Origin of the sequence: Streptosporangium vulgare, from assembly GCF_042428775.1 — a bacterium.
In the GTDB taxonomy this organism is placed as follows: Bacteria; Actinomycetota; Actinomycetes; order Streptosporangiales; family Streptosporangiaceae; genus Streptosporangium; species Streptosporangium vulgare.
This window is the reverse complement of sequence record NZ_JBHMBS010000035.1, coordinates 1-56,143: the sequence shown is the minus strand read 5'-3', so window position 1 is coordinate 56,143 and position 56,143 is coordinate 1. Positions and strand designations below refer to the sequence as shown.

Here is a 56,143-nt window from a genome sequence, read left to right as displayed (position 1 = left end):
TCCCGTACAGCGCGACGGACCGGCGGCGGGCGGCCTCGACCACGGCACGCTCGTCCGTGCCCGGCGGCAGCTGGGCGACCGCGTGGAAACCGGCGGCCAGCCCGCGCACCTCGACCTCGGGCGCGTACCGCCCCAGCGCGTCCACGAGGGCCGCGCGCCGGGCGGCGTAGCGCGTCCGCATGTGGCGCAGGTGGCGGTCGTAGTGACCCGACCGCAGCAGGTCGGCGAGCGCGAACTGGTCGAGGACCGGCGAGCCGCGGTCGGCGAGCCGCTTCTGGCGCGCGACGTCGGCGGACAGCCGGGGCGGGCAGAGGATCCATCCGAGACGCAGGGCCGGGGCGAGCGACTTGCTGACCGAGCCGAGGAGCGCCACCCGGTCCGGAGCGAGACCCTGCAGGGCCCCGACCGGTTCGCGGTCGTAGCGGAACTCGGCGTCGTAGTCGTCCTCGACGATCGTCGCGTCGCGGGCGACGGCCCAGGCGATCAGTGCCTGCCTGCGGCCGGGAGCCAGCACGACCCCGGTGGGCGACTGATGGGCGGGGGTGAGCAGCACGGCACGCGCGCCGGTGGCCGCGAGCGCGCCGGTGTCGACACCGTGCTCGTCGACGGGTACCGCGACGATGTCGAGGCCCGCCATCGCGGCGGCGGCGCGGTGGTCGGGGTCGCCGGGATCCTCCACGGCCACGACACGCACCCCCTCCCCCGCCAGCGCACGCAGGACGAGCTGTAGTCCTTGCGCGTACCCCGCGCACACGACGGTGTGCGCCGCGTCGGCGGCGGCACCGCGAACCCGCCGCAGGTAGGCGGCGAGCACGTCGCGCAACATCGGGTCACCGTACGGGTCGCCGTAGCCGAGCAGGTCGCTGGGCACGTCGCGGCAGGCGCGCCGCAGGGCACGGCTCCATCGCTCGCGGGGGAAACTCGACAGGTCCGGCACACCGGGCCGAAAGTCGATCCCGACGGGCCCGACGGTCTCGGCGAGCGCGGTGGGCCCGGCGAGCGCGACAGGTCCAACGAGCGCGGTGGGCCCGGCGAGCGTGGCGGGTGGTGACGGCGCGTCCACCGGCGGGCGGGCGGCGGCGGCCACGCGGGTGGCCGAGCCGCCGCGCGTGACGAGGTAGCCCTCGGCCTGCAGTTGCGCGTAGCACTCGGTCACCAGGCCGCGGGAGACGCCGAGGTCACGGGCGAGGGCGCGTGAGGACGGGAGCCGCTCACCGGCGGCCAGCCGACCGGCGCGGATGCTCTCGCGCAACGCGCTCTCCAGCTGCTCACGCAAGGGTTCCGGCCGGTTCCTGTCAACCCGCAACAGGAGCTCCGGCCCCGAACCGGTCCACTCGATCGACATGAAACCGGACCTTATCGCCGAGCCGGTTTCCACTCTAGGGTCGGCCCATGACTCACCACAGGAGCACCGCCGACGAAACCCGGGAGGACGCCGGGGAGACTCGGGGGAACACCACGGGAGCCCGGGAAGACCGCGAGGAGACCCGGGAGGAGCCCTGGGAGGACGCCGCGCAGACCCGGGGAGACGGCGGGGAGGCGCAGGAGAAGGGCACCCGCGTCCCGGATCCCCGCATTCTGAGTCGCCCGGTGGTCCTGCTGCTGGTCGCCTCGCTCGGCGCCCTCGGCGGCTTCTACCTGCTGGCGCCCGTCGTCCCCCTGTACGCGGCCACGTCCGGCGCGGGCGGTGTGGGCGCGGGCCTGGCGACCGGCACCATGATGCTGGGAACCGTGCTGACGGAGTTCGCGGCGCCCGGCCTGCTGCGCGCGTACGGCTACCGGACGGTCATGGCGCTGGGCCTGTTCCTGCTCGGAGCACCCGCCCTCCTGTTGCCGGCGTCTGCGTCGATGCCCCCGGTCCTGGGGATCTGCCTGGCGCGGGGTGCCGGGCTCGGGCTCGTGGTGGTGGCCGGCGCGGCCCTGATGGCCGAACTGGTGCCGGCAGACCGTCGCGGCGAGGGGCTGGGACTGTACGGGGTGGCCGTCGGGATTCCCTCCATCGCGTGCCTGCCGCTGGGGCTCTGGCTGAGCGAGCACATCGGCCACGGACCCGTCTTCGTCGCCGGGGCGGCGTCGGCGCTGCTCGGGCTGGCCGCCGTACCCGGCCTGCCCTCCCTGCGAGCGCGGGCCGAAAAGCACGGCGGGTCCCAGGGCGAAACTCGGAACGGGACCCGAGGTGGAAGCCGGAGCGAGACCCACGACGGAATCGGGAGCGGGCCCCGGAGCGGAAGCCGGAGCGGGACCCGGGGCGGGATCCTCGGCGTCCTCCGCGACGGCGGCGTCGCCAGGCCCGCGATCGTCTTCGCCATGGTGACACCGGCGGCCGGTGTCCTGCTGACCTTCCTCCCGCTGGCCGCGCCGGAGGGGTCGTACGACCTGGTCGCGCTGGCCCTGCTCACGCAGTCCTGCGTCACGCCGCTCGCGCGCTGGGCGGCGGGGCGGTACGGCGACCGCCACGGCTCCGCTCGCCTGCTGGTCCCCGCCGTCCTGGCCGCCGCCCTCGGCACGGCCGGGCTCTTCTGGGTGGACGTCCCCCTCGCGATGATCGTCGGCATGGGCCTGTTCGGGGCGGGGTTCGGCATGGCCCAGAACGCGACCCTGGCGCTGATGTTCGAGCGCGCCCCCGAATCCGCCTTCGGCCAGGTGAGCGCGGCATGGAACCTCGCCTACGACGCCGGGCTCGGCGCCGGCGCGGTCGGGTTCGGCCTCCTCGCCGGGGCGGTGGGCTACCCGGTGGGGTTCGCCGTCACCGCCGCCGTGCTGTTCACCGCACTCGCCCCCGCCCTGTACGACCGGGCGGGGCTCCGTACCCGGTGAGAGCGGGCGGAGGACGTCGGGAGCCGCCGTTCGGGGACCTTCACTGCCTCGGGGAAGGCGCGTCCGACCTCACCCGTTCGGGACCCGCTCGGTGCCCGCGGGGTCGTCCTGGCCGTTCGCGGAGGGTTCGGGGAAGTTCCGTCCCCACCACGCGTTCCAGCGGGATTCGAGGTCGGCGAACGCGGCGTCGTCGAGGCCGTACGTGGTGAGCACCATCATGGCGGCGCCGCCGGGACCGGCGGGCGAGGGCGGGTTCCGGGTCGCGACCAGCAGGCCGTCTCCCCAGCTCTCGACGGTGAGGCCGACCTGGTTGGCCGTGCGGAACCGGACCTCGCCGCGCAGCGTCTCCCCGGTGGGTCCCTCCAGCTCGTACGGGCTCGCCGGGGACAGCCCGGCCACCGCCGCGAGGCCGGCGGCCTCCAGCACCGGCGTGGCCGCCGCGCCGGAGAGGAAGACCGTGCGCCGGTCGGCGCCCGGGTGCCGTTCCAGGGCGAACGCGAGCTGGTGGACGAAGGTGATCCAGCCCTCGGTGATGTCGTCGTAGTAGGCGTCCCACTCGGGGTCGCCGCCGCGCGGGGCACGGGTCATCCGCAGGCTCGTACGGCCGCCGAGGTCGGTCAGCTCGAACAGGTCTCCGCCCTGGACCTCCAGCCGGTGCTCGGCGGCCGACTCCACGACGTTCTGGTGGTAGATGACCTCGATCTCCTTGTCGAGGCCGTCGAAGTGCCAGCCGTGCCAGCGCCGGATCGACTCGGGATCGCGCAGCGCGCTCCACACGTCGCCGACGGGTAGGGCGATGGTGACCTCAAGGGAGAACGGCTCGTCTGTCATCGGATGCCTCTCGACGGGGAAAGCAAAGCTCGGACCCGGGTCCCGGGGCCGGGGTCCCGGGAAGGATGTCAACCGCCTGCACCCGGCGATCCGGAGGCCGGACGCCCGCTGCTCCCCCGCGCGCCGGGGGCGGGGGACGCACCGGTTTCCGGCGTATCAGGGGTGGGAGGTCCGGTGGTTTCTCGCGCGCCGGGGGCCGGGTGCCCGCCGGCGACGAGACGGTAGGGCCGCCCCCCGGGAGTGTCGAAGCGGGCCGCGACCCGTGAGAGGGCGTCGGCGAGCGCGTCGGTGAAGTCGTGCACGTCGCCGGGCTCGGCGAAGCGCACCCGCGCCTCGAGCGTGAAGGTCAGCAGCCGGGCGCCCTGCCGGTCGGCGGCGGCGGCCATGCGGGTGACGTCGCGCACGGTGCCTGCGGCCACCTCGACGAGATGCTCGGCGGCGTACTGGTCGGCGACCCGGCGGAAGCTCCCGGCCACCCCCGCCACCCCCGCCACCTCGGCCACCCCGGCGGCCCCGGCGCCCCCGGTGGGCTGCTCGCCACCGTCTCCGCCGGTTTCCCCGGCCCCGCCCACCTGGGCGCCCGCGGTGGCTCCGTCGGCTTCGGGGACTCCGTCGGCTTTGCCGGGTGCGTCGAGCACGCCGGGATCGACGAGGAAGGCGTTCGCGGTGACGCCCATGACGCGCTCGACGAAGCCGCGCCGCGGGCGCTCCTCCACGAGCTCGATCAGACCCGCCTCCTCCAGCACCCTGAGGTGGTAACCGACCCGCTGGCGCGGCATGTCGAACTCGGCCGCGAGCTGGACGGCGGAGGCGGGCTCGCGCAGACGAGCGAGGAGCCGGCGGCGGATCGGGGGAAGCGCCACACGCAGACGGTCGGGCTCGTCCATGAGTGTCATCTCGGTCGCGGCCACCCCCACATGGAACCATTGGACAAATTAATCTGTCAATTGACAACGCGGCTGGGCGCGACCGCGAGAAGCCCGCGGCCGGGTCGCCGTCATCCGGCGCACGCCGGCCGAACACTCCCGCGTACACAAGCCGAGCGCCCCCGCGTACACAAGCCGAGCACTCCCGGACGGTCAGGCCGAGCGTCCCCCGCAGTCAGGCCGAGCGCTTCCGCGTACACCGGTCACGCTTCCCTCAGTCGTGGCGCGGGATGCCGGAGACCTCGTGGTCGGCGTGGAACAGGGCCTCACCGATGAGCGCGCGGACGTGGGCGTCACGGGCCCGGTACAGCACGCGGCGGCCGTCCCTGCGGGTGTCCACCAACCCGGCGAGACGGAGTTTCGCCAGGTGCTGGGAGACCGACGGACGCGCGACCCCGACGGCCTCGGCGAGCGAGCCGACGTCGTACTCCCCCGACGACAGCAGCCACATCAGACGCAGCCTGGTGGCGTCACTGAGCATCCGGAAGGCCTCGACGGCGGCCTCCACCTGGGCGCCGGAGGGTTGCTCCTGCGACGAGTTGTCACCTGATTCGTTGTCGCGTGCATACATGACTACATATACTCCGGAAAAAGGGTGCCGGCAGCAAACGAGGTAGCCATGTCCGACCAGCAGGACGCCGGTTCTCCGTCCCCCGACGGACGCACCGGCCCCGATTCCTCCCATGGTCAGGGCCACGAGCCCGCGCACGCCCCACCGCACGGGCACGGGCACGGGCACGGGCTCGCGCGTGAACCCGGAAACGGGCACGAGAACGGGCACGGGCACGGGCACGGACGGGACGACGCCCGCGAGTCTCGGGAGCACGGCCACGGGCATCATCACGAACACGGCCACGACCGACGACCGACGGGCCGTCGGCTCGGCAGGCTGCTCTCACGGGTCGGTCACGCCCTCACCCCGCACAGCCATGACAGCGCGAGCAAGACCGACACCGCCCTGGAGTCCAGCAGTCGCGGGATGCGCGTACTGGCCGTCTCCTTCGCCGTGCTCATGGTGACCGCCGCCGTCCAGGCGGTGATCGTCGTCTTCTCCGGCTCGGTCGCCCTCCTCGGTGACACGCTGCACAACGTCGCCGACGCGCTGACCGCGCTGCCGCTGGCGATCGCCTTCTCCCTCGGGCGCCGGGCGGCCACCCGCAGGTTCACCTACGGCTACGGCAGGGCCGAGGACCTGGCCGGGATCGCCATCGTCCTGGTCATCGCCGCCTCCGCCGCGCTCGCCGGGTACGAGGCCGCGCGGCGCCTGGTCGACCCCCAGGAGGTACGGGCGATCGGCTGGGTCGCCGCGGCGGCCGTGATCGGCTTCGCGGGCAACGAGTGGGTGGCCCGTTACCGGATCGCGGTCGGGCGCCGGATCGGATCGGCCGCGCTGGTCGCCGACGGGCTGCACGCCCGAACCGACGCCCTCACCTCGCTGGCCGTGCTGCTCGGCGCGGGCGGTTCGGCACTGGGTTATCCGATCGCCGACCCGATCGTCGGCCTGCTGATCACGGTGGCCATCTGCCTCGTGCTCAGGGACGCGGCCCGCGAGATCTACCACCGGCTGATGGACGCGGTCGATCCGGCGCTCGTCGACAGCGCGGAGCGGATCCTGGCCGCCACCGCCGGCGTGCGGCGGGTGGGATCGGTGCGACTGCGCTGGGTGGGCCACACGCTGCGCGCCGAGGTGGACATCGTGGTCGGCGAGGACCTGTCGCTGCTCCAGGCGCACGCCGTGTCGGTGGAGGCCGAGCACCGGCTGATCCACCACCTGCCCCGGCTGGGTGCCGCCACCGTGCACGCCGACCCGGACGACCGGGAAGGCTCCGACCACCACGCCGTCCTGGCCGGACACCGGTAGGCGGAGCCGTACCGGACGGTCGCCGTACTGGACGGTCGCCGGACCGGAAGCTCGCGAGAACGCCCTGCCGGACACCCTCACCGCGACCGCGCCCGCGCCCGCGAACACCTCCTCGCACGGGCCGGGCGCGGGAGAGGTAGTCTCGCGTGATCACCGTCGCGGCCCGCGGACCGGATCGCCCGGCCCGGCCCGCAAGCCGTGGCGGCCCCCGATCCCCCCGATCCAGGAGAAGCGGCTGCGTTGGCCGACCACAGCAGAGGACGCCCCGGCTGGCTGCACGTCGGCCCACTGGAGGTGCGGCTGACGCGCACCTGGGAGCCTGGCACGTTCCCACCGGCGGAAACACTCCTCGCGATACTGACGCTGGCGGCCGTGCCGCAGGCTCTCGCCACCCGTCTGACCACCCACCTGAGCGGCGGCATCGTGGTGGGGCCCGGATCGGTGCCCGACCTTCCCGGCTTCGAATGGCTGCGCGGCGTCGCGCTGCCCCTGCAGGCGGGCCTCTGGGAACGCAGCGCGGGCGTCTACGACCCCCGGCAGCGGCGGATCGGGGTGGGGAGCGCCCCTTCGCCCTCGGTGTCGGTGTGCGGGCACGAGATCGGCCACGCCACCGACCACATGGACCGGCTGCCCTCGCACTCCCCGTTCTGGACCGACCTGCACGCCCGCGCCCGCGGCCGCCTCCGGCCGCCCTACCGCGACGACGTCACCGAACTGTTCGCGGAGGCCTTCGCCTGCGTGCTCACCCGGAGGGCGACCCGGCTGCTCCACCTGATCGGCGCGGAGGCGGAGGCCGAACGGGTGTATCACCAGCTGTCGGGGCAGTACGGCATCGGGTGACCGTGGGCGTGCCGCGACCCCCGGAGCTATGCTGGGCGAACAGCGGACAGAGAGACGACGGAAAGGCCACGCCATGAACGTGACCATGCTGCCGGGAGGCACCCTCCGCGTCCCCGCGACGACCACGCTGGCCAACGGCACCAAGATCGACGGCACCCGCGACATAGACCGTGACGACCCCGAATACTCCGATTGGCTCGCCCTGGCCCAGGACGAGGACGAGCAGCGCCGCCGCGACGTCGAGGAGCGCGACTCCGACCGCGAGATCCTCACCCGCTGGCGCACCCGCCGGAGCGCGTGACCGCGCCCTCCGGTCACCCGGAGTACGCCGGTGAGGTCGCCCGGAGCGCGCTCGCGAGGTCGCCCGGAGCGCGCCGTGAGCCCCGGGAGTGCTGCACCGTGAGCCACCCCGGCCCCCGTGACACCGACGTGAACGGCCACATGCCGCGGATCTCGCGCTGGCTGCGCACCCGCCCCACCCGTGCGGGCCGCACCCGCGTCCTGGCGGTCGAGGGACGCTCGGGGTCGGGCAAGTCCACCCTCGCCACCGCCGTGGCCGCGGAACTGGCCGCGCCCGTCGTACGGATGGACGACCTCTACCCGGGGTGGGACGGCCTGCTGGGAGGGGTCGACGCGCTGGTCGGGTGGGTCCTGCGACCGCTGAGCCTGGACCGGCCCGCGCGGTGGCGCCGCTACGACTGGGCGGAGGGCGCCTACGCGGAGTGGCACGAGGTCCCGGCCACCGGGATCCTGGTCCTCGACGGCACCGGCTCCGGTGCCCTCGCCGCCGCGCCGTACCTGAGCGGCCTGCTGTGGCTGGAGGCGGCCGACGAGGTGCGCAAGGCCCGCGCGCTGGAACGCGACGGCGATCTCTACGCCCCGCACTGGAACCGCTGGGCGGCCCAGGAGGAGCGTTTCCACCTCCGCGACGACGTCCGCGCCCGCGCGGACCTGACGATCACCACCACCTGAGGCCCGGACGGGAACCCCGAGGCGCGGGCGGGGAGCCCTGAGGCCTTGTGGGGAAGGCGGGACGCTCCCGCACGGACCACGAACGAGTGGATCGGCGGCGGCCGACGGCGAAGGACGGCCCGGGGCGGGCGGAAGGACGAGCCGGAGTCAGCCGCGCGGGACGGCGGCGACGCCCTCGACCTCGATGACGAGTCCGGGGGCGGCGAGCGCGGCGACCACGATCAGCGAGTGCGCGGGGAAGTCCCCCCGCGGATACCACCTGGCGAACACCTCGCCCTGCGCCGCGCGCGAGCCCGCCAGGTGCTCGGTGCCGGAGAGCATGGTGAACAGTTTGACCAGGTGCTCGGGACCGGCGCCCGCGGAGCGCAGGAGGCTCTCGATGTTGGCGAAGACCTGGCGCGCCTGCGACTCGGCGTCCGGGCCAGCGAGGGTGCCGTCCTCCAGGACGCCGACCTGACCGGAGATCATCAGCAGTTCGTGGTCGGCGGGCGCGGCGGCCAGGTGGCTGTACCGGCCGAGCGGCGCGGCCGGGCCGGGTGGATTCCAGCGGCGGATCATCGGTTCTCCTCGTCGTACGGCGTCGTGCGTCACGTGCCGCGCCCATCCTCCCTCCTTCGGCCCTCCTGACACGCCGAAGGTGGCCGGTAGCCGGTAACCGGCGGTCAGCGGGGAAGCCTGCGGCCGAGGAAGTCGTCGACGAGGCGGGCGATCTGGGCCCCGTGGCTCTCCAGCGCGAAGTGACCGGTGGGAAGCAGGTGGATCTCCGCGTCGGGCAGGTCACGCCGGAAGGCCGTGGCGCCGTCCGGCCCGAAGATCTCGTCGTGGGCTCCCCAGGCGGCGAGCAGCGGAACCCGGCTCGCGCGGAAGTACTCCTGGAAGGCCGGGTAGAGGTCGATGTTGGTGACGTAGTCGCGGGCGAGCCGGAGCTGGATCTCGATGTTGCCCGGACGCCGCAGCAGCGCGAAGTCGTGATGCCAGGTGTCGGGGCTGACGAGGGTCTCGTCGGGGACGCCGTGGGTGTACTGCCGGCGGATCGCCTCAAGTGTCTGGAACTGACGGACGGGAGCCTCGGTGGCCGGGGACGGGTCGGTGCCGTAGGCCCGGATCGGGGCCCAGAAGTCCTCGTCCAGGCCGTCGAGGTAGGCGTTGCCGTTCTGGGTGACGATCGCGGTCACACGCTCCGGGTGAGCGGTGGCGAGCCGCCAGCCGATGGGCGCGCCGTAGTCCTGCACGTACATGGCGAAGCGCGACAGGCCGAGCCGCTCGGTGAAGGCGGTGGTGAGCTCTGCCAGGTTCGCGAAGGTGTAGTCGAAGTCGTCCACGGACGGCATCGCGGAGTAGCCGAAGCCGAGGTGGTCGGGCGCGACGAGCCGGTATCGGGCGGCCAGCCTCGGGATGAGGTCACGGAACATGTGGGAGCTCGTCGGGTAGCCGTGCAGCAGGAGCAGGATCGGCGCGTCCGGGTTCCCGGCCTCACGGTAGAAGATCTCCTGCCCGCGTACGACGGCGGTGCGGTAGTGGACCATCTCATTCATGCCTAACCCCTTTGAGTCGTCGAGGGAGTTATTCACGGCCAGCGAAGCACCACCACTGCTAACCTGTCAACATGCTCAAGGTGGTTACAGCGGACGTTGACCTCCTCGTGGAACTGCTCAACACCACACCCGTGGTCGACGGCGTCCCCACGGACGCGCTGGAGGACCGGCGCGAGGCGGCCCGATGGCTGGGCGAACGCGACCTGCCCCGTTCACCGGCCGCCGTCGCCTCGGCCCGCCGCGTCAGGGACGCGGTCGCCCGCGTCGTCAGGGGCGAGGAACCCGCCCGGGCCCTGGAGCCCTTCCTCGAAGGGGTGTCGCAGACCCCGTCGGTCGGCGACGACGGCGTGCGCTGGGAGCTGAACACCGGCTCCGCCGACCCGTTCGGCCTGCGTTGCGTACTGGCCTGGGCACACCTCCAGGAGACCCTGCCCGGCCGCCTGCGCCCGTGCGCCAACGACGACTGCCGCCTGTTCCTCGTCGACCACAGCCGGGCCAACACCCGCCGCTGGTGCTCGATGGCCGCCTGCGGCAACCGCCTCAAGGCCCGGCGGCACCACCGGCGCGCGACGAACCGGAACGGCGGCGACCGACCGGCACACGGCGAACCGGCAGACACATGACACCGGGCAGGCGTACGGCCGGGGACACGACGCCGGAATCCCGTTCCCGCCGGGGCGGCCGAGATCTACGTCTTGAAATCAAACACGAAGTACGATCGAATGAACACGAAAGAGTTCCGGAACGGCCCCGAACGATCAATGATCATCCCCGTCCCGCCGAGCGCGCGACGCGTCAGGGCCGGGCGGGCGGGGCCCGCCCGCCACATCGGGGTGACACCGGAGCCGCCGGCGCAGGACCGTTCCGAGGACGAGGAGAGCCCGTGACCACATGGATGCTGCTGGACTACGGCGAGGTCATCTCCATGCCGCAGCCCTCCGACGCGACGGCCTCCATGGCGGAGCTGCTCGGCCAGGACCAGGCGGCCTTCCGCGACCGCTACTGGCGCCACCGCGACGCCTACGACCTCGGCCAGGCCTCCCACCTGTACTGGGGCGCGGTTCTCGGCAGGTCGCTCGCCGACGACGACCCGCTCGTCGCCAAGCTCGACGCGGCCGACGTCGAGAGCTGGTTCCACCTGAACCCGGAGACCCTGCGCGGCATCGAGGACCTCGCCGGACGCCACAGGCTCGCCCTGCTGTCCAACGCCCCCGAGCCGCTGGCCGCGGCCATCGACGACGCCCCCTGGTCGGCGGCGTTCGCCCACCGCTTCTACAGCTGCCGCATGGGCCTGTCCAAGCCCGACCCCGCCATCTTCGAGGAGGTCCTGCGCCACCTCGACGCCGCTCCCGGTGACGTCACCTTCCTCGACGACCGGGCCGTCAACGTCCGCGCCGCGGCGGCGCTCGGCATCAACGCCCTCCTCTACCCGGAGTGGCCCGCCGTCCCGCACGCGGGCTGACGGCCTCGCGCACGACCGCGTAGGCCGCGCACGACCGCGCAAGCCGTGTACGACCGCGCAAGCCGCGCACGGCCGCGCACGAGGCGACTTCCCGCTCGGCGCGGCCGGGCACCATGCGTGGCGACGGTCACGACGAGAAGCGGGCGACCCACTCGCGGGCCCCGGGAAGGATCTCCTCCACCGGCGCCACGTGCGGGTACCAGACGCGCTCCCACTCCAGGGAGACCCAGCCCCCGAAACCGCGCAGCAGCTCGCCGCACTCGTCGAGGGGGACCCCGCCCGCCCACATCGGCACCGGGGTCGTGTCGGTGGCCGAGACGGCGTCCTTGATCTGCACGTACGCCAGACGCCCGGCCAGCGCCGCCAGGGTCTCCGCGGGCTCTTCACCGTGCCGCCACGGGTGCAGTACGTCCCACAGCGCGCCCGCCGCCTCGGGAACGCCCGCCGCGTCCAGCAGCCGTCCGACCGCGGCACCGGTCGGCATCGCGTCATGGGTCTCCACCAGCACCCGCACCCCCGACTCCACGCACAGGTCCGCGACCGCGCGCAGCCTCCGCGCCCCCGTCTCGACGTCGTCTCCCCCGGGGAACACCCGCACGGCGGGCGCGCCCAGGTCTGCGGCGAGCGCCAGGTCGTCCCGCAGCGCCCGCACGACGGGTTCGTCCGGTCCCGCCGTGGCGATCCTGACGTATCCGGCGAGGGCGGAGACCTCCGGCCGGACGGTCACGGACGGGCCGCCACCGGCGGGACGCGCGGCGCCCGTCGCGCCCTCCCCTCCAGCGCCCGGCATGCCTTCCCATCCGTCGCCCGGCACGCCTCGCCCGCCGTCGCCCGGCGCCCCGGCACCCTCCGGGTGACCACCCGGCGTCCCAGCGCCCTCCGGGTGACCACCCGGCACCCCGGCACCCTCCGAGCGGCCACCTGACGACCCGGCGCCCTTCCGGTGGCCACCCGGCGCCCCCGTGGCTGCCGGGTGACCCTCCGGCGACCCGGCGAGGATCGCGCGAACCGCCGCACGCCGTGCCGGGGAGAGCCCGGCGTGGACCCCGGTGTCGGGGTGGAGGCGGAGTTCGAGCCCGGCGCACCCGTACTCCACCGCCGTCGCGACGGCCTCGCCCAGGCCCTGCCCCGGCATGCCGAGCGTGCTGAACGCCAACTTCATCGAGGTTCCCCCTCCGCCACCCTTCGGAAAGCGCTTCCCAAGAAAGCCCATCGTAGACGCCACGTCACCCCGCGCGTGCCGGGGACGGAGAGGCTCCCCCAGGTGGGGCCGCGGGGCGGGTCGTCCGCGCGCCGGATTAGGGGCGCGCGACTCAGGGGAGGCCTCAGGTGATGCCGATCGGGGGGCGCGGAGCCGGAGGAGCCCCGGACTCGCAGCGACATCGATCTTCTCAGCTGGAGAATCCCATGACTGGACACGTATCGGCCCCGGGCGACCTCGGCCGCCGGATCGCCAGGCGGCGCGAGGACCTCGGCCTCACCCGGGACGAGCTGGCGAGGCGGGCCGGGATCGACCCGGGCTATCTCGCCTACCTGGAGGACGCCGTGGCCTCGCCGAACACCGGCACCGTGAACCGCGTGGCCACCGCCCTGGACACCAAGCCCGAGGAGCTGCTCGGCGGGAACCTCGACCTGCCGCCGGACCGGGGCCGCCCGGACTCCCGGCCCCGGATGGAGAAGCTGGACCGAGACGAGTGCCTGCGGCTCATCACCCCAGGCGGGGTGGGCCGGATCGCCTTCGAGGAGATCGACGGGCCGGTGATCATGCCGGTCAACTACGCCCTGCACGGCAGCTCGGTGATCTTTCGCACCGCTTTCGGCGGCCCGCTCGACGACGCCCTGCGCACCGGGGTCAAGGGGGTCGAGTCCAAGGTGGCCTTCGAGGTCGACCGGATCGACGACGCCGGACGCGAGGGCTGGAGCGTGCTGGTGCGCGGCGGGGTCCACCATGTCTCCTCGGAGGAGGACCGTGCCGCCCTCGCGGCCCTGGGCGTCCGGCCGTGGGCGGGAGGCGAGCGGGAGCTGTACGTGAGGATCGCCGCCACCGAGGTCACCGGCCGTCGCATCCGGCGCGACCCCTGACCGCCACGGGGCTTCCGGGGCGGTCTCCTCCGTGCCCCGGCTCAGGTGTCCTTGAGGATGCGGTGCAGGATGGCCGGCGTCGCGGCCGGTTGCTCGGCTTCGATGCCCAGGCGGTTCATGACGTGCCAGTAGCGCTCGACGTCGGTGAGCTTCTCCAGGTAGATGGCGCCGGTGAGCTGTTCGAGGTAGACCACGTCGGGAAGCTCGCCCTCGGGAAAACGCAGGATCGTCGCGGGGCCCGTCGCCGCCGCGGCCGCTCCGGCGCTGAACGGCATCACCTGGAGGGTGACGTGGCCGAGTTCGGCGATCTCCGTGAGGTGCCGGAGCTGGGCGCGCAGCACCTCGGGACCTCCGACGGGGCGGCGCAACACGGCCTCGTCGACGACGCTCCAGAGCGTGGCGGGCTCCCGCCGGGTGAGGAGCCGCTGGCGCTCCATGCGCAGGGCGACACGGCGCTCGATCTCGGCCTCCGGGGCGCCCGCGCAGGCGGGCCGGATGAGGGCGCGGGCGTACTCCTCGGTCTGCAGCAGCTCGGGGACGAACTGGACCTCGTAGCTGCGGATGAGAGAGGCGGCCTGTTCCAGCCCGAGGTAGGCGTCGAACCAGGGGGGCACCACGTCGCCGTAGGCCTGCCACCAGCCGGGCCTGTTGGCCTCCGCGGCCAGGGCGAGCAGCGGGGCGCGCTCGGCGTCGGCGACGACCCCGTAGAGGGTGAGAAGGTCGGCCACGTCGCGCTGCTTGAAGCCGGTCCGCCCCAGCTCCAGGCGACTGATCTTGGAATGTGACGCGCGGATCGCCTCTCCGGCCTCCTCGCGCGTGATGTGGCCGTTCTCGCGCAGCTTCCGGAGCTGCGCGCCCACCAGCATGCGGACCACGGTGGGCCCGGCCTGCCGGTGATCCGGGCTCTGACCCTCGGCTTGTTCGCCCGTCGCCCGAACAACGCGCAAGTTCGCTCCCTTCAACCGCGACCGGCCGGTCGGTGAGTGTTCAAGCTTTTCACGTCCGGGTGGTTTCCCGTAGTGAGACACGGACTCCGCGCCACGTGGGCGCGGCGCCCGGAGAAGTCCGCATCTCTTCTCCAGAGATCTCTACTTTAGGCGAGTAAATCTTCATAATTGGTGATCTCGAATGGACTCCTCGGAGAGAAAGCCAGACCATGCCCGATATCTCCCCCGTACGGGCGGGGGATCCCGAACGCGTGGACGGGTACCAGGGTCGTGGGACGGCTCGGGGAGGAGCAGCGCACCAGGGGCTTCGTGATCGTGGACGTGGTCTCGCGCACCGCCCGCGTCACCCGGGTGCCGGGCGACGACCACCGCTCCGACTACGTCTGGGGCCCCGGCTCGGCCTCGGTCGTCCACTCCGGGCCGGACGAGGCGGTCCGCTTCTACCGCCCGGACGGCACGCCGCTGCGGACGGTCCCGCCGCCGAGCTGAGCGAGATCGGCCTCTACTGCACGTTCAAGTGAGCCGGCCCGTACCGCACACTCAGGTGATGGGTTCCGGCGCGGTCCGGCCGCCCCTCGCCTCGTGGACCTCGCGCAGCAGCGCGGCCGCCGCCGCGCTCGTCGGGTCGCCCGTCACGGTGACGGTCTCCCATGCCGGTACGGCCCCGGCGAGCCCGACGAAGCGCACCCGGTCGGTCTTGACCGCGAAGGACCGCGGCACGAGCGCGACGCCGAGCCCGAAGGTCACCAGGTCGAGCAGCGAGTGCACGTCGTTCACCTCCAGCGAGACGCGGCGCTCGACGCCCGCGGCGGCGAACACGTCGTCGGCCAGGTCCCGGGTGCCCCAGTCCGGCTGGAAGTCCACGAACCGCTCCGCCCCCAGCTCCGGAAGCTCGACCTTCTCTCTGGAGGCGAACGGGTGATCGGGCGCGCAGGCGAGGACGAGCGGCTCGTCCGCGAGCGGCCCGACCACGACGTCGTCGGGGCAGCGGGCCGGGCGGGAGACGAACGCCAGGTCCAGCCGCCCGGTGCGCACCTGCTCGATCAGCTCGCCGGATCCCCCCTGGCGCAACCGGATCTCCAGGCCGGGGTACGCGGCCAGGAAGCGGGCGAGCACGGCCGGCAGGTGCACCGCGTGCAGGCACTGTAGCGAGCCGATGGCCAGGCTGCCGCGGAGCAGGCCCCGCACCGCCGCGACGGCGTCCCTGGCCGCGTCGGTCGCCGACAGCGCCCGCCGGGCCTCGACCAGCAGCGCCCTCCCGGCGGGGGTGAGCTCGACCTGCCGGGTGCTGCGCAGGAACAGCGAGGCGCCCAGCTCGCGCTCCAGCGAGCGGATCGAGGCCGACAGGCCGGACTGGGCGACGCGCAGCCGGTTCGCCGCGCGGGTGAAGTGGCACTCCTCGGCGACGGCGACGAAGTACTCCAGTTGCCGTAGTTCCACGTATTCATCACCTGGACCGCTGAAAGGCATCGGTTTCTTCTATTGGACAGCTTAATCGGGGGCAGGAGAGGGTGAAGGCCGTACCAACCGATCTCCGAGGAGGAACTCCCATGCAGACACGCCGAATCGGCGACGTCCAGGTCAGCGCGATCGGCCTCGGCGGCATGCCGATGTCGATCGAGGGACGCCCCGACGAGCAGCGTTCGGTCGCGGCGATCCACGCCGCGCTGGAGGCGGGCGTGACGCTGATCGACACCGCCGACGCCTACCACGTGGGCGCGGACGAGGTCGGCCACAACGAGTCCCTGATCGCCCGCGCGGTGGCCTCCTACGGCGGCGACACGTCCGATGTGCTGATCGCCACGAAGGGCGGCCACGTGCGCCCCGGCGACGGCTCGTGGACCCTGGACGGCTCGCCCGACCACCTGAGGAGGGCCTGCGACGCGTCGCTCGCCCGCCTCGGCGTCGAGGCCGTCGGGCTCTACCAGTTCCACCGCCCCGACCCGAAGGTCCCGTACGCGGAGTCGGTCGGGGCGATCCGCGACCTGCTCGACGCGGGCAAGATCCGTTTCGCGGGCGTCTCGAACGCCGATCCCGACCAGATCCGGCTGGCCAACGAGATCCTCGGCGGGCGGCTGGTGAGCGTGCAGAACCAGTTCTCGCCGTCGTTCCGCTCCAGCGAGCCCGAGCTGGAGCTGTGCGCGGAGCTGGGCATCGCGTTCCTGCCGTGGAGCCCGCTGGGCGGGATCTCGCAGGCCGGTGAGCTGGGCTCGCGGTTCGCCGTGTTCGCGGACGTCGCCCGGGCCCACGGGGTGAGCCCGCAGCGGGTGTGCCTGGCGTGGATGCTCGCCAAGGCGCCGGTGGTGATCCCGATTCCGGGCTCCTCGCGTCCGGAGACCATCCGCGACTCGGTCGGCGCGGTCGACGTGAAGCTGTCGGCCGAGGAGCTGGCCCGCCTCGACGCGGCCTGATCCCCACACGGCCTGATCCCGGCATGGTCTGATCCCGGCATGGTCTGATCCCGGCACGGCCTGACCTCGCGCGCCCCGACCTCGACGCGACCTGAGGAGGCGCGCCCGGCCTCGACGCGATCCGATCCCGGCGCGACCTATCTCGGCACGGCCTGATCTCGGCACGGCCTGATCTCGGCACGGCCTGCCCCTGACGCGGGGCGGCCTGAGGAGGCGCGCTCCGGCCGTACCGGCACCGCTTCGGTGCCGGTACGGCCGACCGCTCGCGCGGAGGGTGTCTAGGGCCTGTTTCATAAGTTGATCACAGCCACTCGTTGATGGCGGCGATGGTCACGGTAGCCTCGTACCGGACGGCGAGCTTGTCGTGCCTGGTCGCGACGGCTCGGTGGCGTTTGAGCCGGTTGATGCCGCATTCCACGGCATGACGCTCCCGGTAGTCGCTCTTACAGAACTTGGGTGGCCGGCCGCCACGGCCGCCCCGGTTCTTGCGGTGGCGGATCTGGTCGGTCTTCTCCGGGATCGTGCAGCTGATACCGCGTCTACGCGGGTAGGCGCGGTTGACGTGGGAGCCGTACGCCTTATCGGCACGTACCTTGTCGGGGCGTTTGCGCGGGTGTCCCGATCCGAGCCGAGGCGCGCTGATTCGCTCCAGCACGGACTGGAACTGCGGAGAGTCTCCACGTCGACCAGCGGTGATGATCAGCGACAACAGCTTCTGGCCTGCTCGACGGCCAGGTGCAGCTTGGTGGTCAGCCCGCCCCGGGAGCGGCCCAGCCCGTGATCGGCGGGTTCGGCAGCGCGAGCAGGTCATCCTCGACGTGGACATGGGCCAGCTGAACGACGACGCCGTCGCCACATTCATGCTCACCGCCAGGAAGAAGGCCGACTTCCTCGGCCTGACCGTCGTCACCGGCAACACCCGGGTCGAGGAGGGCACCGCCCACGCCCTGCGCCAGCTCGAACTCATCGGCTGCGTGGACATCCCCGTCGTCCCCGGCGCCGGTGAACCTCTCGTGCCCGGCCGCCTCGACGGGCTCAAGGGCGAGAACCACCTGTACGGCAAGGCCCCCTGGACCGGCGCCTGGGAAGGCTCGCGTCCCAAGTCCCACTGGGACGTCGAGGCGTACGGCGGAGCCCGCCCCCGGCCCCGCCGCCGACTTCATCGCCGACCAGGTCAAGAAGAACCCCGGCAAGGTCCCCCTCTTCGTCCTGGGCCCCGCCACCGACATCGCGCTTGCCGTCAAGACCCACCCGGAGATCGTCCCCCTGGTCAAGGAGGTCATCTACATGGGCGGGGCCTTCGATACCCCGGGCAACGTCACCCCGGGCGCCGAGTTCAACCGGTGGTTCGACCCCGAGGCCGCCAAGATCGTCCTTCGCACGCCCTTCAAGAAGCAGATCATCGTCCCCCACGACGTCGCACTCAAGGTCGCCTACGGCCGCGCCCAGTACGACCGCGTCGTCACCGGAGCCGAGACCCCGATCAAGAAGATGTTCAAGGACGTCCAGCGCGGCCAGGGCACCTTCGTCCGGGACGCCATCGCCGCCGGAGTCTTCCTGGACCGCACGCTCGTCAAGCGGTCGGAGGAGCGATACATCGACCCCGGCATGGGACCCGACTACGGCCGTTCCCTCGGCTACAACCTGGGCGAATCCAAGGCGCCCGGCAACCCGGCCGGCACGCGGAAGGCCACGATCGTCTTCGAGGTCGACACCAAGCGCTTCTGGGACCTCTACGTGGACACAATGCGCAACCAGTGAGATTTGGGTACGGGGGTACTCAGGCGCCGGACCGGCCCACGACGGACGATGCTCTTCTGGCAGCGCTCCAGGGGAGGACATCATGGGCTTAAGAACGAAAGCCGGCCTGTCATTCGCGGCGATGCTGGCGCTGTTCCTGGCCTCCATACCGCTCATCGCCACTCCTGCGGCGGCGGCGCCTCCCGGCATCAAGATCATCTTCGAGATCGAGTACCTCTTCCAGGTCGAGGACCCGGACAGCGGAGGGGTGGGCGACGGCGACTACTTCCCCAGGGTGAAGATCGCCGATGGCCCGCTGGTGACGGGCCCCCGCATCGAGGACGACGAGTTCGAGCCCCGCGGCCTGCCCGAGGCACCCGGCGGCTGGACCTTCACCTACGAGAACTGGCCCGGCGACAAGCCCACCGTGGACATCACGGTCGCGATGTGGGACTACGACAGCGATTTCAACACCAACTCCGACCGGATGGACATCAGCCCCAACAACGAGGACTGGGAGCTGAACCTCACCTACGACCTGCGCTCGGGCACACTCTCGGGCGACCAGCTCGTCTTCGGCACCCCGTGCGTCTGGTCCGACGGCCGGACGGCCAAGGGCCAGTCCTGCATCCAGGGCGACGGCGACCATGGCATCCCCCGCAACAACGACGGCCGGATCACCAAGATCGGTATCACCGCCAGCGCCGAGATGCCGGACACCGACCTCGACGGCATCCCGGACCTCATCGAGCTGTCCGGCATCAGGAACGCGGCCGGTGACGTGCTCGTCGATCTGCCCGCGCTCGGCGCCGACCCGTGCCGCAAGACGGTCATCCTGCAGCTCGACTACATGGAGGACACCGCCCCCGCCACCAGGCACTCGCACGAGCCCAAGGCGGGCGCGATCACCCTGGTCAAGAACGCCCTGGAGGACGCGCCCATCGCGGCCACGAGTCCCTGCCCCTACCCGGGGACGCGTCAGGACGGCATCGACTTCATCTACCGGGAGGGCGCGCAACTGGCCGAACAGGCCCAGCTGGGCCTGAACACCAATGACTTCCGCAACGCGCGCACCGCCAACTTCCCGGCCGAGCTCGCCCCCTACGCGCACTACGGGATCTTCGCGCACCGCCTGCTGAACGCCTTCGGAACCTCCGGCCAGTGCTGCGAACCCGTCCGTGACAACAACAAGGACTTCATCGTCACTCTCGGTGACTGGCGGACCATGTGCGTGGCCGACTTCACCGCCGACTACGGCGGCGACGGCATGCTGCAGACGACCGCGGCCGGAGACGACGTCACCACCGGAACCCAGATCCACGTCGGCAACAACCGCAGGTGCGACACCACCAGCGCCCACACGACGGACGTGCAGGTGCTCACCCGGGGCACGGGCGATGTCGACGCCAATGTCGGCACCGACCAGGACCAGGCCGGCACCATCCTGCACGAGCTCTTCCACGCCATGGCCCTGCGGCACGGCGGCAACGAGAACGTCAACCACAAGCCCAACTACCTCAGCGTCATGAACTACTTCTTCCAGACGGGCATCCCCAACAGCGCGCCGCCGCTGCTGGTCGACGAGTTCCGCGACTGGAAGGTGGGCGCGGTGCGGCTGGACCTGTCCGACGGCGGGCTGCCCCAACTGGTCGAAGGCGGGCTGAACGAGACAGCGGGCATCAGCGACGGCACGGACTGGACGTTCTGGTGGGCCCCCAACGTCGCCAACCCGGGCGGCGACCCCGTGATCCGAGCCGGCGCCGGCAACGGGCCGCTCAACTGGAACGACAACCGCACGGCCGGCACCAACGTCCCGATCATCGACACGACGAACCAGCCGGTGAACATCAACGACGCGGGCGGCCTGACCACGCTCACGGACCACAACGACTGGCCCGCGATCAGGTTCAGGGCACAGTCCCCCGACCGCGTCGGCTGGGCCTGTAGCGTCTGGCCCGCGGGCGCGCCCGCCTGCGGAGGCGCCGGGGGTGACGTGGAGCCGGAACTGACCTTCGACACCGCGATCCGGCAGGAGATGTCCTTCTTCAACCTCTACAACCCCGACCTGGCCATCGACAAGGCCGTCGACAAGGCCGACGCCGAGCCCGGCGACACCCTCACCTATCAGGTCAAGCTGGACAACATCGGCACAGGCGCAGCGACCCAGACAAGCGTGAAGGACACCCCGCCGACCGGCGACGTCCAGACGCGTCAGGTCGGGCAGCTCGGCGCAGGCGGCACGAAGACCGAGGCATTCACCTATGAGATCCCCTGCGACACCGAGGACGCGAAGGTCCTGACCAACAAGGCCGAGGTGACCGCGAAGGACCTCGCCGGTGGAGCCGAGGCCAACACGGCGAACAACTCCGCGACCGCCTCGACCAAGGTCCACGCGCCCAAGCTCACCCTGGACAAGCGCGCGACCGCCACGGTCAACGCGGGCGAGGCGATCACGGTCGACCTGAAGGTCGCCAACGTCGGCAGCGGCAAGGCCACCGGCGTCGTCCTGACCGACACGCTCCCCAAGGGGGTCTACTACAGCCAGGCCCTCGACCAGGGCACGGGCCCCAAGCCCACCGGGGTCACCCGCAACGCCGACGGGACGACGACGCTGACGTGGTCGCTGGGCGAGCTGGCCGCGAGCGGTGACCAGTCGGTGCAGTTCACGGCCAGGCCCAGCCTGCTGTTCGTCGCCGGGGACAAGCTGACCGACCACGCCTCCGTGGCGTACGGCAACGCCAACGGCTGCACCTACGAGCCGGTGGCCGCATCGGCCACCACGACGATCACCGAGGTCACACCGACCCGTGACCCGCGCTCGCACGGCTACTGGAAGACCCACCCCCAGGCCCGCACAGCCGAGTTGCCGGCCCGGGTCCAGGCCACCTACCAGCGGTTCGACAGCTCCGCGAACGGGGCGCTCGACAACACCGAGGCCGACGCGGTGCTCTCGGCCGGCGGTCCACAGCCTGGTCCCGCCAGATTCCAGCTGCTGGCGACTCTGTTCGACCTGGCCGCGCGGCAGATCAACGCCTCGACGAAGATCGACAGCAAGCTCACCCGCGCGCTCGGGACGACCACGGTCGGACAGGCCGTCCGGTACGGCTTCGCCACGCTGGACCTGCCGGTCAACAGCTCGACGGCCCAGCGCTACGCCGACACCACCGCCCTGCTCGACGAGATCGTCAACAACAGGAGCGAGGTCTACTAGGCCTGTTTCAGAAGTGGATCATATGAATGATCCACTTCTGAAATGGTCTCCGGGTGAGTCGCGGGGATCTGACCACCGCGCAGTGGGCGGCCCTGGAGCCGTTGCCGACGGTCGGCAAGAAGTCGGGCAGGCCGCCGACGTGGACGAAACGGCAGCTCATCGATGGGATCCGGTGGCGCACGCGCACTGGTGCCCCGTGGCGGGACGTGCCCACCCGTATGGCGAGTGGGAGACGGTGTACGGGCCGTCCCGCTGACAGCGGGACGGCACCTGGGCGCGTGCGCCACCGAGCCGTCGCGACCAGGTACGACAAGCTCGCCGTCCGGTACGAGGCTACCGTGACCATCGCCGCCATCAACGAGTGGCTGTGATCAACTTATGAAACAGACCCTAGGAGGAGTAGACCTCGAACGAGGAGAGCTGCCCGGCGGGCCAGCCGGTGTTGCCGGTGATGTTCACCCGCACGTACCTCTTCGTCGTCGCCGGGAAGGTGACGGTCGCGGTGTTGCCGGTGGCCGGGTTGAAGGTGAGGCCCCGCGACGACACGAGGGTGTCGAAGGTCGTGCCGTCGGACGAGCCGAGCACCGACAGCGTCTGGGTGCGCGTGCCCCAGGCGCTGGACGGCGGCAGCTTCAGCACCACGCGCCCGACGGTGGCCTGCGCGCAGAGGTCAACGGTGATCGACTGGGGGAAGGCGTTGTTGGCGCTCTCCCAGTAGGTGCTCGCGTTGCCGTCGACGGCGTTGGCCGCCACGTAGTTCTGCGTGGTGCTGCTCGCGGTGATCGACTTGCTCCGGGCCAGGTCGCCGGTGCCCGGAGAGCACCCGGGCGGGGGCCCGGTCGTCGCGGTCACCGTGCCGGAGGGCGGCGAGGTGTTCTGCGCGGCGTCCCTGGCGACCACGTAGAAGCTGTAGGAGGTCGACGGCGTGAGGCCGGTGACGGTGAACGACGTCCCGGCGGTGCTCCCCACCCTGACGTCGGTGGCGCCCGCCTCACGGTAGACGTCGTAGCCGGTCACCCCGACGTTGTCGGTGGCCGCGGTCCAGCCCACCGTGATGCTCGTGCTGGACGCCGGGACGGCGCGCGCGGCGCCCGGCGCGGTCGGGGGCTGGGTGTCCCGCGTGCCGCCGCCCCGGCGGGTCTCGAACTCCGTCGCCCAGTACTTCGTCCGGTCCAGGTACGCGGTCTCCGCCGCGGCGCCCGTCCTGCCGTACGCGCCGTCGAACGTCTGGTAGCCGAACCCGGCGGGCGGGGTGGAGTCGGCGGGCTCGATGGAACTGCCCTCGTGCCACTCGTTGAACGAGGTGATGGAGACCCAGGTCGGCAGGCCGCCCTTGGCCGGGTCGAGGGCGTTGGACCACTCCAGGTCGTAGGTGGCGCCGTTGGCGCGGCCGAGGGTCGGGGTGGTGTTGCCGGGCACCGCGCGGTCGTCGATGTAGCCGGGGGCCACCGAGGGCGCCCAGATCAGGTTGTTCTGCTTGGCGTACGCGCTCGCGTCGGCCCAGCCGGGGGCGGTGGCGCCGGCGATCCCGTCGTAGGTGTACATGCCGGAGAAGTGCGCGATCTTCGACGTGTCGGTGGTCTGGGCGAGCACGATGTTGCCCGCGGTGACCTGGTCGAGCACGGCCCAGTCGGTGATCCTCAGGCTCTCGAACACGTAGAACGCCGCCCGGTTGCCGTGCTCGGCGTCACGGTAGAAGGCCGGGTGGGAGCCGTAGCGGGTGTTGATGTAGCGGATGTCCTCGACGGTGGAGGCCGCCGTGCGCCCGCCGTACGGTTCCAGGTGCCAGGCGACCTTGACGCCGTACCGCGCGGCGGCGTCCATCACCCCCTGGGTGAGCCTGTCCTCGAAGCTGTCGCGACCCCACCAGCTGTAGACGATGACGCCGACCCCGGCCTGCTTGATCCACTGCATGTGCCTGGTGACGGCGCCCGCGTAGTCGCCCGAGTCGTAGGCGCCCAGGCTGGGATACAGGTCGGCGCCCACGTCGTCGGGCGGGGTGTGGCCGCCCTGCTGCCAGTGCCGCCAGTCACCGCTCGTCTGGGGGTTGCCGTACCAGGAGTAGTAGAACAGGTGAACGTTGGAGGACTGCTCGGGGACGGCCGCGCCGCGCGCCGGGAGCGGCGCCTGGGCTCCGGCCCAGCACAGGGCGGCCAGCAGGAGCGCGAGGACGATCTGGGCACGTCGTCCGGTGTGGCGTAAGCGGCTGACAGATTGGTCGGATGTCTTCATCGGCTGACCCTTCGTCACGCGGGGCCGGATCGCCGCGGCCGGCGGGGCGTGCGGTCACCGCGATCCAGCCAGGTGGGGGGCGGAGAGGCTACCGCCGTCACCGGGTGGATCGGCGAACGGCGCTGTGCACACCATAAGATGGCGGCCAGATGTCCGCAATGTTTCTACTTCTTTTCGCAAAAATATGCCTGCCACACGGCTTTGAGTGATAGATCGACCGACAGAGACCGACAGGCGGCTGGTCCAGCCCCGTGAGCGGACACCCCTCATGGAACGGTCCGATGTTTCGCTTCCCAAGACCCCTGGAGCCCGAGCACCGCGCGAGCCCGCGGCCAGGAGGTTCGAAAACCTGCACAAATCCCCCAAAGAGGCGCTGCGATCATGAATTGCTTTGACCGGCAACCAGGAATTGGCCATATTTACGCAATGATTTATTTACGTAACCTCGCGGGAGCGGCCCTCGCGGCCGTTCTGCTGGCCGGCTCCGTCGCGGCTCCCGCGGCCGCCTCGACCCGGGAAACCGTCACCGCCTCCTCGACCGAGGCCGCCGCCCGACCGGGCAACGGAAGGATCCTCTACGACCGCATCAGCGGTGGGCGGGGCACGCTGAAGGTCAAGAACGGCAGCGGCAGGGACGCCGTCGTCACGCTGGTCCGTGGCAGGTCCAAGGCGATCAGCATCTACGTCCGCGCCCGGTCGACGGCCTCCGTCCGCGACGTCAGGGACGGCACCTACACGATCTTCTTCACCTCCGGCTACCGGTTCAGCACCTCCCGGGGCAGGTTCACCGGCGCGCCCTCCTACCAGCGCTTCACCAGCAAGCTGAGGTTCACCACGACCGCGACCAGCTCGACCATCTGGACCCTGACCCTCAACCCGGTCCGGGGCGGAAACGCCCGGACGACCGGCGTCAACCCGAACGACTTCCCTGCCTGATCAAGTCTGGTCAGCTCTGATCGGGCCTGACCTACCCTGATCCGACCGGGTATGGCGGAGTCAGGTGAAGTCAGGCAGGGTCCAGCCTCATCCCTCCCCCTCCCCCTCCCCCCGTACGCCCACCGTCACGGCAACCCCCGCAGTGTCGCCGGAAGATTCGCCGGGCCGCCTTTCCCCGCCGGGAAAGGCGGCCCGGCGGCCGTTCGGCGGCGTGACGGGGCGGTCGCGCCCTTCGCGAGAGCTCTCGCGGCGGAGGCTCTCCGCTCCCAGCGAAGGACACGACGGCGAGCCAGGCGCCGCAGCACACCGTCGCGGGACGTACCTTGAACTGCACGGGTTGTTGTATCTGACCAGACCTGGGGAAGGTGTGAACGCCATGGAAGCCGCCACCGTGGAAGGCACCGTTGAGGTTGTCGAGGTTGAGGAAGAAGAGCTGGTCCTGACCGACGACGACGAGGCGCCCGCAGCCCTGGAGGCGACCGTCGGGGCGAGCACCGACCCGGTCAAGGACTATCTCAAGCAGATCGGCAGGATCCCCCTGCTCAACGCCGAGCAGGAGGTCGAGCTCGCCAGGCGCATCGAGGCCGGGCTGTTCGCCGCCGAGCGTCTCAACGACGGCGACCGGCTCCAGCCCGACGTGCGCGCGGAGCTCGAATGGCTCGCCGAAGACGGCCACCGGGCCAAGAACCACCTGCTGGAGGCCAACCTGCGCCTGGTGGTGTCGCTGGCCAAGCGCCACACCGGCAGGGGCATGCTGTTCCTGGACCTGATCCAGGAGGGCAACCTGGGGCTGATCCGCGCCGTGGAGAAGTTCGACTACACCAAGGGCTTCAAGTTCTCCACGTACGCCACCTGGTGGATCAAGCAGGCGATCACCCGGGCGCTCGCCGACCAGGCCCGCACCATCCGCATCCCCGTGCACATGGTCGAAGTGATCAACAAGCTGGCGCGCGTGCACCGGCAGATGACGACCGACCTGGGCCGCGAGCCCACCCCCGAGGAGCTGGCCGTGGAGCTGGAGATGACCCCGGAGCGGGTCGTCGAGGTCCAGGGGTACGGACGAGAGCCGATCTCCCTGCACAGCCCGCTGGGCACCGAGGGCGACAGCGAGTTCGGCGACCTCATCGAGGACTCCGAGGCGATCACCCCCGAGGACGCGGTCGCCTCCGCGCTGCTGCAGGAGCAGCTGCACACGATCCTGGAGGCGCTGTCCGAGCGTGAGGCCGGGGTGGTGGCGATGCGGTTCGGGCTCGGCGACGGCCGGCCCAAGACGCTGGAGGAGATCGGACGCGCCTACGGGGTGACCCGCGAGCGCATCCGGCAGATCGAGTCCAAGACCATGACGAAGCTGCGCCACCCCTCGCGATCGCGGGCCCTGCGCGACTATCTGACCTGATCGGTTTCCCGGCCCCGCCGGAACCGACCCGATCGCCGTCACCGTCCACGCCGATCGCCGTCGCCATCGCCGTCCAGGCCGGTCGCCGTCGGGACCGGCCTGAGGGTGCCGTTCGCCGGGGGCGGCCCCGGTGCCGCTCAGCCGGCCATACGCGCGATGAGAGCGCCGACCGTCTCCTCCAGCCCGGACGGCGGCCGGTCCAGCAGGCGCGCGAGGTCGGGGCCGGTCTCGGCGAGGGCCCCGGCGCGTACCGCCGGGAACACGCCTCCCAGCCAACCGGCCTCCGCGTCGGTGATCTCCCGATGCTCGACGAGCCTGCCCAGCACGCGGGTGAGGACCTCGGCGAGCTCCGGGTAGGTCCAGAGCGGACCGCGCAACTCGTAGGTCGCGTTCTCGTGCCCGGAGCCGGTGAGGGCCGCGCTCGCCGCCAGCGCCAGGTCACGGAACCTCGCGGTGTTGAGCGGCCTCCCGCCGGTGGAGGAGGTGATCTCACCGCTCTGCCCCGCCTGGGCCAGCGCGACTCCCAGGAACGCCTCGGAGTAGAGGGCGTTGCGCAGCACGGTGTAGGCGGGCCCCGCCTCGCGGAGCGCCTTCTCCGTCGCCGTGTGGTCGGCGATGGGGCCTTGGCCGTCCTCCGCGCCCGCGCCGCTGGTGTAGACGACGCGGCGCACCCCCGCCCGGGTGGCGGCGTCGATGACGGTGCGGTGCTGCCGCACGCGGACACCGGGCGTCAGGTCCGACCCGGACACCAGGAGCAGGACGTCGACCCCCGCGAGCGCGGCGTCGACGGACGCGGCGTCGTCGTGATCGCAGTGCCGCACCTCGACGCCCCGGCCCGGCAGGTCACCCGCCTTCTCCGGGGTGCGGGCGAGCGCGACGAGATCACGGGGAGGAACCCTGGTGAGCAGGTCCTCGACGACGAGACGTCCGAGGTTGCCCGTGACACCGGTCACAGCGATCCTGGTCAACGGCGTTCATCTCCTCTTCCACGGCATCCTGCGGCCTTCCCGCAGCCTTCCTGTGGTTTCCCGCCGACTCCGCGACGGCTCCGTGCCTGCTCAGCACCTGTTCAGTGCTGTTCAGCGCGAGCGGGCCGTCGCCGACGGCGGGAAGATGCCCGGGGAGCGTACCGGTGCGAGCGCACCGGTCGCCTCAGATTTAATTCTCGCCACCACGGGGCCCTCTGCCCCGGCCCCGCCACAGGGCCACGCCCCGACGAGCACGCGGACGAACTGGGCGTTCGAAACTCGACACACGCGTGCGGCGGCCGCCACGGCCCGCGTCAGCCACCACGACTCGTGTCACGGCCTGCGCGCGACGAGTATCTCGGTGACGACCTTCTCCCGCCACTCCCCCGACGGGTTCGCCGCGGCCAGTGCCTCACGCACCGCCTCCGTGAACGCGGGCAGGCGCTCACCGAGCCGCGCGGGCGAGGAGTAGGAGAACGACAGCTGCAAGCCCACGATGTCGTCGACGGACTGCCGGGCCGTACGGGTGAAACACCGGGACTCCAGCCGGTGGAACGCCGACCCGCGCAGCACCTCGTCGTGGTGCCGACCGCTCTGGGCGTACTCCTCGCTGTTCGCCCGCCACTCCAGTCCGAACGTCTGCCGTACGGCCTGCACCACCGGCTCCCAGGGCGGATCGACCGGGTCGGTGGTGGGGCCGGCGAGGACGACCGCGCCGTGCGCGGGGAGCAGGTCGTCGAAGTGACGGAGCAGCCGGTCGCGCTCCATCCAGTGGAAGGAACGGCCCATCACGACGTGGTCGATCGGGCCGAGGGACAACTCCCCGAGCGTCGACGAGTCGCCTCGCAGCCAGCGGATGCCGGGCGTGCCCCACCGGGCCCCCTCGGCGAGCATCTCCTCGCTGGGGTCCACGGCCAGGATCTCCCCGGCCCGGGCCGCGAGGGGGATCGCCAGCGTGCCCGGCCCGCACCCGAGGTCCAGCACCCGTGCCCGGTCGTCGAGGTCCAGCACGTCCGCGATGTATTCGATGATCTCTGCTTCGTAACCGTGCCGGTAGCGCGCGTAGTAGGTGGCGGCACCCGCGAACAGTTCGCTCCGAGAGATCATGCGAACCAGTCTAGACACGCTTTTCCGGAAGCCGGAGACCTGCGGCCGGGCCCGTGAAGGCACCCCGAACGGCGGAGGACGCTCTCCGCCACGCGCTTTCCGGAACACCGGGACACCGGGAACGCCGGGCCACCGGGAACGCCACGGCCCGTTCAGGACAGGTGGGAAACCACGTCCCGTCCAGAACACGGGGAAGGCCGGGACACCGGGAAGACCTGAACGGAACACCAAGAAGACCGTGTCCCGTTCAGGGGGTCCGGGAACCTGAGGAAACGGCCTTGCCGAGTCCCCAGGCGACGAGGCCGGTGATCGCTCCGACGATGACACCGGTGAAGACACTGCTGATCACGGCGAAGAGGCGCAGGATGACGGACTGCGCGGCCGGGTCGAGGCCGCTCAGGTTTCCACCGAGTGAGGGCGGGGCGCCGCCGAAGGCGGAGTCCCACAGCACCTGATGTCCCACCGCCAGGAGGATGCCGTAGAACAGCCCCGTGACGAGGAGGGTGAGGAAGGGGTTGGGCACCCGTTTCCACAGGACGACCGCGATCCAGATGATCGGGGGCACGAAGACGAACAGGGCGTTCACGAACGTACCCTCGTGGATGAGGTCCAGGTCGTGGAGCACGACCCGGGGCGCCGCGAGAAGGGCGAGTCCGATCACGGCGGTCACGGGCAGCCCCAGGACCTGGCGCCTCGGGACGAGTGGTTGACGCGGCCGGGGGTTTGGAGAGGTCATGGCCTCACGCTAGGAAGCGTCACGGACGCGGCGCATCCGTGTCCGGTCTCGACCCGGGTACGTCGAGAGGCGACTCCCGGCGTCACCTCTCGCGGGACTCGGAGCGACGGAACGGCGTCATAGGGTGAATTCATGATCGAGGAGCGGGCGCGAAGAAGACTCCCACCGTGGGCGGTGGACGCCCTGATCGGTGCGGGCGTCACCCTCGTCGTGTCGATCGTCATCTCCGCCGACCAGGGAGGACGGCAGGGCCCGGACGCGATCGCCCATCTGTGGGCCGTGGGGCTGGGCGCGCTGATGCTCGCCCGGCGACGCCATCCGGTGACCGTGCTCGCCGTCACCGCCCTGGGGCTGTTCGCCTACTACGCCGCCGGATATCCGGCCGTCGGGATCGCCGTCCCCGTCACCGCGGCGCTGTTCTCGGCGGCCGAGTCCGGGCGTCTCGTCCACGCCGTCGTCACCGCCACCGTCGTGGTCGTGGTCTCGGTGTTCTTCCGCCTGATCGAGGGACAGGATTTCTCGTTCGTCGTCGGCTACGAACTGGCCGGGCACATCCTGCTCATGGGCGCGGCGATCGCGCTGGGAGACAGTCTGAGATCGCGGCGGAACGCGCAGGCGGGAGCGAGACGGATCGCCGAGCTCACCGCCCAGCGGTACCGGCAGGAGGCGGGAGCCCGGCTGCACGCCGAACGCCTGGCCATCGCCCGGGATCTGCACGACTCGATCGGCCACACGACCTCCGTCATCTCCCTGCACGCCGACGTCGCCCGCGAGTCGCTCGGCCACGACGAGTCGCAGACCCGGGCGGCTCTCGATCTGATCAAGGCCACCACCACCCGCACGATGAGCGAGCTGCGCAGGACCGTCGCCCTGCTCCGCACCCCGGACGAGGACGCGAGGTCGGTCGTCTCGTTGTCGAGCGTCGGCACACTCCGCGAGACGGCCGCGGCCGCGGGAATCGAGATCGACATCGAGATGCGCGTCACCACCGAACTTCCCGCGACGGTGGACGCCTCCGCGTTCAGGATCGTCCAGGAGGCGGTCACCAACATCGTCAAGCACTCCCACGGCACCCGTGCCCGTATCACCGCGTTCGACGACGGAGCGGTCCTGCGCCTGTCCGTCGTCGACGACGGCCCCGAGCAGTCCCGTGACGGCAACGCCCCAGGCCACGGTGTCGGCCTGGGATACGAAGCCGGTCAGGAACAGGGCCTCGGCCCGGAACACGACATCGGCCAGGGACACGGCCTCGCCGGGATGCGCGAGCGGGCCGAGAGCCTCGGCGGCACCCTGACGGCCGGGCGCGAGCCCGCGGGATTCGCGGTCCGGGCCGTTCTCCCGCTGGAGCCGCGGGAACCGCTGGAACCATCGGAGCCGCAGGAGTCGCTGAAGCCGCTGAAGCCGCTGGGGCAGGCGTCATGATCGGCGTGGTCATCGTCGACGATCAGGAGCTCGTGCGCGCGGGACTGCGAACGCTCCTCGAGAACGATCCGGGCATCACCGTCGTCGGTGAGGCCTCGGAGGGACGTGCCGCGCTCTCCCGCGTCCGGGAGCTCCACCCGGACGTGGTGCTCATGGACATCCGCATGCCCGGCATGGACGGGCTCGAAGCGACCGCGGCCATCCGCGCCGACGAATCGCTGGCGGGCTCGCGGGTGCTGATCCTGACCACGTTCGACGACGAGGAGGACATCGTCGAGGCCGTCACCCTGGGAGCCGCCGGGTACCTTCTCAAGGACACTCCGTCGGAGGACCTCCGCAAGGCGGTGCGTACGGCCGCGGGAGGCGGGAACGTGCTCTCCCCCGCGATCGCCCGGCGCGTCATGGAACGTCTCGCCCGGACCCCGAGACCGCCCGAGCCGGACCCCCGGCTGGCCACCCTGACCGAGCGGGAACTCGCCGTCCTGGCCCGCATCGGTCACGCCGAGACCAACGACAGGATCGCCGCCGCGCTCTTCATCAGCCCGGCCACCGTACGCACCTACGTCAGCCGGATCCTGACCAAGCTCGACGCGCGGGACCGTACGGCGCTGGCCGTCATCGCTCACCGCTCCGGGCTCGCCACCGGCGAGGACCCCCGCCGGTAGCGGCCCGCCCGCCGATGGCCGAGGACTTCTCGCCGCTCCCGGCCCGAGCGCGCGCCTCTCCCCTGTCCCCGCCCCCGGTAAGACCCCCTGTCTCGGGCCCCACGAGGGCCCCTTGTCACGGCCTCGGCGAAGGCCCCCCGCCCCACCCCTCGCCAAGGTCCCCTCTCCCAACGCTGGGGAGATCCCAGCCTTGAAGAGACGAGATCTTCGCGCACCCTAGTGAGGGACATGCAGGCCACGCTCGAAGAAGCTCTCCAGCACCATGATGGTTCGCGTCCCGGACACCCCCTCGATCTCGAAGATCCTGCGCAGCACCTCCTGCAGTTCCCGGGTGCTCGCCGTACGCACCTTGACCAGCAGTGACGCCGGGCCCGCGATGACGTGCGCCTCCTCGATCTCGGGAATCGCCAGCAGCGCCTCGCCCGACGCGCCCATCCACGCCTCCCCCTCCACGAGCACGAACGACAACACGCCCCTGCCCGCGGCGATGGGATCGACCTCGATGGTCGTCCGCCGGATCAGCCCCCGTTCGCGCAGTTTGCGCACCCGCTCATGCGCGGCGCCACTCGACAGCCCCACCGCGGCGCCGAGCGCGGAGTAAGGCTGACCCGCATCGGCCTGAAGGAGGCTGACCAACATCTTGTCAATCTTATCCATAGCCGTATCATATTCTGTGATCAAGGAGGATTGCATGACGGAAACCATCCCGGCGGAGTTCGAGACGCTCGACGAGCGGTTCGCCGACGTCGGAGGCGACGAGCGGATCGAGCGGATTCACCATGGTTGCCGGTGGGCCGAAGGCCCCACCTACGTCCCGGCGGGCCGCTATCTGCTGTGGAGCGACATCCCCAACGACAGGATGCTCCGGTGGGACGAGCTGACCGGAAACGTGGGCCCCTTCCGCGCCCCCGCGGGCTACACCAACGGTCACACCCTCGACCGGCAGGGCCGGCTGGTCTCCTGCGAGCACGGCGGCCGGAGGGTGACCCGCACCGAGCACGACGGCTCCATCACCGTCCTCGCCGACCGCTGGCAGGGCAAGCGCCTCAACAGCCCCAACGACGTGGTGGTGAGGTCGGACGACTCCGTCTGGTTCACCGACCCCAGGTACGGCATCACCAGCGACTACGAGGGCCACCGCGCGGAGAGCGAGATCGGTGCCGACCAGGTCTACCGTCTCGACCCCGCCACCGGGGAGGTCACGGTGGTGGCAGACGACTTCGTCCGCCCCAACGGCCTGGCCTTCTCACCCGACGAGTCCCTGCTCTACGTCGCCGACACCCGCCGCGGGCATCTACGGGTCTTCGACGTACGCGGCGCCTCGCTGGAGAACGGCAGGATCCTCGCGGAATGCTCGGCGGGCGGCCTCGACGGCATCAGGCTCGACACCACCGGCCGGATCTGGGCGGCGACGCACGAGGGGGTGCACTGCTTCGCCCCGGACGGCACCTTGATCGGCAGGCTCAGGCTTCCCGAGAAGACCTCCAACCTGGTCTTCGGCGGCCTCAAGCGCAACTGGCTGTTCATGACGGCCTCCAGCTCCGTCTACGCGATCATGACCAACGTCCGCGGGGCGTGACCTTCCGGGGCGGGACGGCGGTCAGCTCGCGGACGCGGACGGCACCTCGGGAAGCCTCGCCGAGGCGGTGTCGCGGGCCTGCTGGAAGATCACCGAGGTACGGGACCCGGCGACCACGCGGCGTTCGCCGAGCCGGTCCAGGAGGTCGGTGGTCGCGGGGATCGGCGGTCACGGGGATCAGGCCAGGGCCGGGGACCGGGCTCCGTCCCACGCCCGGTCCCCGAGGCGCCGCCCCGCGTTCCCGGTTCAGGCCGATCCGCGGACCCCGCGTCGTCGACCACGGCCACGCGAGTCCCACTCCAACGTGGCGGGGCCTCCTCGATCAGACCCTGTCGGGATGTCGTCATCGCCGGTCGGCCTGGCGGAGCATCGCGTCTGTTTCGGGGTCGGGCATGAGCTCCCGGACCTCCTGCGCACAGCGGCAGGCGACGGCGATCTTGGCAGCCCACGCCAGCGCCTCCTCGCGTGAGGCCACGTCGACGACCGAGAACCCGCCGATGACCTCCTTGGTCTCCGGGTAGGGGCCGTCGGTGACCATCCCGTCCGTGGCCACGACGCTCGCCCTCTGCCTTTCCAGCCCGGCGCCGAACACCCACACGCCGGCGTTCACGGCCTCCTGGACCACCGCGTGCGAGGCCTTGCCCACATCGGGCATGTCCTCGTCGGGGATGTGGTCCATCGCGCCGTCGTTGAACGAGATCAGGTACTGCGTCATCCCATCACTCCCTTGTACCGGCGGTCGTCTCCGGCCGCCTCTCACCTGTTCTACGAACGACTCGTCCCGGATTCGACATCATGCCGGAGGATTTCTCATGGGACCTCCGCCGCCCGGCGCGTGTGGGTGTCATGCCGTCCCTGTTCGCCGGGACCATCGCCGCCGCCACCGGCCGCGGGCTTCTCGCGCCCGCGAGGACGGCCCGTCGAACAGCCCGGCGCCGACGCCCCAAGCCGCCGGGCGAGGAGGGCGGCGATCGGGTCCCCCGGCACGCGGGCGTCGTTCACGGCCGGGACGACGATGACCCCCGCGGCCCGCGCCTTCGGCACGGAGGCGCGGAAGGCGCCGAAAGCGCCGAAGAGACCGGGACCAGGCCGTGCCCGGCGAGCATCCGCTGGAGTTCGCCGGCTTTCCGGACACCGCGGCCGGCATCGCGCGGCGCGCGGGCGTTCGCGCGCACCATCCGCCCTCGAAGACGGTGGAACCCTCACCCAAGGGCGCGGGCCAGGGACTCGGCTCTGCGGTGGTCGTACGGTGCGGCGAGGCGTTCGGCGGTCGCCATCGCCTGCTCGGCCGCCCTCCTGGCCCGCTTTCGCCCGCCCAGGTCGGTCAGGATCAGCGCGAGGGCCCAGCCGATCCGGGCGGCGGCGCCGGGGTTGCGGGCGGCGTACCGGGAGAGGTGCCCGAGCAGGCGGGGGGCCACGGTCCGGTCCTGCCCCGCGTCCCCGAGCAGCTCGGCGAGGCCGGTCCAGCACTCCAGCATGCCGGGCTGCACCGTCGGCAGCCGTTCGGCCAGCGTCAGCGCCTCGGCCAGCGCCGCGGGCGCCCGCGCCGGGTCCAGGCGGGCCGCAATGGTGAGCAGGCGCAACTCCTGGATCGTCCGGCTCGCCGGGCTGTCGCGCAGGCCGATCTCCTTCGCGTGCGTACGCCGCCGCTCGTGCGAGGCGCGGGCGGCCGCCAGCAGCTCCCGGATCCGCTCCACCGGCACCCCGTCCAGGCGCAACAGCGCTTCGGCCCGGCCGGTCAGGCACCAGTGGCGGCCGATGTCGTCCCCGCCCACCCGCGCGACCGCCAGCTCCTCCGTCTCGGCGTACGCGGTGGCCGCCGCGGCGAACTCGCCCTGCCACAGTGCGGTCTCGGCGAGCATGCCGGCGCAGTTCTCGGCCACCCGCGGGTCGATCGTCCGCGACCGTCCCTCCGTGAACGACCGCCTGGCGTCCTCGAAACGGCCCGCGTGCAGCAGGTCGATCCCGCGGGCCAGCCGGGCCCGGTGCACGGCCTCGGCCGGGTGGTCGATGCGGGAGAGCGCCTGGTCGGCGAGGCCGCCGTAGCGGGTGGCGATCCGGTGGCGACCGGCGAGGCGGGCGATGGCGGCGAAGTTCGCGTAGGACTCGGCACGCAGGGCGGGGTTGGTCCCGCGGTCGGCGGCGTTGAGCTGACGCAGCGAGGTCACCAGCATCAGGGGGAGGTCCCGCTGGTGGTAGGCGAGCCGGGCGAGCAAGGTCAGCGCCTGCGCGGCCTCGTCCGTACGGGGTGCCGGGAGGAGACGGCGGACGGCCGTGATCGGCAGGAGGCGGTGGGCGGCCTGGCGGGTGGCGGCGGTCAGCAGGGCGGCCGCGAGTCGGGCGGGGGTGGTGGGGATCGGCTCGCCGAGCGTGTCGAGGGCGGCGCGGGCCAGGCGGGTGGCGGCGCGTTCCCTGGCGAGCTGGTGGGAGCTCACCGCGGCCATCCGGAGCAGGCGGGCCCGCAGGCGCGGGTCCCGCGGAGGGCGGTCGAGGTGCTCGCGGACGATCGCCACGGACTCCTCGTACAGGCGCAGTCGCAGGCACAACGTCCAGTAGTGGTCCAGGAAGCGCGGGTGTCCGGACGCCCGCCAGGCCAGGCGGATGTTGTCCATCTCGGCGCCGAGCACGCGGACGACCTCGGCGTCCGAGCCGTCCTGGAGCGCGGTGGCGTGCCGGTCGAGGAGACGGGCGTAGTGGCGGGCGTGCCGTTCGCGTACCCCCGGGTCCTCCAAGTGGGCGGCGGCGAGCTGCTGGATGACGGGGTGGAGGGTGTACCGGCCGGCCGGGGTGAGCCGCAGCATGCTGTGGTCGACCAGGTGGACCAGCGCCTCGGGGCCGGTCGCGGCGACCTCCAGGGCCGCGCGCAGGGTGCAGCCGCCGCCGAACACCGACAACGCCGCCAGCGCCGCCCGCCCAGCCGGGTCGAGCAGCCGCCAGGACGTCTCGAAGACCGTACGCATGCTCGCGTGCCTGGGCCGTGCGGCGGGCCCGGCCGTGCAGAGCAGCCCGGTGTCCACGCCGAGACGTTCGGCCAGGTCGGCGCACGGCACGGCACGCAGCAGGCCGGCCGCCAGCTCGATCGCCAACGGCAGCCCGCCGGTCGCGGCGCAGATCGCGGCCACCAGCGGGGCCTCGCGCTCGGGGTCGAACTCCGGCCGGGCCCTGAGCGCCCGCGCGGCGAACAACGCCTCGGCGGCCGGCTCGGCGAGCCCCTCCACCGGGACGATCACCTGTCCGGGCACGTCCAGCCGCCGCCGGCTGGTCGCCAGCACCCGCAGGCCCGGCGCCACCCGCAGGATCTCCGCGATCACCCCGTCGAAGGACGGCAGGTGTTCGAGATTGTCGAGCACCAGCAGCGTCGAGCGGTCGGCGAGGGCGGCGAGCAGCAGTTCGGCGGCGGGCCGCGGCGGCGAGAGGTCCACGCCGAGCCGGCGCGCGAGCGTCGTCACGGCCGCGTCCGCCCGCACCCCGGCAAAAGACACGAACGCCACATCCGCCGAGCAGGGGGACGCGGCGTCGTGCTCACCGGTGCCGGTGGAGGAGAGGGGCGCGGCGTCGTGCTCACCGGTCCCCGTGGCGGAGAGGAGCGCGGCGTCCCGGCCCCCGGCCTCCGCCGCGGCGATGGCCAGCCGGGTCTTGCCGATGCCGCCCGGTCCCGACAGGGTGACCAGGCGTTCCCGGGACAGCAGGGCACGTAGGCGGCGAATGTCGGACTCGCGGCCGACCAGTTCCGACCCGGGGACCGGCAGGGCGGCCCGGCGGGCGGTCGCGGGCCGGGGCGTGAGGTCCCGGCGGAGCGCGCGGGTCTCGGGTGCGGGGTCGACGCCCAGCTCGCGCGCCAGCCGCAGGCGCAGCTCCTCGTAGCAGGCCAGTGCCGCGGCCCGGTTCCCGCTCCCGGCCAGGGAGGCGATCAGCACCCGATGGGCCTCCTCGTCGTACGGGTCCAGCTCCGTCACGATCCTGGCCAGCCGTACGACGTGTTCGGAGGCGGCGGGCCCGGGGCGGACGAGCAGATCGCGCAGCACCAGCCGGGCCCGCCGCCGCTCGCACTCCAGCCACCCGGCGAACGCGGGCGCGTCCCCGAAGGAGAGGCCGTCGAGGAACTCCCCGCGCCACAACCGGAGCGCCCCCGCCACCGTCGGGTCCCGGGTGAGCTGCCAGTAGTCCACGAAGCAGCCGTCGTCGGCGCGGAAGCCGACGTGGTCGCGGGTGATGTCGAGCCGGCCGCCCACGTCCTTGCGCAGCTCCGACAGCGCCAGTCGCAGACTGCCCCTGGCGTTGGCGTCGGGACGCTCGCCCCACAGCAGCCCCGCGAGCTCGGCCCGCGAGCGCGCCCCCGGCGTGGTGGCGAGATAGCAGAGGAGTGCCCGTGTCTTGGCCGAACGGATCCGCACCGGCCTTCCCCCGACAGCCAGCTCGGGCGGGCCGAGCAGCAGCAGGCTGAAGGAATCTGCCATACGAGGACGGTAGACGCGGGCCTGCCGCCCGGCTGTGTCGGAAGACGCGCGAATCGTGTGCCCTACGCCGTTGACCTGGGATCTCACGATGTGCTCACGCCGCCTCCGCGACTCTGACGCAGCGTTTCGCGACGGTCGCGAAACGTCAGCGTCTCCAGGAGGAGCAGCATGCATTCTCGTAAGGTGATCGCCGCACTCGCCCTGGCCGGAGGTCTGGTGGCGCCGATGGCGTTGGCCGCGACCCCGGCGGCCGCCATGGCGGGCTCGTGCCGCGTGGAACTGTACGACATCGACGCCGGCAACGTGGCCGACCGGGACGGCCAGGACGAGCTCCGGTTCCTGGTCGGCGGGAACCTGTTCCCCCGGATCAACGCCAACTACTTCGGCATGAACGCCGGTGACGACGGGGATCCCGGCGACTTCGAGGGCCCGACCTCGATCATCCTGAACACCCAGGACGTGGACTTCGAGCTGCGCGAGACCGACGGCCCGGTCTGGGGACAGGGCGACCGGCTCGGCACGGTGACCGCCACCGGCAACACGTGCGCCGGGCTCGCCACGGGCGCCACCAGGATCATCACAAGGACCCTCACCGGGAACGAGCAGACGGCGTACTCGTACGTGGTCAGCCTTGAGATGACCGCTCTGTAACCGCCCTCGGGGCCGAGGCCGCGCTGCCGCCGCGGGGCAGCGCGGCAAGGTCGTCGGCGGGGCCATGCCCCCGCCGGCTGCCGCGCCCTTTCGGGTACGCCGTCCGGTCGGCCGATGCCGCCCGACCCCTCGGAGAGCGCCACCGACCAGCGCGGACCCCAGGGTTCCAACGACCGACGATCAGGCCTGAGGCCTGTTTCCGTCGTGTTCCGCCGACACCCCCACCTGAGCGGCCAGCCGCTCCAGGCTGTCGGCGAGCGCCCGGTCGACCGCGTCGCCCGGCGGGACGTGCGCCTCGTCGAAGAAGGACAGGTGGATCGTCACCTCGCTCTCGGCGTCGCCGATCCCGGCCACCTGGAGCCAGCCGGCGTAGCTGCCGTCGTCGCGGGTGCCCCACTCCATCCGGAGCTGGTCGCGCTCGGTGCGCAGCAGCGCGCGGAAGTCCTGCCCGGCGCCCCGCCCGTCGGCGTCCTCGTGCACCGTCACCGCGGGCAGATCTCCCGGCCGCACGTGCAGGTCGTGCGGGAGCCAATCGTCGAGGTTGTCCAGGTCGCCCGCCCGGTCGAACACCACCTCCGGCGGCGCGGCGATCGTACGGGAACGCTCGTATTCACTCATCTCGATCCCTCCGGTGTGGAGACCCCGGCCTCGGCCCGGGGAGAGTGCCGACCGGTCGTGGACGTCGATCGACGACCTACCCCGCCCCGCGAGATCCATCCATGAAACGCCAGGTCAAACCGCGTTCCGAGTGCTCGCGGCCGGAGCCTTCACCGGGATCGCCCGCCGGGGACCCGCGGTGCCTCCGGCGGGAACGGCGCGGAACCGAACGGTGCCGGGTGTCGTTGTGCGAGGAGCATCGAGATCCCGGGAGGAGTACCGGGATCCCGGGTGGAGCGTCGGGCCCGGCGAGGCGCGTCCCGCCCTCCCCCTCCGACCTCCGACCGCCGACCCCGTAAACTCCGTGAACCCATCGGAACGGAATGAAGCCATGCACGTCCCCCAGGACCCCCGGCCCGCGGCGGAGCCCTCCCAGCCTCCCGGCCCGCCGCCCCACCGGTTCGGCGATCCCGGTTCCCCCTACGCGTCCGGCGTGCCCATGGAACACTTCCCGCCCCCGCCCCGGCACGACCCCTGGCTGGTGCCGGCACCGCCCGGCAGCCGCTACGACCGGCTGGCGCGCACCCGCCTGCACGCCTGGTGGCGGCCGCTGCTGGGCACGGTCGTGGGTCTCGCGGGCCTCATGCTGGCCGGGCTCGCCGTCATCCTCGGCGGTGCGACGCTCGGCCTGCTCGTGGGCGTCGAGATAGGCGGGACCAACGGGCAGATCTTCACCGATCCGGTGTTCGACCTGGGCATCAACCTGCTCGCGATCGCGGCCGTCCTGCCGATCGTGTACGGCGTGGTGGCGTGGATCCAGCGGCGCCCGCCCGGCACCCTCTCCTCGGTCACGGGCCGCCTGCGGTGGGGGTGGATGGCGCGGTGCGCGGCGGTGGCGATCGGCGCCGTGGTGCTGGGCCAGGGCGCGGTCGCCGTCGCCTACGTCGCCACCGGGGAGGACCTCGGCGACCTGTTCGGCTGGGTCGGCTGGGAGCGTTTCCTGCCCGCCCTGGCCGTCACCCTGCTCCTGGTGCCCTTCCAGGCCGCCGCCGAGGAGTACGTCTTCCGGGGGTGGCTGATCCAGGCGTTCGGCGGCTTCCTCTCCAACCCGTGGCCGGGCATCCTGCTGAGCGCCGCCGGTTTCACCGCCGTGCACGCCTACATCGACTGGGGCATCGTCGACGTTTTCGCCTTCGGGGCGCTGATGGGCTGGCTCGCGGTGCGTACCGGCGGCCTGGAGGCCGCCATCGCCCTGCACGTGGCCAACAACGTGCTCGCGTTCGGGGTGAGCGGAGCCGACGGGAGCCTGTCGGAGGCGCTGAAGCAGGGGTCGGTCCCCTGGCAGAGCCTGGCGGGAACGGTCGTGCAGCTCGGCCTCTACGCGATCGTGGTGGTGGTCATGGCCAGGAGGCGAAGGATCGAGACCGTCTCCCGCTGAGACCACGGCGACCGCGGCGACCGCGGCGGCCACGGCTCGGATCGCCCGGACGGCTCAGGACCGCCGCGCGGATCCCCACCGCGGCCCGGCGGTCGCCGTCCGGAACCACCTCACGGCCGAGCGATGGCCGCCACCGGCCCGGGACCTCGGCCCAGAGCAGCACGGCACCGCCTTCCGTGTCCCTTGACAGCTTATATGCCAATCTGGCTATATTTCTGAGGTGGCAACCACATTCGAAGTACTGGCCGAGCCCCGGCGCCGGGAGATCCTCGACCTGCTCCGCACCGGCGAGCGTCCCGTGGGCGACCTGGTGGAGCGGCTCGCGCTGACCCAGCCGACGGTGTCGAAACACCTGAGGATCCTGCGCGAGGCGGGCCTGGTCGAGGTCAGGCACGACGCGCAGCGCCGGTGGTACCGGCTGCGGCCGGAGCCGCTCGCCGAGATCGCCGCCTGGCTCGACCCCTACCGGAGCATGTGGGAGACCAGCCTGGACGCGCTCGAACGCCACCTCGACACCATGCCGGAAGAGACCTGACGGGACATCCGGCAGGACGCGAGAAAGGACGACACAGTGGAAGACGACACAGCGGAAGGACGACGGGCGACCCTGCGGACCGTCGGCGACCGGCCGGTGCTGCGCTTCGAGCGGCGACTGGCCCACTCCCCCGAGAAGGTCTGGAGGGCCGTCACCGACCCGGCCGAGATGGTCCGCTGGTTCCCGGCGGCGGTCGAGACCGAGCAGGTCGTCGGCGCCGAGATGCGCTTCACCTTCGAGGGCGGGAACGCCCCCACCCACGGCCGGATCCTGGAACTCGACCCCCCGAAGGTGTACGCCTTCCGCTGGAACCAGGACGTGCTGCGCTTCGAGCTGCTCCCCGACGGGCCGGGGTGCCGGCTCGTCTTCACTCACACGCTGGGAGGCGGGTGGGCCGGCAGGCTCACCGCGGGGCGCACCGCGGCGGGCTGGGACGTCTGCCTGACCGCGCTGCTGGCCGGGCTGGACGGCGAGCCCACCGAGCCGCCTTCGGGCTGGGCCGACCGCGTCGGCGCCTACGTCGAGGTCTTCGGGCTGGCCGAGGGCGAGACGCGTCGGAGCGGCGACGGCCACCTCGTGAGGTTCGCCCGCGACCTGATGTGGAGGCCCGTCGAGGAGGTGTGGGACATCCTCGCCGAGCGGGACGCCCCCCGGCCGGGCGCGAAGCCTCCGGTGTGGTTCACGAACCCGTACGTGCCCGCGGGCCCGGTGACGGAGGCCGTGGCTCCGCGCGTCCTGGAGTACGAGTGGCTTCATGACGGCGAGCCCGCGGGACGGGTGCGCTGGGAACTCACGCACGACCCCGCGCTGGGCACCCGGGTCGTGCTGACGCAGACCGTTCCCGCGCGACTGGCCGATCTCCGCGCGACGGCACTCGCCGCCTGGCAGGCGCACCTGGAGGCGCTCTTCGCGGCCGTCCAGGGCGAGCTCCGGCGACAGCCCGAGGACCGCGTCGAGGAACTACGGAAACTGTACGAGCATCGCCTGGGATGACATCCCGGGTACGGGCTTTCCCGCTCTCATCATGTCGTTATATTGCATAGCAATGCTATGGTTTTATAAGACAACGAAGGCGAAGGAGCAGCGATGATCGTCGTTCGGTGGATATGATCGCTTCTCGGTAGATATGGGCCGGACGGTGGGCAGGCAACCGGCCAACGAGCCACATCGGCGACGGCGGAGGGAGTCGGCCCCGGTGGGAAACCTCGATCTGAACCGTGAGGCGCTGGCCAAGCTGCGCGTCGCGGTGAACTCCCAGGGAAGAAGGCTCGCCACCGTCGGCGACGACTTCCCGGCCGGGAGCGGCGCGAGCTCGTCGCTCTTCGGGACCCTGGACGGCGCCCAGGAGCTGGCCGCGGCGATCGGCCGGGTGGAAGGACACGCGGACAGCGAGCTCGGCACGGTGAAGAGCCGCCTGGACGGCGTCGAGCGCGCCCTCGACACGATCGAGGACAACGTGACCACGGCCGAGCGGGGCACCACGAGCCACCTTCCCGCCGTATGACCGACATGGACGCCGTGGCGGCGCTGCCCGGAGGTCAGGCCCTGGTCGCGCTGGTGAGGAAGGCGGACGGGGATCCCACCGCGATCCGGGCCGTCGCCACCCGGTGGCGCAAGGCGGTCAGCTCGTCCACCGAGCCGTTCACGCTCCTGAACAACGCGGTCAACCAGGTGGACATCGCCTGGAAGGGCGCCTCCGCCGACGCCTTCGTGGCGTACATGCGGCGATACGGCAGGGCGGGCACCTCCCTGCGAGACGCGCTGAGCGACTGCGCGGGCTCCCTGGACACCGCCGCCGGCGCCGTCGAGACGGCGAGGTCGAACGCCGAGCGCGTCTGCGGTGACCTGCTGGCCTGGGCCGCGGAGTACCGGCGTCGCAACCCGCACGCCACCGAGGAGCAGCTCAGGCCGGTCATCGGCCGGCAGGTCGAGATGGCGGTGTCCCGCGTGCAGGGGCACGTCGACACGGCCGAGACCGCGCTGTCCACCGCCCGGCGCGAGATCGACAAGCATCTCGGCGACACCACGCTCTTCTCCGCCATCCCGGCCGCGGGCGACCAGGACTTCGTCCCCGGCCCCGGGCACACCACCCGGTGGGTGCCGGTGCCCGAGGAGGAGCTCCGCACCGCGCTCGCCGGTACGGGACCCGGGTCGCGGGGCGGCGACGGCAACGGCGGAGGTGGCGGCGGCGGTGAATCGTCGTCCGGGAACCAGGGCGGCGGTTCGGGCGGCGCTTCGGGCGGTGGCGGTGGCGGAGGTCAGGCGATCCCGTACACGGTCACCGGCGACGGCACCGGAGCCGACATCGTGGCCGCCGCGAGGAGCCACATCGGCAAGCCCTACGTCTGGGGCGCCGACGGGCCCAACGCGTTCGACTGCAGCGGCCTGGTGCACGTCTCGCTGAACGAGGCGGGAATCAAGATCGGTGACAACACCGCCGCCGGATACCAGGCGAGCGGCCGGCCCATCACCGGTCCGCCGCAGCCGGGCGACATCGTCTTCTTCGGCGACCCGGCGACCCACTGTGCCGTCTACATGGGCGACGGCAAGATGATCGCCGCCCCGAAGCCGGGCGACCACGTCAAGATCCAGACAGTGGCCGGCGCGTCACCCATCACCTACCGGCGCTTCACCTGAGCGTCCGTGCGCGGCTCCCACGGCTGAGCGCCCGTGCGAGGCTCGCACGACGCTGACCTGCGGGCCCTCACGGTGGCGGTGACGGCCGACGGTTCCCCGGCCGCCGCGTCCCTCGGCCGTCCGCGCACCGGGTATGGACGGAAGGGAAATGTCGGCGGGCTCTGGCAGGCTGACGGGCGACCGGCTCGATGCTCTCGCCCCCCGCGCGAAAGCCTGGAGACGGGTCACCGGCATGTGAACGCACCGAAGGAAGAGGCCATGCTCACCACCCGATATGTCCCTGGCTCCCCCAGCTGGATCGACCTGGGCACGCCCGACACCGAGGCCGCCGCCGCCTTCTACCGCCCCCTGTTCGGCTGGAGCTTCCAGTCGGCCGGCCCCCACGCGGGCGGCTACGGCTTCTTCCAGCTCGACGGCGAGACCGTCGCCGCCGTCGGGCCGCTCACCCAGGAGGGAGCGGTGTCGGCGTGGATGCCCTACTTCCAGACCTCCGACGCCGACGCCACGGCGAAGGCGGTCGAGCAGGCGGGCGGAACCGTGCGCGTCGCCCCGGACGACGTCTTCACCAAGGGCCGGATGGCCGGGTTCACCGACCCCGGCGGGGCGGAGTTCGCCGTCTGGCAGCCGGGCACGACCAAGGGCCTGGACCTCGTCACCGAGAACGGTTCCCTGGCCTGGTGCGAGGTGTACGTCCCCGACCCGGAGGCCGTCCGTCCCTTCTACCGGGCGGTCTTCGACTGGAACATCCAGGACATCTCATTCGGCGACATGCCCTACCTCCTGCTGTCGACCGCCGAGGGCGAGAATTCGGCCCTGGGAGGAGTCAAGCCGCTCGGGGCGGGCGACAGGCCGCACTGGTTGCCGTACTTCGAGGTGGCCGACTGTGACGCGTCCGTCGTGCGGGTGCGGGAGCTCGGCGGCGACCTCGTCGCGCCCGCCGCCGACATCGAGGGCGTCGGCCGTTTCGCCGTGGTCTCCGACCCCCACGGCGCGCGCTTCGCCGTCATCACCAGCGTCGGCTGACCCGCGCGGGGCGCCCCGCCGGACTCGCCGCCCTGACGAGGCACTCCTCCTCGGACGCGGGCACCCGCGTAGGACGACGATGGTTACTGCCGGCGCCGGTCCGGCGCCGGCAGTAACCATCGTCGTGCGCGCACTCCACGATCTCTCACCCGATCCGGCGGCCCCAAGACCCCCGCCCCCCGGAGGACAGGGCCCGCCGGAAGACGGACGAGGACGTCCGGCCTCGGGGCCGGGTCAGCCCTGCCGGGCGAGGCCCTTCTCGACCGCTTCGATGATCCTCGGCCGCAGCTCGGCGCAGCTGATGATCATGTCCACCGAACCGACGTCGACCGCCCGCTGGATGCTGTGCACGCGGTCGAACTCGGTGGCGACCTCGGTGAGCTTCTCGGCCCGCACCGACGACCGCAGATCGGCGAGCTCGGTGGCGAGCGCGGCCCGCGTGGCGGCCGGTGCCTCCGCGACCCGGGCGGCGAGCGCGAGCACGCGGGGGTCGTTGCCGGTCCGCTTGTCGACGTCACGGGCGAAGACCACCGCGGCGGCCGGAGCGCCGCCGAGCACCGAGGCGAACGAGCCCTCGACCGCGAGCACGGTCATGTTCGGGTTGAGCGCCTTGGAGAACACCACGAACGCGCCGCCGTGGTACCGCGAGATCACGCAGAACACGATGGGACCCTTGAAGTTCACCACCGCGCGGCCGATCTCCGCGCCGTACTCCAGCTGCAGCTTGCGCATCGACTCCGGCGACCCGTCGAACCCCGACAGGTTGGCCAGCACGACCAGCGGGCGGTTCCCGCTGGCGGCGTTGATGGCGCGGGCGGCCTTCTTGGACGAGCGCGGGAACAGGGTGCCCGCGGTGTAGGTGTCCGGGCCGTCGGTGGGCGGGAACCCGCGACGCGGCACGGACCGGGACTCGATGCCCAGCAGGCACACCGGCCGGCCACCGAGGTGGACGTCCTGGACCGCGGCGGTGTCGGCGTCGGCCATGCCCGCCCACCTCTCCAGCACCGGGTGGTCCTGGTCGGACAGCGCGCGCATGACGGTGCGGATGTCGAACGGCTTCTTGCGGTCCGGGTTGGACTCGACGGAGAAGATCTGGCCCACCGTCGTGAAGTCGCTGTCGGGCGCGGAGTGCGGGAACGTCGACACGTCGCGGTCCACCGGGTCACCGGTGACCGTCTTGCGCGGCCGGCTCTCCCCCGGCGCGACGTAGCTGTGGTCGTAGTGCGACATCAGGACCTCCCGCGCGCCGCGGATGTCCGGCGCCCAGTACTGTGCCTGACCGTTCGGGCCCATGATCCGGTCGTACCCGCCGATGCCGTGGTTGTCCTCGGCCGACACGCCCCCGGAGAAGTCGAGCGACTGCTTGCCCGTCAGGACCATCGCGGAGTCCGGGGTCATCACCAGGATGCCCTTGGTGTGCATGAGCATCGTGGCCTCGGCGTTCCAGTACGGCTGGGCGCCGACGTTGATGCCCGCGACCACGATGTTGATCTCGCCGCCGTCCTGGGTGAAGTTCACGATCCGCTTCAGCGCGGCCGCCACCCAGTCCATGTTCTCGGTGCCGGACGACATCGAGATCCGGGCGCCCGCCGAGAGCGCGAACCACTCCAGCGGCACCCGCATCCGCTCGGCCAGGTCGAGCGCGGCGATCACCCGCGCGCACTCGGGCTCGGACAGCGCGCCGAGCGCCTTCGTCGGGTCGCCCAGCAGCACGACGCGGGTCATGCCCTCGGGGTGGCGCGACGTGGGCGTGCTGACGACGCCCGCGACGAGCGCGGCGGTGTTGCGCCCCTTGGGCCGGTTCACCGGCACCAGCGTCGACTGCTCGTCCAGGTCGTACTCGGTGAACGAGCCGAACGGCCCGGCGAGCATGGCGGTCAGCTCGTACGGGTGGTGCGTGCCGCGGCTGTGCGCGCGCAGCACCTCCTGGCGGTAGTCGTCCAGCGGCTCGATGGGCTCGGTCGGCGGCGGCACGACGGACACTTGCACGCCCGAGCCCACGTCGTAGCCGATCCGGACGGCGATGTCGACGAGCTCGCCGGTGGCGCCGTCGCGGCGCCTGCCGAGGAAGAGCACCTCCTCCAGGCCCGCGCCCGCCGTCGTCGGCAGCACGCGCTTCGCCACGGTGTTCAGGTCGTCGGGCGAGAGGTCGTTCGGCGGCCACACGTAGATGACGATCCGGTTCGTGGCGGACGTCTTCGCGCCGGGCTTCCTGGCCCGGCGGATCGCGTCGAGGCACGTGGCCAGGATGTTCTCGGCCGCGGGCAGCGCGACGAGCCTGCCCTCGTCGTCGCGCAGCGGGGTGAGGTCGCGGACCTGCCCCAGGGCGACGAGGCGCTCGTCGGACGGGTTCTGCCGCGCGGTGGCCCGGAAGAGGTAGACCTCCTCGTCGGGCGCGGGCAGCCGGGTGAGGTCGAAGTCGCGCAGCCGTTCCAGCTGCATGCGCTCGGCGATGCGCGGGTGCAGGCCGCGCAGCAGCCGTTCCTCCGCGAAGCCGTCGGCGGACGGCCGGAAGGTGAAGTGGTGGTGCATCACGGCGCCGCTGTTGCCCGCGACGGTCGTGACGATGCGGCCGACCTGGTTCGGCGGCTGCTGCGCGACCATGACCTCGCGCAGGAGCGCGGCCATCTCGTCGGGGTCGCTCGGACCGTCCGACCAGGTCAGGTAGATGTCCGCCATCAGCTCACCGTCACCGGCGAACTCGCCGACCGCCTTGACCGCCTCGGCCAGCGCCGGGAAGTCGACCGCGGTGGCCACGACGCGGCCGTTGCCGGTCGCGGTGCGGTGGTCGGCGACGACGAACGTGCAGCCCGCCACCTTGCTCACCCGGATGTCGCTGAGCGCGCGGTTGCCGTAGTAGCGGCGGCTCAGCACCTCCAGCAGCGGCACGGGGTCCGCGCCCTCGCGGCCGATCCGCTGGCCGACCAGCCGGACGAGCGGCTCGGCGCTGGCGACCATGGCGGAGATCCGCTCGGCGCGGTCGGGCGCGTCCGGGTGCCGGTCGAGGTGGCGCAGGTGCTTGCGGACGTTCGTGTAGACCCTGGCGCGGGTGCGGCGCAGCAGCGGCTGGGCGAACCAGGCGAACACCACGCCGCGCGCCAGGTCCGCGACGGCCGGGAACCGGACCTGGGTCGCGGCGACCAGGTGCTCCAGCGCCAGGCCGACGGTGACGCGGTCCGCCTGGGCGGGTGGGGACTCCTTCACCCACTCGCGCAGCAGGGTCGTCACCACGGCGACGTCGGTGGACGCGCGCCGCTGGGCCAGGAAGATCCGGAAGACCGCGTCCTCCAGCTCCGGCGTGCGCTCCAGGCCCTCGACGCCGTAGCGGGACAGCACGTGCGTGAGCCGCTGCCGGAAGCTCTCCGAGAGACCGGCCCGGTCGGGGTCCAGGTACTGCAGGTAGGTGTGGAAGTGTTCGCGGGGGCTGTGCACCGAGGAGTCGGACTTCGACTCCTCCCCGGCGGGCCGGTTGCGGCTCAGCTCGCTCAGGTCGGCGAACATGCGCAGCAGCTCGACCTCGCCGGCCGGCTCGTGCTCGCCCTTCTCGGCGAGCTCGGCGCGCGCGGCCAGGTAGCCGTCGAGCAGGCGCTTCTCGTCGCGCGAGTCGACGTCGAAGCCCAGCAGGAGGCTGCGCAGGTCCTGCAGGCCGCGCGCGGCCCGCTCGGCCGCGGGCACGCCCACCGGCTCGGCGGGAAGGTCCAGCTCGACCTCACGCACCTCGGCCACGGGACCGGCCGCCTCGTCGCCGTCTCCCAGCGGCTCCAGGCGCAGCAGGCGGGCACCCGCCTCCACCTGGCTGCCGACCGACACCGCGAGCTCCCGCACGCGGCCGCGGAACGGCGCGCGCAGCACGGTCTCCATCTTCATGCTCTCGACCACGAGCAGCGGGGCGCCGGCCTCGACCTCGTCGCCCGCCTGCAGCGGCGTGGCCACCACGAGCGCGGGCACCGGCGAGCGTACGATGCCGCCCTCGTCGCGGCTGATCCGGTGCGTGACGCCGTCGACCTCGACCAGGTGGATCGGGCCGTGGGTGCTCGTGACGATCTTGAAGCGGACGCCGTTCACGGTGATCTGGCCGCTGTGCTCGTCGAAGCGCTCGAGGTCGACGTCGGCCGCGTGCTGGGGGCCGCCCGCCGAGACGCCGACGCGGAACCGGTGGCCGCCGGTACGGGCGACCTGGACGCGGTAGCCGACGTCGCGGAGCTTGAGCTCCAACGCGCGCCCGCTCTCGTGATGCGCCTGCGGGCGGCCGCCGTGCGCGGTGGTGAGGAAGCGCTGCCGCGTCACGGCCTCCTCGTCCTCGTAGGCCTCGATGGCGGCGGCGATCAGCGCGATCGCGGAGTGGCGGTGCGAGACGAGGGCGCCCTGGGCGCGCACGCGGTCGATCCAGCCGGTGTCGGCGGACCCGTCGATCACCGCGGGCTCGTCGAGCAGCGTGCGGACGAAGCTCTTGTTCGTCACGCCGCCCTCGATGATGACGGTCGTCTGCGTCATCGCGCGGCGCAGCCGGGCGAGCGCCTCCGTACGGTCGCGGCCGTGCGCGATGATCTTGGCGATCATCGAGTCGAAGTCGGCGGGGATGGTGTCGCCCTCGCTGAACCCGGTGTCCACCCGGATGCCGGGGCCGCTGGGCAGCGCCAGCCGCGCGATCCGGCCGGGCGAGGGGGCGAAGTCGCGGTCGGGGTCCTCGGCGTTGAGGCGCGCCTCGACGGCGTGCCCCCACTCCGCCGGGGCGTCACCCTCCAGCCTGCCGCCCGCCGCGACGTGCAGCTGGGCCTTCACCAGGTCGACGCCCGTGGTGATCTCGGTGATCGGGTGCTCGACCTGCAGGCGCGTGTTGACCTCGAGGAACGCGAACAGCCGCTCGCCGGGGTGGTAGAGGAACTCGATGGTGCCCGCGCCCTTGTAGTCGACCGCGAGCACGAGCCGCTCGGCCGCAGCCTTCAGCTCGGCGACCTGCCCGGCGTCGAGGACCGGGGAGGCCGACTCCTCGATGATCTTCTGGTTGCGCCGCTGCACGGAGCAGTCGCGCACGCCCAGCGCCCACGCGGTGCCCTGCCCGTCGGCGATGACCTGCACCTCGACGTGCCGGGCGCCCGTCACCAGGCGCTCCAGGAACACGACGCCGCTGCCGAACGCGCGCGCGGCCTCCTGGCGCGTCAGCTCGTAGGCCTGGGACAGCTCGTCGGCGTCGGCGACCATCCGGATACCGCGGCCGCCGCCTCCCGCGGTCGCCTTCAGCATCAGCGGGTAACCGATCCGGTCGGCCGCCGCCTTCGCCTCCTCCAGCGTCTCCACCGGGCCGCGGCTCCACGGCGCGACGGGCACGCCGACCTCTTCGGCGATCAGCTTGGAGCCGATCTTGTCGCCCAGCCTGCGCATCGCCTCGGCGCCCGGGCCGACGAACGTCACGCCGATCTCGGCGCACAGCTCGGCGAACGCCGGGTCCTCGGCCACGAAGCCCCAGCCCACCCAGGCCGCGTCCGCGCCGGTCTCGATCAGGGCCTTCCTGAGGACCGCGTGGTCCAGATACGGCCGGTTCGCGGCGAGTCCCAGGTCGTAGGCGATGTCGGCCTCGCGGACGAACGTGGCCGTCCGGTCGGAGTCGGTGTACAGGGCGACGGTCTCGATCTGTGTGCCCGTCTCCGCTGCTAGGTCCTGAACGGCGTGGATGAGCCGCATGGCGGCTTCACCACGGTTGACGATGGCGACACGACTGAACACTGAGCGGGCCTTTCGAAGACGGTGAACACGGCGGTCGTCCCCGCCATAGCCGGGGTACATACTCTCTACTGCCTCCGGATACCGGAATGGTGGGGACTAAGCGTGTTTCGCGGCCGAAGTTGTGCGGCTCGTACAAACGCACCCGACGGAGTGGTGTGACATGTGGCGGTGTGAGGCGCGACTGATGTGATCTTGGTCGCGGCGGCTCGTGGACACCTCGTCGACTCCTCACGGGCTCCTCGTGGACTCCTCGCGGACTCGAAGGCCCGTTCGGACCGGTCAGGGGCGAGGGTAGTCCGTTTGCCCGGCGGCGACAAAGGGGCAGCGCACCGCCGTCCCCGGGACCTCGCCACGGCGCGTGATCGCCGCCGGTCACCGCGCGGCGCGGCATCGCCGTGGATCACCGCCCGGCGCGGCACCTCCATCGGTCATCACACGGCGCGTGATCGTCCGTGGCGCGCGGTCGCCACCGGTCGTCTCGCCCCTTGGTGGCGCACCGGTCACCTCGCGGCTCGGCGCGGCTTCGAGGGCAGGGGGCGGCCACCCCGGGTCATGACGGCTCCTCCTCGGGGGCGTAGAACGCGGTGGTGGCGGCGACGGTGGCGGCGACCTGGCCGGGCGAGCCGCCCGCGGCCTCGTAGGCCCGGCCCCACGCCTGGCTGCTGGCCGTGATGAAGCGCCGGCCCTCGTCGGTCTGGTGGAAGGTGTGCTCCTCGACCTTGGGCGCGCCGGACAGGTGCAGGCCGAGGCCCAGGACGGCGAGGTCCCAGCCCACCCCGACGGCGCCGGGACCGTAGCCGGACCACATCTCCGGCGGCACGTCGGCGGTGTGGCGCAGCTCGAACAGGGTGCCGCCGTCCTCGCTCGACAGGCGCAACTCCACCTCGGAGAAGCCGGGGTCCTCGCCGTACAGCCAGCTGATCCTCAGCAGGCGGGGTGGCTCGCAGCGCAGGATCTCACCGCCCGCGTTGCCCTCGATCTGGTACGTGCCCCCCGGCCGCAGGTCCCCGGTGACGGGCGGGAACCAGCGGCTCAGCCGCTCGGGGTTCGTGCAGGCGTCCCACACGTCCTCGGAGTCCGCGTCGTAGCGCCGTCGCAGCGTCACGACCTTGCGCTCGCCGTCGAGCAACTCGCGGTGCGCCTGGTTGATCTCGTCAACGATGTCCATCAGGTGTCCTCCGTGTCGTCTGTCATGCGGCGCTCGCGGCCGGGACGTCCGGGCCGCCTACTCGCCGGTGAGACCGTCGATCCGCTCACGCAGCAGGTCGGCGTGGCCGTTGTGCCGGGCGTACTCCTCGATCATGTGGACGAGGATCCAGCGGTGGGAGCAGTCCTGCCCGTGGCGCTGCCGCTTCGCGATGGCGTCCAGTGGCACCTCGGCCGAGAGCTTGCGGGCGATCTCGATCTCGGCCTGCCAGGTGGCGAAAGCCTCCTGGGCGGAGGCGGTGTCGACGTCGTTGAAATCCGCGTCGGGATCGTCGGTCTTGTACAGGAGGGGGACGTCCTCGTCGTTCAGCACGCGGCGGAACCAGGAGCGCTCCACGTGCGCCATGTGGCGGACCAGGCCGAGGAGCGACAGGGTCGACGGCGGCACCGAGCGCTCCCGGAGCTGCTCCACCGAGAGCCCCGCGCACTTGACGGCCAGGGTCTCGCGGTGCCAGTCGAGCCAGTTGTTCAGCATGGTGCGCTCGTCGCCGACGAAGGGCGGAGGAATGCGGTTGTCGGTCACGGCTCACGATTCTCCCACCGCGAAGTACCGTCTGGTCATGGCCGATGATCCGCTGGAGTCGCTGCGCAGGCTCTGCCTCGCGCTTCCCGAGACCACCGAACGGCTCAGTCACGGCGAGCCGGCCTGGTTCGTCCAGGGCAGGAGGACGTTCGTGTCGTACGCCGACCACCACCACGACGACCGGCTCGCCTTCTGGTGCGCCGCCCCGCCCGGCGTCCAGGAGTCCCTGCTCGCCGAGGCTCCCGAGCGCTTCTTCCGCCCGCCGTACGTCGGCCACCGCGGCTGGCTCGGCGTGTACCTCGACGTCCCCCAGGACTGGGCCGAGATCGCCGAGATCGTCACCGACGCCTACCGGACCGTCGCGCCCAAGCGCCTCGCCGCCCTCCTGGAGTGAGTCCCGAAGCGGGTCTGGACTTCACGATGTGGCGGTGGTCAAGCTACCCCCATGAGAATCCTGCTGGTCGGAGCGACCGGAACCCTCGGCCGGAGCGTCCGTGACGTCCTCGGGGAACGCGGCCATGAGATCGTCACCGCCTCCCGTGGCGGTTCGGACGTCTCGGTCGACATCACCGACACCGAGTCGATCCGCGCGATGTACGGGAAGGTGGGCGAGGTGGACGCCGTCGCCTCGGCGGCGGGCGGCGTACCGTGGCTGCCGTTCGGCGAGCTCAGCCACCAGGACGTGCTGGACGGTGTCGTCGGCAAGGTGATCAGCCAGGTGGAGCTGGTCCGCCGGGGCACCGCCCACGTCACCGGGTCGTTCACCCTGATCACCGGCGTGCTGGCCCGCGACCCGGTGCGCACCGGCACCGTCGCGTCGCTCGCCAACGGCGCGGTCGAGGCCTTCGTCCGCGCCGCCGCGATCGAGCTGCCGCAGCGCGTCAACGCGGTGAGCCCGACCGTCTTCACCGAGTCCGTCGGCGCGTACGGCGACCTCTTCGCCGGATTCGAGCCCGTCCCGGTGCGCCGGGCCGCGAACGCCTACGTCCGCTCCATCGAGGGCCACCAGACCGGTCAGGTCTACGAGATCGGCTGACCCGGAGGCGGGTACCGGGAGGCGGGAGCCGAACGCGAAGGTCGTCGTCACCGGTCCCCCAGGCGGCCCGGACCGCGAGTCCCCAGGCGTGGCAGCCGCGGGTGGCGAACTCCTTCGCCTCGGGCGTGTCCTCCCGGTTTCCGAGTCGAACGTGGTAGCGCTCAGGAAGTCGATCACGTGTCTTCCTCGTTTCTCGTCGGGGGTGTCCGTCCACGGGCGGCGTCGCACCGGGTCGCCGAGCGCCCCGAAGACCTGCGCGGCAACGAAAATTTCACTTCTAACTTATATAAGTCAAGTTTTAATCATCGCGGCCGGTATCGCCCGCGCTCGGCGGCCAGTTGCGGAGCGCGACGTCGAGCGTGTCGAGCACCCGGCCCCAGGACTCGTCCGCGCCGCGTGGATGGTGGCGGAAGCCGCCCGCGCGCTCCAGGCTCACGAACCCGTGGAAGGTGCTGCCCAGCAGCCGGACCGCGTCGGTCTGGTCGGGCTCGACCAGCGAGTAGCCACGCAGGATGGCCCGCATCATGTCCGAGTGCCGGCGCGCCGCGCTCGCCCTCGCGGTCTCCGGGTCGAGCTCGACCTGCGCCGCCGCGTACCTGCCCGGATGCTCCCTCGCGTAGTCGCGGTAGACGTTGGCGAAGGCGACCAGCGCGTCCTTGCCCGCCCGTCCGGCCAGCGCCGCCGTGCCCCGGTCGGCGAGCTCGGCCAGCGCCAGCACGGCCACCCGGACCCGCAGCTCGTGCGCGTTCCTGATGTGGGAGTACAGGCTCGCGTCCTTCACCCCGAATCTGCGCGCGAGCTCCGAGACGGTCACGTTCTCCAGCCCCACCTCGTCGGCCAGCTCCGCCGCCGCCTCGGCCAGCCGTTCGACGGTCACTCCGGCGCGCGCCATGAACCATCCCCCTTTCCTAGGACATCTAGGAAAATACATAGTAGTTTGCTATCTGCGTATAGGGAAGCTAGCTTTTTGACTATGAGAGTGATTTCCGAGCACGAGATCCGCGCCTCCTTCGTCAACTGCACCAAGGGCGAGGTCAAGCGGCTCGCCGTGCCCAGGGACCTCGACGCCCGACCGTGGGAGGACCTCGACTTCCTGGGCTGGCGGGACCCCGCCTCCCCCGGCCGCGCCTACCTCGTCGCCGAGCACGGCGACCGGCTGGTCGGGGTGGCGCTGCGACGGGCCGCCCCGCACGCCGGGCACGCGCGGCGCACCATGTGCTCGCTCTGCCTGACCACTCACACCGGCGACGGGGTGTCGCTGATGACCGCCCGCCGGCCCGGCGGCGACGGCGACTCCGTGGGCGCCTACATCTGCGCCGACCTCGCCTGCTCCCTCTACCTGCGCGGCCGGAAGGACGCCGGGCCCGGCGGGCGGATGCCCGAGTCGCTCACGCTCGAAGAGAAGATCGACAGGACCGCGGACAACGTGACCCGGTTCCTCCGGAAGGTGACCAAGTGATCGACGTCCCCATCACCCCCGACCTCGTGCGCGGCGCGCTGGAGCTGGAACACACCGCCCACGGCCTGCTGCCGCACCGGCTGCCGGCCCGCGCCCGCGCCCAGTTCCCCGACGCCTACCTGGCCGCCGTGGAAGCCCAGCCGTCGGGGGTACGGCTGGCCTTCCGCACCCGGGCCACCGCCGTCGAGCTGGACGTGCTGCCGGTCAAGGTCGTCCACCCCGGCCTGCCCGAGCCGGAGGACGGCCTCTACGACCTGCTCGTCGACGGCCGTCTGGCCGGCCGGGGCACCGCGACCGTCACCGGCTCGCCCGTCCGCGAGAGGACGTCCGGATTCAGCGGGCTGCCCACCCCCGAGAGGACGGCCCGGTTCGCCGGCCTGCCCGGCCGCGAGAAGGACGTGGAGATCTGGCTGCCGCTGCGCGAGATCACCGAGCTGGTCGCGCTGCGCGCCGACGCCCCGCTCACGCCCACCTCCGGCGCGGGCCGCCGGGTGTGGCTGCACCACGGCAGCTCCATCAGCCACGGCTCGGCCGCCGAGAGCCCCAGCACCACCTGGCCGGCACTCGCCGCCACCCGGGCCGGGGTGGAGCTGGTCAACCTGGGCCTGGGCGGAAACGCCCTGCTCGACCCGTTCACCGCCCGCGCCATGCGCGACACCCCCGCCGACCTGATCAGCGTCAAGATCGGTATCAACCTGGTCAATCACGACCTGATGCGCCTGCGCGCCTTCGGCCCGGCGGTGCACGGGTTCCTCGACACCATCCGCGAAGGTCACCCCGGCGCGCCCCTGCTGGTCGTCTCGCCGATCCTGTGCCCCTTCCTGGAGGACACCCCCGGCCCCATCGCGGCGCACTTCGACGGCGGGCGGCTGACGTTCCGCTCCGTGGCCACCTCACCGGACACCGTGGACGGACGCCTCACGCTCACCGTCATCCGCGACGAGCTGGCCCGTCTCGTCGCGAACCGCGACGACCCGAACCTGCACTACCTGGACGGCCGCGCCCTGTACGGCGAGGCCGACCACGCCGAGCTGCCGCTGCCCGACGAGCTCCACCCGGACGCCGCCGGTCACCGCAGGATCGGCGAGCGCTTCGCCGCCGAGGCGTTCGGGAGCCACGGCCCGTTCACCGCCGACGGGTCCCGATAGCCCGGCGAGCCCGTCCGGCAGGGGGAACGCGATCGACCCGGCGGCCGGCGGGTCAGCGGCCGGGCGCGCCGTCGGGCGGCGCGGCGGGCAGGACGCAGGACAGGGCGCGGCGCAGCGTGGCGGCGAAGGACTCGGTGTTGCCGGGCTCCAGCCAGTGCCGCCCCGCCACGCGGATGGCACCGGCGACCGCGGCCGCCGTGACGGCGGGGAACAGGTCGCGTCCGGGGTCGGTGCCGGTGCGCGTCGCGATCGCCTCGGCGAGCGGCCCCTCCGCCATGGTGAACGCCCTCAGCGCCTCGCCCTCCAGCTCGGGCGTCGACATGATCATGCGTAGGCCGGCCTTGTCGGGCTCGGGGTCGGTGTAGAGCTCGACCACGGCCGCGGTGACGGCCTCGCCGAGCGGCTCGTCGGCGGGCCGCGAGCGCAGCGCCTGCCCCACGCGCCTGGACTGGTCGGCCTGGAAGGCGCAGATCGCCTCGGCCCTGCTGGAGAAGTAGTTGTTGTAGGTGCGGGGGGAGACTCCCGCCGCCGTGGCGATGTCGTTGACGCGGACCAGGGCCAGCCCGTTGGGCCCCTGCTCGATGGCGAGGCGCAGCGCGGCATGGCCGATCGCCTCCCGGGTGGCCTGGCTGTTACGTGCCCGGAGGTCCATCGCGTCGTCGTTCATACGGCGATCCTATCGAGATTGCGTAACACGCACTATATGCGTGACACGCAAGTTGCGGGTAGAGTGCGGTGGAGCGCCTGGCACTCACGCCTGGAGAGTGCCAACCACGAGGCGTGTGCCGGGACGGCGAGGTCCGGGGGCGGGTCGGCCGCCCGCCGGTGGGCCGTCCGTCGCGGGCGCCGTCCCGGACAACCCCGTCGAGAACCGTCAAGAACCACCGAGAGCCATCGAGAGCAGGAGCAGGAATGACGTCGAAGATGATCGCGTTCAACGAGGACGCCCGGCGCGGTCTCGAGCGTGGCATGAACCAGCTCGCGGACGCCGTCAAGGTGACCCTCGGCCCCAAGGGCCGTAACGTCGTGCTGG

Annotated in this window: 50 protein-coding genes and 3 pseudogenes (1 of these 53 cut by a window edge); 30 read left to right on the top strand and 23 right to left on the bottom strand. The window is 72.1% G+C overall.

Annotated elements, in window-relative coordinates:
• On the bottom strand, positions 1-1,345 hold the 5' portion of the coding sequence (gene pdxR, locus ACFFRH_RS39425) for a MocR-like pyridoxine biosynthesis transcription factor PdxR (protein WP_386162688.1). The gene continues 134 nt to the left of window position 1, outside the view; the window shows 1,345 of its 1,479 coding nt (coding positions 1-1,345); the start codon lies at positions 1,343-1,345; its stop codon lies beyond the left edge, outside the window.
• A gap of 47 nt (positions 1,346-1,392) precedes the next feature.
• On the opposite strand from pdxR, the gene ACFFRH_RS39420 reads away from it, so the two are divergent.
• On the top strand, positions 1,393-2,817 hold the full coding sequence (locus ACFFRH_RS39420; protein ID WP_386162685.1) for an MFS transporter: 1,425 nt from the start codon (positions 1,393-1,395) through the stop codon (positions 2,815-2,817).
• 69 nt (positions 2,818-2,886) lie between these two features.
• Here ACFFRH_RS39420 and ACFFRH_RS39415 read toward each other — a convergent pair whose 3' ends face one another.
• The 3 genes from ACFFRH_RS39415 to ACFFRH_RS39405 form a co-directional block, all read right to left on the bottom strand.
• Positions 2,887-3,648 carry an SRPBCC family protein gene (locus ACFFRH_RS39415; protein ID WP_386162682.1) on the bottom strand — a complete coding sequence of 254 codons (762 nt, stop codon included), beginning with the start codon at positions 3,646-3,648 and terminating at the stop codon, positions 2,887-2,889.
• A gap of 68 nt (positions 3,649-3,716) precedes the next feature.
• Entirely contained in the window at positions 3,717-4,559 is an 843-nt protein-coding gene (locus ACFFRH_RS39410; protein WP_386162680.1) for an ArsR/SmtB family transcription factor, read from the bottom strand.
• A 229-nt stretch (positions 4,560-4,788) separates the two neighbouring features.
• Positions 4,789-5,145 (bottom strand): ArsR/SmtB family transcription factor, encoded by a 357-nt coding sequence (locus ACFFRH_RS39405; protein ID WP_386162677.1) that lies wholly within the window; start codon positions 5,143-5,145, stop codon positions 4,789-4,791.
• Positions 5,146-5,193: 48 nt separating this feature from the next.
• Here ACFFRH_RS39405 and ACFFRH_RS39400 point away from each other — a divergent pair, with 48 nt between their 5' ends.
• The 4 genes from ACFFRH_RS39400 (at position 5,194) to ACFFRH_RS39385 (ending at position 8,247) form a co-directional block, all read left to right on the top strand.
• Entirely contained in the window at positions 5,194-6,435 is a 1,242-nt protein-coding gene (locus ACFFRH_RS39400; protein WP_386162675.1) for a cation diffusion facilitator family transporter, read from the top strand.
• A 240-nt stretch (positions 6,436-6,675) separates the two neighbouring features.
• Entirely contained in the window at positions 6,676-7,275 is a 600-nt protein-coding gene (locus ACFFRH_RS39395; RefSeq protein ID WP_386162672.1) for a hypothetical protein, read from the top strand.
• Positions 7,276-7,348: 73 nt separating this feature from the next.
• Positions 7,349-7,576, top strand: coding sequence for a hypothetical protein (locus ACFFRH_RS39390; RefSeq protein WP_386162670.1), 228 nt, complete (start codon positions 7,349-7,351; stop codon positions 7,574-7,576).
• Positions 7,573-8,247: a nucleoside/nucleotide kinase family protein gene (locus ACFFRH_RS39385; protein WP_386162667.1), complete on the top strand. Its 675-nt coding sequence runs from the start codon at positions 7,573-7,575 to the stop codon at positions 8,245-8,247. The genes ACFFRH_RS39390 and ACFFRH_RS39385 overlap by 4 nt, the downstream gene beginning before the upstream one ends.
• 147 nt (positions 8,248-8,394) lie before the next feature.
• Here ACFFRH_RS39385 and ACFFRH_RS39380 read toward each other — a convergent pair whose 3' ends face one another.
• Positions 8,395-8,805 carry a RidA family protein gene (locus ACFFRH_RS39380; RefSeq protein ID WP_386162664.1) on the bottom strand — a complete coding sequence of 137 codons (411 nt, stop codon included), beginning with the start codon at positions 8,803-8,805 and terminating at the stop codon, positions 8,395-8,397.
• Positions 8,806-8,909: 104 nt separating this feature from the next.
• Entirely contained in the window at positions 8,910-9,782 is an 873-nt protein-coding gene (locus ACFFRH_RS39375; RefSeq protein WP_386162661.1) for an alpha/beta fold hydrolase, read from the bottom strand.
• 71 nt (positions 9,783-9,853) lie between these two features.
• Here ACFFRH_RS39375 and ACFFRH_RS39370 point away from each other — a divergent pair, with 71 nt between their 5' ends.
• Positions 9,854-10,405 (top strand): CGNR zinc finger domain-containing protein, encoded by a 552-nt coding sequence (locus ACFFRH_RS39370; protein ID WP_386162658.1) that lies wholly within the window; start codon positions 9,854-9,856, stop codon positions 10,403-10,405.
• Positions 10,406-10,665: 260 nt separating this feature from the next.
• Positions 10,666-11,244: an HAD-IA family hydrolase gene (locus ACFFRH_RS39365; RefSeq protein WP_386162656.1), complete on the top strand. Its 579-nt coding sequence runs from the start codon at positions 10,666-10,668 to the stop codon at positions 11,242-11,244.
• A 127-nt stretch (positions 11,245-11,371) separates the two neighbouring features.
• Here ACFFRH_RS39365 and ACFFRH_RS39360 read toward each other — a convergent pair whose 3' ends face one another.
• Complete coding sequence (locus ACFFRH_RS39360) at positions 11,372-12,406, bottom strand: TIM barrel protein (RefSeq protein ID WP_386162653.1); 1,035 nt, start codon at positions 12,404-12,406, stop codon at positions 11,372-11,374.
• Between the two features lie 245 nt (positions 12,407-12,651).
• On the opposite strand from ACFFRH_RS39360, the gene ACFFRH_RS39355 reads away from it, so the two are divergent.
• The gene (locus ACFFRH_RS39355) at positions 12,652-13,326 is read left to right on the top strand and encodes a pyridoxamine 5'-phosphate oxidase family protein (RefSeq protein WP_386162651.1); all 675 of its coding nucleotides are present in this window, start codon (positions 12,652-12,654) and stop codon (positions 13,324-13,326) included.
• A 41-nt stretch (positions 13,327-13,367) separates the two neighbouring features.
• Here ACFFRH_RS39355 and ACFFRH_RS39350 read toward each other — a convergent pair whose 3' ends face one another.
• Complete coding sequence (locus tag ACFFRH_RS39350; RefSeq protein ID WP_386162648.1) at positions 13,368-14,273, bottom strand: Sco1979 family transcriptional regulator; 906 nt, start codon at positions 14,271-14,273, stop codon at positions 13,368-13,370.
• Positions 14,274-14,543: 270 nt separating this feature from the next.
• Between ACFFRH_RS39350 and ACFFRH_RS39345 the strand changes: the two genes are divergently transcribed.
• Positions 14,544-14,762 (top strand): hypothetical protein, encoded by a 219-nt coding sequence (locus tag ACFFRH_RS39345; RefSeq protein WP_386162646.1) that lies wholly within the window; start codon positions 14,544-14,546, stop codon positions 14,760-14,762.
• Positions 14,763-14,813: 51 nt separating this feature from the next.
• Here ACFFRH_RS39345 and ACFFRH_RS39340 read toward each other — a convergent pair whose 3' ends face one another.
• Positions 14,814-15,713, bottom strand: coding sequence for a LysR family transcriptional regulator (locus ACFFRH_RS39340; RefSeq protein ID WP_386162643.1), 900 nt, complete (start codon positions 15,711-15,713; stop codon positions 14,814-14,816).
• A gap of 110 nt (positions 15,714-15,823) precedes the next feature.
• Between ACFFRH_RS39340 and ACFFRH_RS39335 the strand changes: the two genes are divergently transcribed.
• Positions 15,824-16,684 carry an aldo/keto reductase gene (locus ACFFRH_RS39335; protein WP_386162640.1) on the top strand — a complete coding sequence of 287 codons (861 nt, stop codon included), beginning with the start codon at positions 15,824-15,826 and terminating at the stop codon, positions 16,682-16,684.
• A 301-nt stretch (positions 16,685-16,985) separates the two neighbouring features.
• Here the strand turns inward: ACFFRH_RS39335 and ACFFRH_RS39330 are convergent, their stop codons facing one another.
• The gene (locus tag ACFFRH_RS39330; protein ID WP_386162703.1) at positions 16,986-17,495 is read right to left on the bottom strand and encodes a transposase; all 510 of its coding nucleotides are present in this window, start codon (positions 17,493-17,495) and stop codon (positions 16,986-16,988) included.
• On the opposite strand from ACFFRH_RS39330, the pseudogene ACFFRH_RS39325 reads away from it, so the two are divergent.
• From ACFFRH_RS39325 to ACFFRH_RS39310, 4 genes and pseudogenes are all read left to right on the top strand, one after another.
• Positions 17,380-17,673, top strand: a pseudogene (locus tag ACFFRH_RS39325) (nucleoside hydrolase); the annotation flags it as partial. The gene ACFFRH_RS39330 and the pseudogene ACFFRH_RS39325 sit on opposite strands and share 116 nt — an antisense overlap.
• A gap of 13 nt (positions 17,674-17,686) precedes the next feature.
• A complete protein-coding gene (locus tag ACFFRH_RS39320; protein WP_386162637.1) occupies positions 17,687-18,445 on the top strand; it encodes a nucleoside hydrolase in 759 nt (252 codons plus the stop codon).
• Between the two features lie 82 nt (positions 18,446-18,527).
• A complete protein-coding gene (locus ACFFRH_RS39315; protein WP_386162634.1) occupies positions 18,528-21,635 on the top strand; it encodes a CARDB domain-containing protein in 3,108 nt (1,035 codons plus the stop codon).
• 53 nt (positions 21,636-21,688) lie between these two features.
• Positions 21,689-21,871, top strand: a pseudogene (locus tag ACFFRH_RS39310) (transposase); the annotation flags it as partial.
• A 154-nt stretch (positions 21,872-22,025) separates the two neighbouring features.
• Here the strand turns inward: ACFFRH_RS39310 and ACFFRH_RS39305 are convergent.
• Positions 22,026-23,867 carry a discoidin domain-containing protein gene (locus ACFFRH_RS39305; RefSeq protein WP_386162631.1) on the bottom strand — a complete coding sequence of 614 codons (1,842 nt, stop codon included), beginning with the start codon at positions 23,865-23,867 and terminating at the stop codon, positions 22,026-22,028.
• 426 nt (positions 23,868-24,293) lie between these two features.
• On the opposite strand from ACFFRH_RS39305, the gene ACFFRH_RS39300 reads away from it, so the two are divergent.
• Entirely contained in the window at positions 24,294-24,803 is a 510-nt protein-coding gene (locus ACFFRH_RS39300) for a hypothetical protein (protein ID WP_386162628.1), read from the top strand.
• Positions 24,804-25,230: 427 nt separating this feature from the next.
• Positions 25,231-26,199 (top strand): annotated as a pseudogene (locus tag ACFFRH_RS39295) (RNA polymerase sigma factor); the annotation flags it as partial.
• Between the two features lie 137 nt (positions 26,200-26,336).
• On the opposite strand, the gene ACFFRH_RS39290 reads toward ACFFRH_RS39295, so the two are convergent.
• From ACFFRH_RS39290 to ACFFRH_RS39280, 3 genes are all read right to left on the bottom strand, one after another.
• Positions 26,337-27,167: an NAD(P)H-binding protein gene (locus ACFFRH_RS39290; protein ID WP_386162625.1), complete on the bottom strand. Its 831-nt coding sequence runs from the start codon at positions 27,165-27,167 to the stop codon at positions 26,337-26,339.
• A gap of 333 nt (positions 27,168-27,500) precedes the next feature.
• Positions 27,501-28,274 carry a class I SAM-dependent methyltransferase gene (locus tag ACFFRH_RS39285; RefSeq protein WP_386162622.1) on the bottom strand — a complete coding sequence of 258 codons (774 nt, stop codon included), beginning with the start codon at positions 28,272-28,274 and terminating at the stop codon, positions 27,501-27,503.
• A gap of 247 nt (positions 28,275-28,521) precedes the next feature.
• A complete protein-coding gene (locus tag ACFFRH_RS39280) occupies positions 28,522-29,010 on the bottom strand; it encodes a hypothetical protein (RefSeq protein ID WP_386162620.1) in 489 nt (162 codons plus the stop codon).
• Positions 29,011-29,142: 132 nt separating this feature from the next.
• On the opposite strand from ACFFRH_RS39280, the gene ACFFRH_RS39275 reads away from it, so the two are divergent.
• A complete protein-coding gene (locus ACFFRH_RS39275; RefSeq protein ID WP_386162617.1) occupies positions 29,143-30,432 on the top strand; it encodes a sensor histidine kinase in 1,290 nt (429 codons plus the stop codon).
• Complete coding sequence (locus ACFFRH_RS39270) at positions 30,429-31,097, top strand: response regulator (RefSeq protein ID WP_386162615.1); 669 nt, start codon at positions 30,429-30,431, stop codon at positions 31,095-31,097. Before ACFFRH_RS39275 ends, ACFFRH_RS39270 begins: the two co-directional genes overlap by 4 nt.
• Positions 31,098-31,313: 216 nt before the next feature.
• Here ACFFRH_RS39270 and ACFFRH_RS39265 read toward each other — a convergent pair whose 3' ends face one another.
• Complete coding sequence (locus ACFFRH_RS39265; RefSeq protein WP_386162613.1) at positions 31,314-31,754, bottom strand: Lrp/AsnC family transcriptional regulator; 441 nt, start codon at positions 31,752-31,754, stop codon at positions 31,314-31,316.
• Positions 31,755-31,788: 34 nt separating this feature from the next.
• Between ACFFRH_RS39265 and ACFFRH_RS39260 the strand changes: the two genes are divergently transcribed.
• Positions 31,789-32,676 carry an SMP-30/gluconolactonase/LRE family protein gene (locus ACFFRH_RS39260; RefSeq protein WP_386162610.1) on the top strand — a complete coding sequence of 296 codons (888 nt, stop codon included), beginning with the start codon at positions 31,789-31,791 and terminating at the stop codon, positions 32,674-32,676.
• 343 nt (positions 32,677-33,019) lie between these two features.
• On the opposite strand, the gene ACFFRH_RS39255 is transcribed toward ACFFRH_RS39260, so the two are convergent.
• Positions 33,020-33,391 (bottom strand): YciI family protein, encoded by a 372-nt coding sequence (locus ACFFRH_RS39255; RefSeq protein WP_344749355.1) that lies wholly within the window; start codon positions 33,389-33,391, stop codon positions 33,020-33,022.
• 487 nt (positions 33,392-33,878) lie between these two features.
• On the bottom strand, positions 33,879-37,133 hold the full coding sequence (locus ACFFRH_RS39250; protein ID WP_344749354.1) for an ATP-binding protein: 3,255 nt from the start codon (positions 37,131-37,133) through the stop codon (positions 33,879-33,881).
• 168 nt (positions 37,134-37,301) lie between these two features.
• Here ACFFRH_RS39250 and ACFFRH_RS39245 point away from each other — a divergent pair, with 168 nt between their 5' ends.
• Positions 37,302-37,784 (top strand): hypothetical protein, encoded by a 483-nt coding sequence (locus tag ACFFRH_RS39245; RefSeq protein WP_344749353.1) that lies wholly within the window; start codon positions 37,302-37,304, stop codon positions 37,782-37,784.
• Positions 37,785-37,964: 180 nt separating this feature from the next.
• Here ACFFRH_RS39245 and ACFFRH_RS39240 read toward each other — a convergent pair whose 3' ends face one another.
• Positions 37,965-38,402 carry an SRPBCC family protein gene (locus ACFFRH_RS39240; RefSeq protein ID WP_344749351.1) on the bottom strand — a complete coding sequence of 146 codons (438 nt, stop codon included), beginning with the start codon at positions 38,400-38,402 and terminating at the stop codon, positions 37,965-37,967.
• A gap of 370 nt (positions 38,403-38,772) precedes the next feature.
• Here ACFFRH_RS39240 and ACFFRH_RS39235 point away from each other — a divergent pair, with 370 nt between their 5' ends.
• The 6 genes from ACFFRH_RS39235 (at position 38,773) to ACFFRH_RS39210 (ending at position 44,014) form a co-directional block, all read left to right on the top strand.
• Positions 38,773-39,819: a CPBP family intramembrane glutamic endopeptidase gene (locus ACFFRH_RS39235; protein ID WP_344749349.1), complete on the top strand. Its 1,047-nt coding sequence runs from the start codon at positions 38,773-38,775 to the stop codon at positions 39,817-39,819.
• Positions 39,820-40,039: 220 nt separating this feature from the next.
• The gene (locus ACFFRH_RS39230) at positions 40,040-40,354 is read left to right on the top strand and encodes an ArsR/SmtB family transcription factor (protein ID WP_344749348.1); all 315 of its coding nucleotides are present in this window, start codon (positions 40,040-40,042) and stop codon (positions 40,352-40,354) included.
• Between the two features lie 36 nt (positions 40,355-40,390).
• Positions 40,391-41,347 carry an SRPBCC family protein gene (locus ACFFRH_RS39225; protein ID WP_344749347.1) on the top strand — a complete coding sequence of 319 codons (957 nt, stop codon included), beginning with the start codon at positions 40,391-40,393 and terminating at the stop codon, positions 41,345-41,347.
• 202 nt (positions 41,348-41,549) lie between these two features.
• The gene (locus tag ACFFRH_RS39220; RefSeq protein ID WP_344749346.1) at positions 41,550-41,858 is read left to right on the top strand and encodes a hypothetical protein; all 309 of its coding nucleotides are present in this window, start codon (positions 41,550-41,552) and stop codon (positions 41,856-41,858) included.
• Positions 41,855-42,991, top strand: a complete 1,137-nt coding sequence (locus ACFFRH_RS39215) for a bifunctional WXG100 family type VII secretion target/C40 family peptidase (RefSeq protein ID WP_344749345.1) — start codon at positions 41,855-41,857, stop codon at positions 42,989-42,991. Before ACFFRH_RS39220 ends, ACFFRH_RS39215 begins: the two co-directional genes overlap by 4 nt.
• 258 nt (positions 42,992-43,249) lie before the next feature.
• A complete protein-coding gene (locus ACFFRH_RS39210) occupies positions 43,250-44,014 on the top strand; it encodes a VOC family protein (protein WP_344749344.1) in 765 nt (254 codons plus the stop codon).
• 234 nt (positions 44,015-44,248) lie between these two features.
• Here the strand turns inward: ACFFRH_RS39210 and ACFFRH_RS39205 are convergent, their stop codons facing one another.
• From ACFFRH_RS39205 to ACFFRH_RS39195, 3 genes are all read right to left on the bottom strand, one after another.
• Positions 44,249-49,738: an ATP-binding protein gene (locus ACFFRH_RS39205; protein ID WP_386162602.1), complete on the bottom strand. Its 5,490-nt coding sequence runs from the start codon at positions 49,736-49,738 to the stop codon at positions 44,249-44,251.
• Positions 49,739-50,288: 550 nt separating this feature from the next.
• A complete protein-coding gene (locus ACFFRH_RS39200; protein WP_344749343.1) occupies positions 50,289-50,906 on the bottom strand; it encodes an SRPBCC family protein in 618 nt (205 codons plus the stop codon).
• A 57-nt stretch (positions 50,907-50,963) separates the two neighbouring features.
• Positions 50,964-51,467 carry a DinB family protein gene (locus ACFFRH_RS39195; RefSeq protein ID WP_344749342.1) on the bottom strand — a complete coding sequence of 168 codons (504 nt, stop codon included), beginning with the start codon at positions 51,465-51,467 and terminating at the stop codon, positions 50,964-50,966.
• A 37-nt stretch (positions 51,468-51,504) separates the two neighbouring features.
• Here ACFFRH_RS39195 and ACFFRH_RS39190 point away from each other — a divergent pair, with 37 nt between their 5' ends.
• Positions 51,505-51,861, top strand: coding sequence for an MmcQ/YjbR family DNA-binding protein (locus ACFFRH_RS39190; RefSeq protein ID WP_344749341.1), 357 nt, complete (start codon positions 51,505-51,507; stop codon positions 51,859-51,861).
• 51 nt (positions 51,862-51,912) lie between these two features.
• On the top strand, positions 51,913-52,503 hold the full coding sequence (locus tag ACFFRH_RS39185; RefSeq protein ID WP_344749340.1) for a short chain dehydrogenase: 591 nt from the start codon (positions 51,913-51,915) through the stop codon (positions 52,501-52,503).
• A 298-nt stretch (positions 52,504-52,801) separates the two neighbouring features.
• On the opposite strand, the gene ACFFRH_RS39180 is transcribed toward ACFFRH_RS39185, so the two are convergent.
• Positions 52,802-53,395 carry a TetR/AcrR family transcriptional regulator gene (locus ACFFRH_RS39180; protein WP_344749338.1) on the bottom strand — a complete coding sequence of 198 codons (594 nt, stop codon included), beginning with the start codon at positions 53,393-53,395 and terminating at the stop codon, positions 52,802-52,804.
• Between the two features lie 81 nt (positions 53,396-53,476).
• Here ACFFRH_RS39180 and ACFFRH_RS39175 point away from each other — a divergent pair, with 81 nt between their 5' ends.
• Together ACFFRH_RS39175 and ACFFRH_RS39170 are read left to right on the top strand one after the other, a co-directional pair.
• Positions 53,477-53,962, top strand: coding sequence for an FBP domain-containing protein (locus tag ACFFRH_RS39175; RefSeq protein WP_344749337.1), 486 nt, complete (start codon positions 53,477-53,479; stop codon positions 53,960-53,962).
• Positions 53,959-55,110, top strand: a complete 1,152-nt coding sequence (locus ACFFRH_RS39170; RefSeq protein WP_344749336.1) for a GDSL-type esterase/lipase family protein — start codon at positions 53,959-53,961, stop codon at positions 55,108-55,110. Before ACFFRH_RS39175 ends, ACFFRH_RS39170 begins: the two co-directional genes overlap by 4 nt.
• A 52-nt stretch (positions 55,111-55,162) precedes the next feature.
• Here ACFFRH_RS39170 and ACFFRH_RS39165 read toward each other — a convergent pair whose 3' ends face one another.
• Positions 55,163-55,777 carry a TetR/AcrR family transcriptional regulator gene (locus tag ACFFRH_RS39165; protein ID WP_344749335.1) on the bottom strand — a complete coding sequence of 205 codons (615 nt, stop codon included), beginning with the start codon at positions 55,775-55,777 and terminating at the stop codon, positions 55,163-55,165.
• Between the last annotated feature and the right edge of the window lie 366 nt (positions 55,778-56,143).

What these genes read in the sequence shown, in the direction of transcription:
- ACFFRH_RS39400 (WP_386162675.1), top strand. Translation starts at nt 5,194, where the DNA reads ATGTCCGACCAGCAGGACGCCGGTTCTCCGTCCCCCGACGGACGCACC.
- ACFFRH_RS39185 (WP_344749340.1), top strand. Translation starts at nt 51,913, where the DNA reads ATGAGAATCCTGCTGGTCGGAGCGACCGGAACCCTCGGCCGGAGCGTC.
- ACFFRH_RS39240 (WP_344749351.1), bottom strand. Translation starts at nt 38,402, where the DNA reads ATGAGTGAATACGAGCGTTCCCGTACGATCGCCGCGCCGCCGGAGGTG.
- ACFFRH_RS39375 (WP_386162661.1), bottom strand. Translation starts at nt 9,782, where the DNA reads ATGAATGAGATGGTCCACTACCGCACCGCCGTCGTACGCGGGCAGGAG.
- ACFFRH_RS39275 (WP_386162617.1), top strand. Translation starts at nt 29,143, where the DNA reads ATGATCGAGGAGCGGGCGCGAAGAAGACTCCCACCGTGGGCGGTGGAC.
- ACFFRH_RS39165 (WP_344749335.1), bottom strand. Translation starts at nt 55,777, where the DNA reads ATGAACGACGACGCGATGGACCTCCGGGCACGTAACAGCCAGGCCACC.
- ACFFRH_RS39355 (WP_386162651.1), top strand. Translation starts at nt 12,652, where the DNA reads ATGACTGGACACGTATCGGCCCCGGGCGACCTCGGCCGCCGGATCGCC.
- ACFFRH_RS39255 (WP_344749355.1), bottom strand. Translation starts at nt 33,391, where the DNA reads ATGACGCAGTACCTGATCTCGTTCAACGACGGCGCGATGGACCACATC.
- ACFFRH_RS39265 (WP_386162613.1), bottom strand. Translation starts at nt 31,754, where the DNA reads ATGGATAAGATTGACAAGATGTTGGTCAGCCTCCTTCAGGCCGATGCG.
- ACFFRH_RS39300 (WP_386162628.1), top strand. Translation starts at nt 24,294, where the DNA reads ATGATTTATTTACGTAACCTCGCGGGAGCGGCCCTCGCGGCCGTTCTG.
- ACFFRH_RS39260 (WP_386162610.1), top strand. Translation starts at nt 31,789, where the DNA reads ATGACGGAAACCATCCCGGCGGAGTTCGAGACGCTCGACGAGCGGTTC.
- ACFFRH_RS39315 (WP_386162634.1), top strand. Translation starts at nt 18,528, where the DNA reads ATGGGCTTAAGAACGAAAGCCGGCCTGTCATTCGCGGCGATGCTGGCG.
- ACFFRH_RS39330 (WP_386162703.1), bottom strand. Translation starts at nt 17,495, where the DNA reads ATGACCTGCTCGCGCTGCCGAACCCGCCGATCACGGGCTGGGCCGCTC.
- ACFFRH_RS39370 (WP_386162658.1), top strand. Translation starts at nt 9,854, where the DNA reads ATGCTCAAGGTGGTTACAGCGGACGTTGACCTCCTCGTGGAACTGCTC.
- ACFFRH_RS39250 (WP_344749354.1), bottom strand. Translation starts at nt 37,133, where the DNA reads ATGGCAGATTCCTTCAGCCTGCTGCTGCTCGGCCCGCCCGAGCTGGCT.
- ACFFRH_RS39360 (WP_386162653.1), bottom strand. Translation starts at nt 12,406, where the DNA reads ATGAAGTTGGCGTTCAGCACGCTCGGCATGCCGGGGCAGGGCCTGGGC.
- ACFFRH_RS39235 (WP_344749349.1), top strand. Translation starts at nt 38,773, where the DNA reads ATGCACGTCCCCCAGGACCCCCGGCCCGCGGCGGAGCCCTCCCAGCCT.
- ACFFRH_RS39175 (WP_344749337.1), top strand. Translation starts at nt 53,477, where the DNA reads ATGAGAGTGATTTCCGAGCACGAGATCCGCGCCTCCTTCGTCAACTGC.
- ACFFRH_RS39245 (WP_344749353.1), top strand. Translation starts at nt 37,302, where the DNA reads ATGCATTCTCGTAAGGTGATCGCCGCACTCGCCCTGGCCGGAGGTCTG.
- ACFFRH_RS39420 (WP_386162685.1), top strand. Translation starts at nt 1,393, where the DNA reads ATGACTCACCACAGGAGCACCGCCGACGAAACCCGGGAGGACGCCGGG.
- ACFFRH_RS39200 (WP_344749343.1), bottom strand. Translation starts at nt 50,906, where the DNA reads ATGGACATCGTTGACGAGATCAACCAGGCGCACCGCGAGTTGCTCGAC.
- ACFFRH_RS39380 (WP_386162664.1), bottom strand. Translation starts at nt 8,805, where the DNA reads ATGATCCGCCGCTGGAATCCACCCGGCCCGGCCGCGCCGCTCGGCCGG.
- ACFFRH_RS39415 (WP_386162682.1), bottom strand. Translation starts at nt 3,648, where the DNA reads ATGACAGACGAGCCGTTCTCCCTTGAGGTCACCATCGCCCTACCCGTC.
- ACFFRH_RS39305 (WP_386162631.1), bottom strand. Translation starts at nt 23,867, where the DNA reads ATGAAGACATCCGACCAATCTGTCAGCCGCTTACGCCACACCGGACGA.
- ACFFRH_RS39215 (WP_344749345.1), top strand. Translation starts at nt 41,855, where the DNA reads ATGACCGACATGGACGCCGTGGCGGCGCTGCCCGGAGGTCAGGCCCTG.
- ACFFRH_RS39335 (WP_386162640.1), top strand. Translation starts at nt 15,824, where the DNA reads ATGCAGACACGCCGAATCGGCGACGTCCAGGTCAGCGCGATCGGCCTC.
- ACFFRH_RS39180 (WP_344749338.1), bottom strand. Translation starts at nt 53,395, where the DNA reads ATGGCGCGCGCCGGAGTGACCGTCGAACGGCTGGCCGAGGCGGCGGCG.
- ACFFRH_RS39285 (WP_386162622.1), bottom strand. Translation starts at nt 28,274, where the DNA reads ATGATCTCTCGGAGCGAACTGTTCGCGGGTGCCGCCACCTACTACGCG.
- ACFFRH_RS39390 (WP_386162670.1), top strand. Translation starts at nt 7,349, where the DNA reads ATGAACGTGACCATGCTGCCGGGAGGCACCCTCCGCGTCCCCGCGACG.
- ACFFRH_RS39190 (WP_344749341.1), top strand. Translation starts at nt 51,505, where the DNA reads ATGGCCGATGATCCGCTGGAGTCGCTGCGCAGGCTCTGCCTCGCGCTT.
- ACFFRH_RS39270 (WP_386162615.1), top strand. Translation starts at nt 30,429, where the DNA reads ATGATCGGCGTGGTCATCGTCGACGATCAGGAGCTCGTGCGCGCGGGA.
- ACFFRH_RS39210 (WP_344749344.1), top strand. Translation starts at nt 43,250, where the DNA reads ATGCTCACCACCCGATATGTCCCTGGCTCCCCCAGCTGGATCGACCTG.
- ACFFRH_RS39405 (WP_386162677.1), bottom strand. Translation starts at nt 5,145, where the DNA reads ATGTATGCACGCGACAACGAATCAGGTGACAACTCGTCGCAGGAGCAA.
- ACFFRH_RS39280 (WP_386162620.1), bottom strand. Translation starts at nt 29,010, where the DNA reads ATGACCTCTCCAAACCCCCGGCCGCGTCAACCACTCGTCCCGAGGCGC.